A 57,671-nucleotide genomic window follows, 5' to 3' on the forward strand; every position below is an offset into this window, starting at 1 on the left:
TAAAAATGATAACTGAATATAACAGATAGTAATCATTGACAGTTTTGAAGTAAAAGCTGGCAAATTTATAGAGAAAATACTTTCTACTTTTACCTTATTGAAAATGGAAGTTATCAGGAGCAGATGCTAAAAATGATAACTGAAGGAAAAGAAAAAGAGCTGACAGTTTTGAAGTAAAACTTGGCAAATCTATAGAGAAAATACTTTCTACTTTTACCTTATTAAAAAAGGAAGTTATCAGGAGCAGATGCTAAAAATGATAACTGAAGGAAAAGAAAAAGAGCTGACAGTTTTGAAGCAAAACTTGGCAAATCTATAGAGAAAATACTTTCTACTTTTACCTTATTAAAAAAGGAAGTTATCAGGAGCAGATGCTAAAAATGATAACTGAAGGAAAAGAAAAAGAGCTGACAGTTTTGAAGTAAAACTTGGCAAATCTATAGAGAAAATACTTTCTACTTTTACCTTATTAAAAATGGAAATTATCAGGAGCAGATGTTAAAAAAAGATAATTAACGAAAAGAAATAGAACTGACAGTTTTGAAGTAAAACTTGGCAAATCTATACAAAGAAAGCATTTTACCTTTACATCAACAAAATGGCAATGTTATGGAAGACAAAAAAGAACAAATTATACAGGCAGTTATATCTAAAGCTTGGGAGGATGCGGAATTTAGAAAAGAACTACTCTCAAACCCAATAGAAGCAATAGAAAAACTGACAGGTGTAGTAGTGGTTTTGCCTGAGGGAAAAGAGCTGGTTGTTGTTGATCAGACAGATAAATCTAAAGTGTATTTGAATATACCAGCAGAGCCGGAGTTAGAGAATACAGAACTGACAGAAGAACAATTAGAAATAATCGCAGGAGGAGGACAAATGATTTGGAAAGATTTAACAGACTCTTTATTTCCTGCTTTTAAAAATTGTATTAAAATATAAAAAGCAATATCATGGAATGTAGAAGCCATACAAAAAGAATTGTTATCCATGACTGCTCAGAATAAATAATAGTGAGAACTTAAAAAAAAATAATTTAACATGTAATTTTAATAGTATGATGGTTAGTCAGAATTTAGGAAACACTTTGGAGAGGCCAATGCATTCAAAGTACTCTATGCAAACAATAAATAGTTTTCTCAAAATTATGTTTCAAAATGAAGACATGCCACTTTTAAAATTGGAAAAATTAACAAGAGAAAAATTAACTGAACTTATTGATCAAGAGGTAAGAACAGAGAATGTTGAGATTACTAATGAACTATTTTTATTATTCTCTAACCTTGCTATCGAATTACAAAAAAAAGATATAAGATCTGAAGAGACATGTATGACGATTAACGAATGCATGATGACAGTAGATCTAAATGAGAATGAAAAGGCTATTTTATATATGGGTTATTATCCAATAATGGCACTTTATCATTATAAATTGAATCATTATGAAAAATCAGTTCAATACTCTCATCTAGCCATTCAAAATGATGATTATCTTTTGGGAAAATATCCTGAGTTATTCACCCATAAGACGCTGCAGATACAAAATATAATTAAAACACATCTTTTATTTAATGAAGTAGATAGAGCATTTAGTTTGTGTAATGATATGTTAAAATATTTAATTGATGGAGATCAATTTGCCTATCCTGTAGGTCATTGGACACATAATTTTAACATTGAAAAAGAAAGTGAAGTGATTAATGTTTGTCAAACGGTTACAATCGTTGTGAAAGCTATCATCACCTTGACGAAAAATAATGAAGACGAACAAAGGCTTTTTTCATTGGCATTTGCTGGAATTGAAGGAAAAAAAATAAAAAATCCGGAGATAAAATTAATATTACAATTCTTTGACATGAAATTTTCCCTTTACTCATTCCAAAAATTTGATGAATTACAAATTAATGAATGGAAAGATAAAGTCATGGATTCAAAATATATCTCTATCCTTAAACCCCTTTTCTCCAGTTTATTCCTATCCATGGAAACAAACTCTAGGGGGATTATTAAAAGATATCTCTTTAGTTTCTAACTAAAAGATCACCCGCCATATAAGTCATAATTGTTGTCTGGAAGGCGCTTCAAAAAGCCTTCTCTGGAGCAGTGTGCGCCTGAAATAAAGAATATAAAAATAAAATAAACATTAAAACTTAAAAATTTAGAAATTATGAGTTATCAAGCCATCTCGGAAGAGAAAAAAGAACTAGTTAGAGACGTTATGTTCAAAGCTTTAAATGATGCAGCTTATAAAGCAAGATTAGTAAGTAACCCTATTGAGGCAATCAAAGAATTGCACCCGGACTTTACTCTTGGAGGAAACAAAAAAATCGCTGTTGTAGATCAAGTAGATAATGATACATACTACATCAACCTATCATATCTTTCATTTGCTTTATTTGGAGGAGATATTGAAGAATTTGAATTATCAGAAGAAGAATTAGGAATGGTTGCCGGAGGTAAAACAGTTCCAATTGGAAGCTGCCAGTTCTTAAGCTGCTTTGGTGGTAGTATAACAGAACCATCTGCAGAAATAGTATAAATCTAGATACAATAAATAAAAACAAAAAAATTAATTAACATTTAAAAATTCAAAAATTATGAGTTATCAAGCAATTTCAGAAGAGAAAAAAGAACTAGTTAGAGAAGTAATGTTTAAAGCTTTAAACGATGCAGATTACAAAGCAAGATTAGTAAACAACCCTGTTGAGGCAATTAAAGAACTTCATTCAGATTTTACTCTTGGAGGAAACAAAAAAATCGTAGTAGTAGATCAAGTAGATAATGATACATACTACATCAACCTATCATATCTTTCATATGCTTTATTTGGTGGTGATATTGAAGAATTTGAATTATCAGAAGAAGAATTAGGAATGGTTGCAGGTGGTAAAACAGTTCCAATCGGAAGCTGCCAGTTCTTAAGCTGCTTTGGAAACGGTTTGACTGAAGATACTGCTACTACTGTAGGATAGTATTATTCATAAAAACTGAATACATAAATAAAAAGAGAATGCACATTCTCTTTTTATTTATTTTAAATCATATCTTCCTGTTAAAACGATTGACTTTCAATTAAATATATTGAGTACCGGGCTGGATGAATGAAATGCATTTAATCAAAATGGTAAAAATTTTGTCAGAGATAATTACCTTGAATCCATTTCTAGAAAAGAAAAGTCTTTAAGATAAGAACGTTATAAATATTAAAAAACTAATAGAAAATGACCAATTCCACTTTAAAAGAACCAACCTTTGTTGAAGAAAGAATGACTTCTTATCTGTGCTCTATTTATGAGAGAAATATCACAAGGATGCTGCCAGAATTTATTAGAAATAATAATGAATTAGCTTTTGAAGATTTCTTTGAATATTTAATACAAGATAACTGGCAAAACGTCCGTCGTCAATTTCCTGTTTTAGATGAGTATTTGCCTCTGCAGAAAAATAAAATTCACAATCAATACACCAAGATCATTGAATCATATAAAGATTGTTCTGCAGAACTATTTGACAATATGTTAATTGAAAACAAATCTATTGCAGTTCAGGATATCAAAATAGGAGAAGGTGATTTTCATAATGGTTTTTCAACCTCTATGGTTTTTTTAGAAAATGGGAATAAATTGGTTTTCAAGCCTACCAATGCATCAATTTCTCATTCTCTTTTTCTGTTCCTAGACTGGATTAATGATTATCTCTCTCTCGGGGATTACAAATATCAAATACTCAATAAAAAAGATTATCATTGGCAGGAATTTGTACTGGGAAAACCATGCAATTCAGAAAATGAAATAAAGAGTTATTATGAAAGAGCGGGATACTTATTATGTATTCTTTATCTTTTAAATTCTACTGATTTTCATGCTGAAAACCTTATTGCGAATGGCGATACACCTGTAGTGATTGATCATGAAACTTCGATACAGCCTCAGATTTCAGAACATCTAAGAGATAATTTCAAATCGTTTGATACTCTTAATTTAGAAAATATAGATAAACAGGATACTGTAATTAATTGTGCGCTTTTACCTTTTGGGAATGATGCGAAATTTATTCCGGCAGGGATGTGTGGTTTGGGATATTCGAAAAATACGCATGCCTTTGTGACCAAAAAGGAAGGAGTCAATAAGTTTACTAAAGACTGGAAAATGGAATACAAATCTGTCAAAGTAGATTATATTCAGAATAATATTCCCACCTTTAATGGTAAGAATGTTTTCGTGGATGAATATTCCGATCAGTTTATATCAGGCTTTGAAAAATGTTATAACCTGTTTCTAAGTGAAAAAGCATTTTTACTATCTGATAGTTCACCCATTCAAAAATTTAATAACCTTCCTGTGAGGTATATATGGCGTTCAACCAATGTATATGGTAAAATTTTAAATGTCATGAATTTACCTAACAATCAAAAGGACAGAAAAAAATACACACAAAGAATTGAAGATTATCTTTCCATTGCTTTTAAAGATATTCCTGAAGGTTCTGATTTACGTTTTATTCTGCAACATGAAATCGCTCAAATGTTAAGAGGAGATATTCCTTATTTTGAGGTGAATACATCATCCAGAGACTTACACACAGAATTTGGGATCGTAAAAGATTTTTTTGAGCTTAGTGCGGTAGAAAACATCGAAAGAAAATTAAACAAGCTTTCTCAAGAGGATTTAGAGTTCCAGAAGAAAGTAATATTTGAACAGCTTAGGTAGATATTTATAGTTATAACATCATTTAAAGTTATGAAAATAAGAAAGTTTATATTATTAATCATAGTATTAGGTTGGTTTAATCTATTTGGACAAAAATCTAAAGTTTTGAACTTAGGTGTTTTCCATATGGGAAATACTACTGATGCCAATAAGGTAAAATACGATTCAGATAAAAATAGTGTTGAGATTGATGCTATAATTAATATGTTGGCAGATTTTAAACCGACAATGATTTGTGTGGAAATCATTCCAAATAATAACGAAGAACTTAAGAAAGATTATTCTAACTTTTTACATGACGGAAAATATAATACTAAATATAAGGGAGAAGTAGAAGCATTAGCCTATCAAGTAGCCAAAGTTTCAGGGGTAAAAAATATCTATGGAATTGATGATAAAGAAACAGCAATGTACAACTATAATATTGCAGATGAGTTGAAAGATCCGGTAGACAGTATGACTTCAAAGAATTATAAACTTAACCTTTTTAAAAAATTTGCTAAAGTGGAGAGTTTGTCAACGTTAGAAAAATTAATTTTCTTCAATTCAAAAGAGACTTTAGAAGGTTTGATTAACATTAATGCAGATATTTTAACGTACAGCAGTACTAAAGGAAATTTTGAAGGAGCGGATGAAGCGAGTAAATTTTATAAAAGAAATTTAAGAATATTTTCAAACTTAAACCAACTTCCTGTTACAAAAGATGACCGGGTTCTGATAATTATGGGAGCTACTCATACAGCATTTCTTAATGAGTTCCTGAAAAGAAGTCCTAAATATGAACTTGTAGATGTTTCTCAATATTTGAAAAAGAAATAGCTTTTTATTAGAACGTTTTCCCTTTCAACAGAAGATAATTCTTACTCTGTTAATAACCCAAGCAATTCTGTCCACAGGTTTTCTTTGAAACCATGGAGTATTCATTTTAAATAAGAGATTTCTATTTACTCTTAAAGAATTTTTCACCGGACTGATTGCTTAACATCAGAGCATATATCCAGAGAAGAAGAGCTTATATTATATTTTATTGTCGCTGTTTATCAATGAGATTGTTAAATCTATGGGAGACATTCTTACACTAAATCAATTTATTATTTGTAGCGTATGCAATTGCCTCTGTAATACTGCTTACCTCTAATCTTTCAAATAATTTTCTTCGATGAAACTTTACTGTATCCGGAGAAATAAATATGGCTTTTGCTATATCATTAATCGTGAATCCTCTTGCACAAAGCTGTAATATTTCAAGTTCTCGTTTGGATAATACTGCTTTTTTTTCCGCTTCCCATATATCTTGATCCAGTCTGTAATGATAGACTTTATTTTCTCCATTTTGATATATTTTAATATTCCCGGAATCCCTCTCTGAAGAAATAGAAATAAGACATACTGCCTTCCATATTTTTCCGTCTTTATTAAGAAATAAAGGCGTTAATTTTTGATTAACTAATATCTTTTTATTCTCCTTGTTTATAATGTGAAAATCATAAGAAATGGTGTAATCCAGCCTTTTTTCAAGAGGAATCTTATCATAAAAATCAAATCCTACAGAATTGATTTTTAATAAGAGTTCCAGGTCCTTTTGAGGAACATATTTAAAATAAAAAGCATATCCCATCTCCAATACTTGCTCCGGAGTATTGCCACAAAGAAAAAGCGGGTTGTCTGAAACATATTCAAACCCCTGCTTCATATAATCAATTACATAAATGCTAGTGTATGTGGCTCTTGCAAATGCCTTAATCGATTCCAGATAACTGAATTGTTGTTCCTTCTCCTCTTCAGTTACGCTGCTTATTGTATTTCTATGATTAAAGAAAGAATCTTTTTCATCCATGCTTATTTTGTCAGTTTTATACAAAAATAATATAAAATGAACATAATAAATGATATTGCGGAGTAAAATTTTTCTTTTTCACATTAAATCATGGTTATTTATTTAAATCCCTAAATAGGGATTAAGTTTTTGCAAAGAAAAATCAAATTACTACACCAAAGTGTAGTTGTTTGGCTTTCAGTTGAATACTACAATATGGTGTAGTGGAATTGACATCCCTGCCAAGTAGATTTGTTAAAAACAACTAAGCCATGAGAATCACACAAAATTACTTGAATCAATTAGAGCTGGAACAGCTCGCAGAGCTAGCCCAATTTGTAGTAGAAGAAAACTTCAATCATCATTCTGATAATGTGATACCAGAAATGGAAATTCAAAATGATGTGAAAGACGTATATAATGAAGAACTAAGCTATTTCAAAAATTCTGAAATTTTTGTTGTAAAAGATACAATGGGAAGCATCCAGGGTTCTATAAGAGTAATTAAGTGGGATTACAAAACAACACTTCCTATTCAAAAGTTATTCAATATCAATCCTTTAGATATTGGTTGTTCTCAAAACGCCTCTTCAGTATGGCATATTGGAAGATTTGCAACAAACAAAACCAATCAGGACCGTACATTGTTTAAGAGATTAATGGTCTCTGCCATTACCCCAATTTGTAATGATAAAAATAGTATTGCCTTTGCAGAATGCGACAGCAAGCTTTTAAGAGTAATGAATCTGATGGGCATAAAAGCAGATGTAATAGGTGATTCTATTAATTATCTGGGATCAGAAACAATTCCTGTATCCATGAACTATGAAGGGCTTAAAGGTTTTTATGATGCTAATAGATATCTGGTTAGCTAAAAATGAAATTACAAAACTGTTTAATAAAATCCCCCTTTTAAAATGAATACAGCAAAAACTATAGACTGGAACTCTCCTGATGTTTTGGAACAGATTATCCTGAATATTAGAAACCCGTTAGAGAATATCATTACCGTAAGCAAGAGCACAGCATTACATCATAAAGAAAAAAAGGATGAAATCATATTTTCAAGTAGCAAAGAAATAAGTGATATCATTGAAGAAATGATGCTGAAAACAAAAGCAAAAACATTGAACCTAACATTTCGTGGGCGACCGGAAATTTTTGATATCTATGAGTCTAATGAAAATGTACGTGGGTTGTGCTCTGATGAGATTAATCCCCAGAAAATAGCAAAAGTAGATCAGGATTGGCTTGTAAACTTAGAAAAAGAAATTTTTGGTTCTTTGAACCAGAATGAATTAAATCTTTATGAGCTTTCCTATAAAATGGCCGTGAGTGAAAGGCAGTTACACAGAAAAGTGGCTAACCTGGTGTATCTGACGCCTAATAAATATATAAGAGTCTTGCGACTTCATAAAGCTAAACAGATGATAGACGACTATATACAAAAATCTATCTCTCAAATCGCATATGCAGTAGGGTATAATGATGTGCATTACTTTTCCAGATTATTTGCAGATCAATATAATATTACCCCTAAAGAACTCATAAACTCTTTAGAATAACAGGTATAAAACAAAAATATGAACTTAACAGAAGAACAAAAGAGAGGACAAGAAGCATTTTTTAGAATTATTTCTGAAGCTTGGGAAAATGAAGATTTCAAAAAATATTTAATAGAAAATCCAGAAGAAGCTTTAGAAAAATTCTTTGGAAAAAAAACTCCTATGGGTAAGAAAATTAAAGTAACCGATCAATCAGATCCGGATTATTTGTATATCAATATCCCTGTAAAACCCCAGAAGATGAATAAGGAGGAAAAGCTTAAACCGGCAGATGAGAATAATAATCGTGTGATAACAGATTATAAGGGATTGTATAATTCGTTGAGAAAAATAAATAAACGTCAGGAATAGCAGTTTTTTTGGCGAAACTATCAACGTAAAACAAAATACTTTAGCATAACCTTAAAAGAAATATAATTATGAAAAGAGTACTTTTTTTCTTAGGTCAATTAAATGACAGAGATGTGGAATGGATGATTCATAATGGAAGTAAATTAGAACTACCCATTGGATATACGCTGATAAATAAAGGTGAATCAATAGATAGTTTATTTATTGTTTTATCTGGGCAATTATCCATATATGCAGATAATAGCAATGGAGACAGTATTGCAACACTAGAAGCAGGAGAAATTGTAGGAGAAATGTCTTTCCTGGAATCAAGGCCGCCATCAGTTTCTGTAGTTGTAACCAGACCATCAGTAATATATCAGATTTCTCGTGATACAATAAGTTCCAGAATGGCAGAAAACCCTGAATTCAGATCCAATTTCTATTATGCTCTGGCATTATTTCTTTCAAACAGATTACGTAAAACAACAGACCAGCTAGGATATGGAAATCCTGAGGAAGAAGATCTTATAGATATGAATGTATTGGATGGTGTTGCCAATGCAGGAGCTCGCTTTGGACAGATACTTCACAGATTTTCAGAAGTTTAATCCCGGAAATATTCATTGGTAAAATGAGACTTTATAAATTTATCTATTTATTTTTTACAGGGATCGGTATCACTAATTTCTATGGACAGTCAAAGATAAGTAGCGATTTGGTAACAATTTCGAATATCGCATTTGAAAAAAACCCGGACATCGTAAGAAGTGGTTATACAATCCAGGATGCTGAGGGTGATTTTCAGATCCAGAGAAGCGCATTTGATATCAATTTATTTTCTGAACTTTCTGTGAAACATAACCGGTACACGCTTTTCGATGCTGATACAAGAAATCAATATATAGATAAATTTTTGAAGACAAACACCCTGGACTTTTCAGCCGGAGTACGTAAAAAATTAAGAACAGGACAAATAACAGACATAAGTCTTAAATATGGTTTTAATAATAATAACTTTCCTTATGACAGCTTTAACCAACTTGTTGGGCCTTTCTGGGGAAATCATCTGGGATCTGTCAATTTTTCATTGACACAACCTTTATTAAGAGGAAGGGGAAGAGAGGTTACTACTTTATCAGAAAGAGTCTCTCAGCTTTATATAGAAAATACTAAAAGCAATAATGAGTTTAATAATTCATATACCATTCTGCAAATTGGTAAAGCATACTGGAATTATTATCTGGCTTATAGAAGTTTAGAAATTTATAAAGAAAATGAAAGTCGGGTAAGAAATGTAATGGAAGTTACAAGAGAGCTTATAAAAGCAGATAAAAAACCGGCCGGAGATTTGGCCCAGGTTAATGCAGACCTCTCTAATCAGGAAAAACTGACAGCTCTTGCAGAACAAAATTTGTATACAGCAAGAATAAATCTGGGAAGAGTAATAGGACTAAGTAATGAAGAAAGCCTCCAATTGGATACTCCTTCCAATGAGTTTCCAGCTATTACTGAATCTCAATACAGAGAAGGACTTGATAGAAATACTCTGATTAAAATAGCTAAAGAAAAAAGAGGTGATCTGAAAGCGGTTGAAAAAATTTCTGATGCCTTGGAAATGCAGTATAAACTTGCAGAAAACAATACAAAACCTCAATTAGATCTTACTGGTTTTGTTTTCTATGGAAGTGCCATTGCAGGAAATGGAATAGACAAAACATTTTCTTCATTTACTAATAATGAAGGAAGGAATTTAGGCGCAGGTGCTAAGCTGACATTTACTTTCCCTGTTAATAATAATCTTGCGAAAGGAAACTATGCCAAAAGCCTCGTTGCCTTAAATGATCAGAAAATCTCAAATGATAATCTACAAAGGAACATAGAGCTGAATATCAGTAATGCCATCAATACTCTGGATAATAGTGTTGTTGTTTTAGAAAAAGCAAAAGAAGCTCTTAATTCATACAAAGATGCTTTTAATAACGAACAGGTAAAATTACAAGCGGGGCTAACAACTATTCTTAATGTAATCTTATTTCAGGAAAGGCTTACATCCTCAGAATTGGAATACCTTCAGGCATACCAGCAATTTGCCAATGCCATTATTAATCTGAGACATGAAACAGGAACATTAATATCTCAGGGAGATAAAGGATTCACTTTAAATCAGAATGTTTTTTACACGATACCAAACATCTCTAATTATTAAATATTAAAATTATGTCAGCAGGGTTTTTTAGAAAGTCAGCATTAGAAAAACTGTCTACTCCGGAGAAATTAGATCAGCTCATAAAAGTTACGGGGCCCAAAGCTTGGATTGCCCTTTTTACGGTTTTTATTGCATTGGTAACAGGAATTTGCTGGTCAGTAATGGGTACGGTAAAAACAAAATTGAATGCTACAGGAGTGGTACTTGGAGGAGAAGTACATGAAGTAGTTGCTACCTCTCAAGGTCAGCTTGTTAAGCTTCATGTCTCTATTGGAGATGATGTGAAAAAAGGAGATATTATTGCTACTATTCAACAGCCCGAACTTTATCAGCAAATCGAAGATGCAAAGGCTGTACTCTCAGATAGAAAATTTGAGATGGGAAAACTAATGGCCTATGGCAGTCAAGGAAATCAGCTTGAAGGAAAATTAATTAACCAGAACAGAGTCAGTATTCAGGGAGAAATAGAAGCTGAAAAGAAAAAACTGGCATTCCTTTACAGCCAACTCGAATCAGAGAATAATCTACTGAATAAAGGACTCATTATAAAGTCTCAGGTAGCAGGAACGAAACAACAGATAGACGCCTCAAAAAACACAATAGAAAGATTAAAAGGACAAATGGCGGAAGCATCAAGCCAACAGCATAACCTGGGTTTTGATTTACAACAAAAAATTACGTTGCAAAATCAGCGTATTTCAGAAGCAGAAAGAAATCTTCAGTTTTTATCAGAAAGATATGAAACTCAGAATAAAATTAAAAGCCCTTATGATGGAGAAGTTGTAGAAGTTTTAACGGATGCCGGAGGAGTTGTAGGAGCAGGAACACCATTATTTAAATTAAAAAATAAAGGGACAGAAAACTTTGCCGTACTCAAAGGAGTTTTGTATATCCCTTCTCAGGATGGAAAAAAAATTAGGAAAGGGATGGAAGCTCTTGTTGTCCCGTCTACTGTACAACCTCAGGAATATGGGTTTATGGAAGGAAAAGTTACCTATGTTTCTGATTTTCCTATTACTGAACGAGGAATGATGACTTCAGTAAAAAACGATCAGCTGGCTAAAGGGTTATTAGCCTCAGGCCCTCTGTTTGAAGTGCATGTAGAATTTGAGAAAGATCCTAAATCTTATAGCGGTTTCAAATGGACCTCTGCCAAGGGTCCCAATATTTCAATAAAGGAAGGAACGTCATGTAACGGGAAAATCACAATAAAACAAGAACCTCCTGCTACCATTGTAGTTCCTGCATTTAAGAAATTTTTTGATCTATACTAATAATAGAGTTTTACGGATGGAAAAGAATACAAATTTTGTGATAGGAAAACTGGCGAGGCCTGTAAAAGTTCCTACAGTTTTGCAGATGGAAAGTGTAGAGTGCGGAGCTGCGGCATTAAGTATTATTTTAGGACATCATGGAAAATTTGTGCCGCTGGAAAAATTAAGAATTGCCTGCGGAGTATCCAGAGACGGATTAAAGGCTACCAATATTATAAAAGCCGCCAAAGAATTTGGGCTGGAAGCAAAAGGATATTCGAAATCCATTGAAAAATTAATGCAAATTCAAACGCCTTCTATTATCTTTTGGAATTTTAACCACTTTTTGGTTTTAGAAGGATTTACAAAGAAAAAAGTATATTTAAGTGATCCTGCACAAGGAAGATATCAGGTGACTCATGATGAGTTTGATGAAGCTTATACAGGGGTAGTGCTTACCTTTAATCCAGGTGATAAATTTGAAAAAGGAAACGAAAAAAGAGGGTTAATGTCTTCTTTAGCAGCCAGAATATCTAATTCTAAGCTGAGTATTATCTATCTTATATTAGCCAGTTTATTCTTAGTTATTCCCGGGCTGGTGATCCCATCCTTTATCAAAATATTTATAGATAAATATCTGATCAATGGATATTCAGGATTTGTAATGCCATTACTTCTTATAATGGGAGCCGTTTTAATAGTTAACTCGGTATTGGTATATATCCAGCAATATTATCTATTGAAATTAGAAACAAAGCTCGCTCTTACTACTTCCAGCAAATTTTTGTGGCATGTATTTCATTTACCAATCGTCTTTTTTACCCAACGTTACAGCGGAGAAATTGGAAATAGAGTTTCTCTTAATGATAAAGTAGCCAAATTATTAAGTGGAGATCTTGCCAACGCCGCACTTAATATAATTGTAGTCGTTTTTTATGCCTTTTTGATGTTTTCCTATGATATTCCTTTGACCTTGATAGGGATATTTATGGCAGGTATCAATGTAATGGTCTTAAGATATGTCTCTACCGCAAGAAAAGATGGCAACAGACGCCTGAGTAATGAAAATGGTAAGCTTCTGGGAACGACAACATCTGGAATCAGTATGATTGAAACCCTGAAAGCATCAGGAAGAGAAAATGATTTTTTTACCAATTGGGTAGGATATCTTGCAAAGGTAACGAACGCACAGCAAGAACTCGGATGGCTTACGATCAGGCTTAATGCAATTCCTCCTCTTGTTACCTCTCTTACCACTACATTTATTTTAGGAGTAGGAGCATTAAGAATTATGGATGGCGAGATGACTCTTGGTGCACTGGTAGCTTTCACCTATTTGATGGGCAATTTTATATCACCTGTTAATCAACTGATTTCTGTAGGAGCGATGTTACATGAAACAGAAAGTGATATGAACAGAATAGACGATGTTATCAATTATGAAGTGGATGATCAATTTAAGGAATTTCAAGATGGAACACCTATAGTTAAAGCTGAAATGGACAATAAACTGGTAGGTTATTTTGAAATGAAGAATGTTACCTTCGGTTATAATACAACATTACCCGCTCTTATAGAAAATTTCAACTTAAAGTTAAAGCCCGGAAACAGAGTGGCCCTGGTGGGAGGATCAGGAAGTGGAAAATCAACCGTCGCTAAAATAGCCTCCGGATTACACAAACCCTGGACCGGCGAAATTTTACTTGATGGAAAAAACAGAGAAGAAATACCAAGAAATATTATTACAGAATCATTAGCCGTAATAGATCAGGACGTCCTGATATTCAACGGAACTATCAAAGAAAATATTTCTTTTTGGGATACCACTATTTCTGATAAAAGTATTATTCAATCTGCCAGAGATGCTGCTATTCATGACGTAATTGCATCCCGAAATGATGCTTATGACAGCTCTGTTTTAGAAGGTGGATCCAATTTTAGCGGAGGACAGCGACAACGGTTAGAAATTGCAAGAGCTTTAGCTACAAACCCCTCAATTCTGGTAATGGATGAGGCTACCAGCGCATTAGACCCAACTGCAGAAAAGATCGTTATGGATAATATAAAAAAAAGAGGTTGTACCTGTCTGATTGTAGCGCATAGGCTGAGTACGATTATTGATTGTGATGAGATTATCGTAATGGAATATGGAAAAATAGTAGAAAGAGGAACACACCATGAATTGATGAAAAAAAATGGAGCTTACTCCAAATTAATTGAAACGAAATAAAATCTAATACCATGCCCGTAAAAGAAAAGATATATATAAATGTTGAAAATCCTTTTACCCTAAATGATACCAACAAATTTTGGATGGTACTTTCAGGTGAGGTAAATGTATTCTATACTAAAGTTGATGAAGAAGGCAATTATCTTATCCCGTTAAAGCACTTTTATACAGTGCAGAAAGGAGAAATCATATTCAGCTTATTAACAGAAAACAATGCTGGAAATAACACAAGGCTTATTGCTTTTTCAAATGAAGCCAAGCTACTGCCTATTGATAAGAGCAACCTTCTGGAGATGGATCATTTCTTTTTAAAGAATATGATGAATAAGTGGATTTCAAAGACAACCTCTATCGTATGCAATAGCAATAGTCCCAGAGTTTACAAGGCATTAGATGATTATAAAATAACACAATTAGAGAAAAATAGTATCGCCTTCCCGTCAAGTGGAATCAATTGGATACATATTTTAAAGGGAGAGGTCAACATATATGCGGAAAGTACAAATATTAGCTATGATAAACTTCCTGGGTTTCTCACTCCGGTATCTAATAAGTTGTGGATCAGGTCGCTAACTGATGGAACTGAAGTGAAGGTATTAAGTACAAGAGAAGTCCTTCAGGATGAAATTTACTTTTTGCTTTCATTAACAAAGCTGGAAGAACATTTTTATAACCAGCTTAATACGATTATAGAGACCCAGAAACAGGAAGAAAGTAAACATTTTCAGGAGAAACTTTTAATAGAAGAAGAGGGAATCAGGGCTACATTACAGAAAATAAGGTCTATTGTAGCGGGTAATGAGGAGCATGCTCATATCCAAAACTCAACCCTATTTAATAAAAAAAATATTCTTTTTTCTACCTGCCGCTTAATAGGAGAGCAGTCCGGATTTAAAATGGACGAGCCCAGGCATATAGAATCCTATGAAAATAGTGTTACGAATCAATTATATGCCATAGCCAAAAGTTCTAAAATAAGAATAAGAAAAATTATACTGAGGGGAGTCTGGTGGAAAGATGAAAACGGACATCTCTTAGCATTTACAAAAAAAGACAAAACACCTGTAGCTTTATTACAGGCAACATCCAATAGCTATATTATAAAAAATTTATCTACTGGTATAGAATCAACCGTTAATAATGAGATTGCAGAAACATTAGAGCCAATTGGTTATATGTTCTTCTCTGGATTTGACGGAAAAATGAATTCTATAAGGAAAGTAGCCCGTTTTGCTACAAAAGGAGTAAGAAAAGATGCAAAATTATTGATTTTTGCCGCCTTAGCAGGAAGTATGATGGGGTTATTAGTACCCATCTTATCTGGAATAATGTATGATGATGTAATTCCTACAGCAGACAGGTCTCTCCATATTGAGATCTTTTCCATTATGATTATGATGGCTCTGGTAACAGCAGGATTAAATCTTGCGAAAGGTGTTCTGCAGCAAAGACTGGAAACCAAATCCAGTATTAATTTACAGGCAGGCGTTATGGACCATATGCTAAGATTGCCTGTTACTTTTTATAAAAATTTTAGTGCAGGAGATCTTACAAACAGAGTTTTAAGTATTAATGCTATACGTCAGATTGTTTCAAGCACGCTGATGACAGCGGTATTGAGTGGAGCATTTTCTTTTGTGAATCTCGCACTTCTCTTTTATTATGATTCAAAACTAGCTTTGATAGGTGTAATACTAGGCCTTATTGCAGTTATTTTTATGATTACTATTGGTTGCTTGAAATTGAAATATGATAGAGAAGTTTCCAAATATCAGGGAGAAATACAAGGGTTTCTGTTTGAGTTTTTATCAGGTATTTCTAAAATTAGAATAACAGGTGGAGAAAAAAGGGTTTTCGCTCTTTGGGCAGATAAGTTTTCAAAACTAAAAAAATTAGGATTTGTTTCAGGAAGTTATCAGAACTTTGTGGAGACATTTAATGCCTCCTATCCGCTTCTTACAAGTATTTTCTTTTTCTCTTTCCTGTATTATACAGTACTTAATTCTGATACCGCAACGGCAATGTTAACAGTTGGGGCATTTATGGCATTCATTACAGCATTTAATCAATTTCTGAATGATAGTCTAAAGCTGAGCATGGCTTTAATAACATCTCTCAATGTGGTCACTCTGTATGAAAGAGTAAAACCTATTTTGGAAGAGGAGACAGAATCTGCAGAACAAAGCGTGGATCCGGGTGAACTAGCCGGGGATATAGAAATGAATTCCGTTTCCTTCAGATATAATCAAGATCAGCCTCTGGTCTTGAATAATGTCACTTTTAAAATTAAACCAGGAGAAATGGTTGCCTTTGTAGGTGCTTCAGGCTCAGGAAAATCTACCATTATGAGATTGCTTTTAGGATTTGAGTATCCTGAACTGGGATCTATTTATTTTGATGGTGATTCTTTTGATTCAATGAATAAAGAATTGGTTAGAAGACAAATCGGAGTCGTACTGCAAAATGGATCTTTGATGTCAGGAAGTATCTATCAAAACATTGTCGGAAATTCAGAATTGACATTAGATGATGCATGGGAAGCAGCACGAATGGCCGGAATGGAAGAAGACATCAAAAAAATGCCTATGGAAATGCATACAGTTGTAAGTGAAGGAGCAGGAACCTTCTCAGGAGGACAAAGACAGCGTCTTATGATTGCGAGAGCAATTGTTCATAAACCAAGGTTGTTATTTATGGATGAAGCTACCAGTGCACTGGATAACAGAACCCAGAATATTGTCTCAGAAAGCCTTGATAAACTTCAGGCAACCCGTATTATCATCGCGCACAGACTAAGCACTATTAAAAATGCAGATCGTATTTATGTGATGGATAAAGGAACGATTGTTGAAACAGGAACTTATGATGAACTGATGGAGCTTGAAGGACTTTTCTCTCAATTGGCAAAAAGACAGATTGCTTAATGTACAAATAGAATAGATGTCCGTACTTAGAAATATAGAAAAACTTGAGACCTATCTGCAGAACAAATTTTCTTCAGAGAGATTGAAAACAGTAGCTTCTGAAGAAAATGCCTGTGTGGAATTCTGGAAATATTACCTTCAAAAAACAGATGAGTCCCATTTTCAGATCTTAAAAGACTTTTATCCTCAATTATATTTCCCGATAGAGACAGAAATAAATAAAACAGAAGATTATATCAATGCTGTTTTGAAAGGAAAAGATTCTTTTAAAAATTTACAAACACATTTATTTTTGAATCATGCTGAAGGAATATCAATTCAACTACACAAGGACATTTCAGGGACTATTCCGGTGATTTCGATAAACGACAGTCAGGATTTTGTTGTCATTGCCCAAAGCCTTCTTTACAAGAATAATCCAAAGCCAATTCCTTCCTCTATGGGAGCATTTCTTGCAAACGGAATCAATAACTGGGAGAGAATTCATGCTTTAAAAAAAGAATGGATAGAAAATCGTCCGTCAAACAACTGGAATAATGAGTTTTCCAAAAATATTCTACCCATTCCGGAGCTTTATAAAGACAAAATAATAGTAGTAAGCACAAAACCTTACAGTAATATTCAGGCAGCTCATCTGGGGCTTTCAGAAGATGAATGGAAAGCATATTCCTATTCCATAAGACTTGAGCATGAATGTACTCATTTGTACACCTTACAAAGGTATGGCTGTGCTTCTAATAACCTTCATGATGAACTTATTGCTGATTATATTGGGATAGCCAAAACTTTAGGAAATTATAATAAAGAATGGATGCTTGCATTCATGGGACTGGAAAACTATCCTCAATACAGGGAAGGAAGCAGACTGGAAAATTATATAGATCGGATTGATATTTCCGGAGATCGCTTTCAAGACCTTACTAAGATTATCAAAAATGCTATTGAAACCATTGCAGGGTTTGACGAAGAGTTAGGGAGTATACAATCAGTACAAGATCAGATAGTAAGGATTGAAGCCCTTTGTGAAACCGATCTTATCGATATAGCCTCCAAAAGAGGAGGCCATATGCTAATGATAAAGTATAATGAAAAGGTTGCGTATAGCTGCTAACTAGTTAATTGACAGTCGTTAAATAAAATTCAGGGAATTTTTTTACAGGTTGATTTGTTGCAATATTGAACGCTATTTTTACACAACTTGCTGCTGCAAGAAATGAAGCGATTGATAATTGCGGCGGAGGAAGTTGTTTGTTTTCTTTAATGTAACTTTCTACAACATCTTCAAGCCATTGCTGAGGGTTTCCCCAATATCTCATGTGGCTGGAAACGTACTGAACAACATTTAGTTCATTAAAAGTTTCATCATCTTTCTGCAAAGATTCTAATCCCATACTTTCGCTGATTACCATAACCAACGCTCCCCAGCCCAGATTATAAGGATGCAGAACAGGGATGTTCTTCTCCTGACACATCTTATCGAAAATAATTGGGATTTCTGTTGAAAAGTCAAGGGCATTGATAGCTATATTATGGTTTCCAATGATTTTCTCAGCATTGTCTTTAGTAATAAACTCACTGTGGAAGCGGATATTGGCATTTGGATTAATGCTTTTCAACCGATGATATAAAGTTTCTGCTTTATAAGAAGAAATATCCTGGTAGGTATAATTCTGCCTGTTCAGATTAGACAATTCAATGGTGTCGCCATCCACAAGTGTAATGTTCTCAAAACCAAAACGTAAGGCACATTCTGCTATATTACTTCCAATACCGCATCCGGCTAGTAAAATAGAAAAATCTTTGATAGTCTTCTGCTCCTCTTCTTTTACATATAGCCTGTTTCGGGAGTATTGCTCTTCCATTATTTATATTTTAAGAACAAAAATATAGGTATGGGAGAGAATTACTACTACACAAAAGTTTAGTTTTTGCGTTTTTTACAATAAAAAGAATAAAGGAATAATTTTAATTTTTACAAGAATAATCTGGCCATGCACTTGTTTATTTTATCTGCTCCCGGCTTTCTTTTCAAGGTTTTCCAGTCTTTCAAAAATGCTGGTGAAAATATTTTTCTCACCCATAGAAACGTATCCTACAATTTTATAATAGCCAGGATGAGGTTTGTTTATTGTTTGCTTATCAATGTCATATGAAAGATTTCCATCCTGATAAATGAGAAGGCTATTGACAGATTCTGTTTTCTGATCTGCTTTGTTCAAAAATAAAATATCGCCATATTGATATTGTGGTAGTAATGCTTTTTCAGAGGTAAATTCATAAATCAGATCAACAGATGCTAATATTTTTTGCACAATAGATTCGTTTGGGCTGGTTTTTTCTGTTGCGATCTGTGCTTCTTTACTATTTTGAATAGCTAATTCCGGGAAAAGCATGAGCTGATCAATGTCTGAAACACTTACTAATTGGTTTACCTGTAAGGTTTCGGTGAGTAATTTATCAAGATTAAGGTTAAAATGATTAGCGACCTTTAATATAGTTTCTATCTTAGGTTCTGCGCGCCCTTCTTCATAAGAGCTTATCACTCCTCTGTTTAAATCAAATAAATCGGCAAAAGCCTTTTGGCTCAGTCCTTTAACCTGTCTTATTTTTTTAATATTAGTTCCAAAGAAGCTCATCTTGTCTAATCTTTTTTGCAAAGATAGAGAATCTGAAATAAATAATTGCTAATAATATTTGCATTTTGGAATTTTTATTTTATATTTGTGTAGACGAAAAATAAAACACTAAACCAGCCATCATGAGAAATCAAATATTCAGAACGGTCAAAGAGTGGTTGTTAGATTATGAGTTTACCATCACGTTGGAAGATGAGGCTCAGAGAATCTTAATCATCGAAAAAGAATCCAACGGGATAAAAAACATGATCCTTATAATATCAGATTCTATTCTGATCATGGAGCAGTTTCTTTTTGAAATCAAAAACCCATCCGAAAAAATATTTTTGAGACTCCTTCAGAAAAACAGAGACATCGTTCACGGAGCATTTGTACTGGACGGAACCGGAAGGAGGGTGATTTTCAGAGATACACTCCCAACCGATAATATGGCACAAAACGAAGTGATGGCTTCCATCAACTCTTTAGGAATCCTTGTGGGGGAATTTACAACAGAAATGCTTGAAATGAGTAAGTAATTCACAAAAGATATTTAAAATGAACATTTTTAAAAGATTGTTAACGATAGGAAAAGCAGAGATCCATTCTGTGATCGACAGCTTTGAAGACCCAATCAATTTAACGGAACAGGGAATCCGTGAAATGAAAGAACAGCTTGGGAAAAGTATAGAAGCACTTGCTCAGTTGAAAGCGCTTGCCATACGTAAAAAGAATGAAGCAGAAACAGAACAGCAGACCGCCAATGATTACTATAATAAAGCCATAGTCATTGTTCAGAAAGCAGAAAAAGGAGAAGTGGAAGCTGTAGAAGCAGATCGTCTGGCTAAAGAAGCACTGAAAAAACAGACCTCTTCTTTGGAAAATGCAACAGCTCTTCAGAAAGAGCATGAGAAACTGTATGATGACTGCGAAAAGTTACAGGGTAATATTAACCATCTGAAATCAGGTATTGCCAAATGGGAAAATGAATTGAAAACCCTGAAAGCAAGAGTTCAGGTGAGTGAAGCCACAAAAGATATCAATCAGAAGATGACCCAGATGGACACCGGAAGTGCGGTAAGCATGCTGGAAAAACTGAAGGATCGTGTTGTACAGCAGGAAGCCCTTGCGGAAGCTTATTCTGATCTTTCAAAATCAGGAAAAAGCATTGATGAAGAGATAGATGCCATGGTAAACAGTAATGATACAAAAGCTGAAGAAGCTTTAAACAGATTAAAAGAAACCCTTAAAAAAGGCTAATATATGACCTTTCAGGAATTTTTAAATGTAGCATTTTCTCCGGTGAATACGGTGCTGTCCGTCCTTCTTGGGCTTTCAGTGGTCTATTGGCTTTTTACCATTCTTACAGGGTTGGATATCGATGTAGGAATTCATTCCGATCTGGATGCAGATGCAGATATAGACGTTCCGGATGGCCATCTTCACGCACCTGATCATGATCCTTCGGCATGGATGCATTTCCTGAAGTTTCTGAATCTGGATATCGTTCCGGTAACATACTTTCTAACACTTTCATTGCTGATTACCTGGCTGGGCTCATTTTATCTGAATTATTTCATTCCACTTCCCACATGGGCAGGAATACTGAGTCTCTTTCCAATGATGATTGGAGGAATGCTATTAACCAAAATAATTCTAAAACCCCTGAATCCCTTTTTTAAAGAGATCAATCATAAAGGAGAATTGTCCTATGCCTTTTTAGGGAGAGAAGGACGCTTAAAGTCAAGCATTCAGGATGATAAAATAGGAATGATGGAGGTCTTCATCGGAAGCGATCCTATGACGCTGATGGTGAGAAGCAATGACGGAAGTAAACTTGAACATGGAACCCGAGTTATGATTGTAGATGAGGACCCCGAAAAAAGGATTTACTATGTACAGAAATCAATAAGATATTAAAATAAAAAACTAATAACCATGCTAACTATTTTTTTGATCTTGCTGAATTATATCCTGGATATCATCTTCCAATTCTTATAAAACAAAAAAACACATCTATATAAACTATAAACTTATAAAACTATGAACTTACCTTTAATTGCTGGAATTATTGTTGCCGTCGTAGCAACAATCGGATTGATTTTCTGGATTTTATCGATGTATAAAAAAACTGTTCAGGGAATCGTTATTTTAAGAACTGGTTATGGAGGTACAAAAGTCTTCTTTAATGCCGGTATTGTCATTCCCATTATCCATCGTATGGAATCTATGGATATCTCCGTAAAAAAACTGGAGATTTCAAGAGAAGGAAGAGCAGGATTAATCTGTAAAGACAATATGAGAGCAGATATTCAGGTAGCATTTTTTATCCGTGTCAATAAATCAGTAGATGATATTGTGAATGTAGGTCAAACCATTGGTTGCCAGCGTGCTTCAGATGCCCAGACACTAAGAGAATTGTTTGAAGCTAAATTTTCAGAAGCTCTTAAAACAGTAGGAAAGAAATTTGATTTTACAGAATTATACGAAGCAAGAAGCGAATTCCGTCAGGAAATTCTTGATATCATCGGAACAGACCTTAACGGATATGTGCTGGATGACTGTGCAATAGACTACCTTGAGCAGACTTCTATTGATAAACTGGATAAAGACAATATCCTTGATTCTGAAGGGATTAAAAAGATCACCGAACTTACAGCTACCCAAAATATTAAAGCCAATCAGGTTCGTCGTGATGAAGAAAAAACCATTACAAAACAAAATGTAGAAGCCAGAGAAGCCATTCTGGAACTTGAAAAACAGCTGGCAGAAAAAGAAGAATCTCAAAAAAGAGAAGTAGCCAATATCAAAGCGCGTGAAAATGCAGAAATTCTGAAAGTAGAAGAAGAAGAACGTCTGAGATATGAAACAGTGCGTATTGCTACAGAAGAAAAATTACAGATTGCAGAAGAAAATAAACTTCGTCAGGTGGTTATTGCTGCTAAAAATAAAGAACGTGCAGATTTGGTAGAAACCGAAAGAGTATTAAAAGATAAAGCCCTTGAAGCAACAGAAAGAGAAAGAATAGTTTCCCTGGCTCAGATTGAAAAGGAGAAAGCAATAGAACTGGAGAAGAAAAGTATTCAGGATGCGATCCGCGAGCGTTTAACCATGGAAAAAACCGTAGTGGAAGAGCAGCAGGGAATCAAAGATCTTGAAGCTTTCAAAACGGCAGAAAGAAATAAGCAGGTAGAAATTACTGTTGCCACTCAGGAAGCAGAGAAAAAACTCATTGAAGAAACAAGAGCTGCAGAATCCCGCAGATTAGCGGCTGAAAAAGATGCTCAGAAATATGTAATTGAAGCACAGGCGAAAAGAGATGCTGCAGAAAAAGAAGCTGAAGCGCGTAAAATTATTGCAGATGCAAAAGCAAAAGAAGAAGCAACAGTAGGATTATCAGAAGCTCAGGTAATGCATGCGAAAGCAGATGCTGCGGAAAGACAAGGGGTTGCAGAAGCTACAGTGATTGAGAAAAAAGCAGATGCTAACAAAAAAGAAGGAATTGCTCAGGCAGAAGTTATCAAAGAAAAAGCATTGGCAGAAGCAGCAGGAATTACAGAGAAAGCAGAAGCGATGAAGAAACTGAATGATGCCGGAAAAGATCACGAAGAATTCCGTCTTCAGCTTGCCAAAGAAAAAGATGTTGAATTGGCTCAGATTGCTATTCAGAAAGATATTGCAGAAGCACAGTCTATGGTACTCGCAGAAGCCTTCAAATCTGCAAAAATTGATATCGTAGGAGGTGATAATACATTCTTCGATAACGTTATCAGACAAGTTTCTGCTGGAAAAGGATTAGATAAATTCATCAGCCACAGTGAAAACGCACAGATTGTAAAAGAAAACCTTCTGGGTGACGGAGAAAACATCATTGGAAAAGTGATGGGAATGGTGGATAAATATAAAATCTCTTCTGACGACATCAAAAATATGAGCATTGCTTCCCTGATCTTTAAATTGAACGGCGTTGCCAATCAACAGGAAAAAGGAATTCTGGAAAGAGCACTAGACATGGCTAAACACCTGGGGGTGGAGCACAAACCGGTGAATAACAACCATGTTTAATGCAGGAATGCTTTAGATGCTTTAAGAAACTCTAAGCTTCAAACCTTATAGGTTTCCAAAGCCTATAAGGTTTATATCAAAAAAATTTTCAAAGTACCACAAGTTATACAAAGACCAGCTGTTCTACAGCAGTCATGACAACCTAAATAAAAACGATGTCAGAACAACTTAATTCCGGAACTTACGAAATTATTCAGAACCGTTTAAATGAGCAGAAGAATGACTTAGTTCAGAGACTTCAGCAGCTTAATGAAAGCCGTAAAAATATATTTGGCGGAGTAGATTTCTCTCTCATTGCCAATGAAAGAATTTCGACGGATCACAGCTGTATTGCCAAAGATATCTATTCACTGGGTGATCTTCTGATTTTTGGATCTAATGCACACCTGGGACTTCAGACGGAAATCAATATTTCGGACGTTTTTTCAATATATAAAATCAATAATGACCGGTTTGAACCTCAGGATCAGACCCTCATCAATGATGACGTTTTCATCGATGAGTTCAGAAATCTTTACAAATATTACAGAAATACTTTCTTTGCCAGATTTACCTTCACGGAAAACTATCTTTATATGGTTTTTCAGCTGTCAGAAAGTACCACAGATATCAAAGCTTTTAAATGGTTGATCAAAGAGAATCAACTGGTCTATGTAGACTCAAGAAGTGCCTCCGAAACCTCATATCCTCAGCAGCATGGCTTTGTATGGACAAAGGCAACCAGAGATATGCAAAGGTCGGGAAAACATCCTCATATTTCTTTAGCAGATAAAGTTTTTGTAGAAAGCATCGGTGGAGATATCACCATCAAAGTAGAAGACAATACAGATAGTGGAAAAGGAATTTACTCTGAAGATGTAATTCATAAAGATCAGAATCTGGATGATGCAGAGATTCATTTCTGTGATCTGGATAATCTTGTTTTGTTTAAAATAAAGCCTTACCAGGAAACGGAACGCTATTTCATTTATAATCACAAAGAAAAAACCGTTTCCAGGGCAGATGCCCTTAAATATTCAGGACTTTTGCTTCCCGAAAATCAAGGTGTATTATTTTCAAACGGATATGCTCTTCAGACCGGAGGATTAAAAGTGATCTCTCAGGATCAGAACAGGCTTTATTACCTGAAAACTATTGCAGAACCCAACGGAGAGAATTTTTTATACGTTTTCTACGATGATAAGACCAACAATTATCAGCTGATCTCCTATAATATCATCACTCAGACTATAGAAACCCCGATACGATGCAGCGGTTTTACATTTCTTAATGACGGGAAACTCATTTATCTCAGAGAAAGCATCGAAACCACAAAACATCATCTGTCTCAGATCTGGCAGACTCCTTTTTCCAAAGAATTGTTGCCCAATATGGAAAAAGCAGACAGTTTACTTTACAAAATAGGAAATAAGGATATTGTAAGAGTAATGGCTGAGAGTCAGGAGCTGATAACCCTTCTGAATAAAAAAGATTCTTACAGTGGTTTGTATGATGATATTGTAAAGCTCTCAACCTTTATTCTTGATACTTACTATTTTCTTGGGGAAGAAGAAGTTCAGAAGCTGGATATGCCATTAAAAGAGATCAGAGCGATTGCGCATTCGGCCATCAATGAGTACGAAAAAGTAGTAGAACAAAGGAAGAATACAGAGGAAACTTTAGAAAAAATAAAATTATCCTGTGATAAAATTCTTGATGATACCAAAAGGCTTCACTATTCTCAGCTTACAGAATATATTGATGCTCTTTCTCAGATCAGAACATTAAGAGGAGAAGTGACAGGAGCAAGAGAGCTTAAATATGCAGACACAGCTTTGCTGGATAGATTGGAAAAATCTCTTGCAGGTCGTTATACAGAACTTTCAAATGCCTGTGTGGAATTTCTGCTTCAGGAAGGGGCATTATTGCCATACGAAGAAAGAGCACAGCAGATTTCCGAAGATATTATTGGACTCCAGAAAGCTATCGATGCCAAAACAATTGAAGAAAATATCAATACTCTTTCAGGACAACTGGAATTGTTGGTGGATATTGTCAATAACCTTAAAATTGAAGACACCTCCCAGTCTACCCAGATTATTGAAAACATCTCTTTAATCTTTGCAAGACTGAATCAGGAAAGGCTTGAGCTCAGCAAAAGAAAAAGAGAAATTTCAGGAAAAGAACTGGCTTCAGATTTTCAGGCTCAGATTACCCTATTTGACCAGTCTGTGATTAATTTTCTGGAACTTTCACAAACTCCTGAGAAATGTGATGAATATCTGACCAAACTCTCTATTCAGTTGGAAGAAATGGAAACGAAATTTATTGATTTCGAAGAGTTTATTCAGCAGATAGGAACCAAAAGAGAAGAGGTTTACGGACATTTCCAGAATAAAAGGGTACAGCTTACCGAAGCAAGAAATAAAAGAACTCAGAATCTTTTTGATGCTGCGCAGAGAATCCTGAAATCGGTACAGACCAAAGCAGAATCTTTTGACTCAGAAAATGAGATTAATGGCTATTTTGCTGCAGATCTGATGGTTGAAAAATTGAGAGATCTCTCCAGACAACTTGCAGAATGGGAAGATTCAGCAAAATCGGAAGAGATTCAGACTCTGCTAAAAACATTGCAACAGGAAACCGTAAGGAAACTGAAAGATAAGAAAGAGATCTATGCAGACGGAGAAAGCGTCATTGCATTGGGGGATTATAAATTTGCAGTCAATCAGCAGAAGCTGGATCTTACGCTGGTACTGAGAAATGCTCAATATTATTATCACCTTACCGGAACAAGTTTTTATGAACCATTGAACTTTACGGCAGACGAATTCAAAGAAGTCTGGAACCAGGAATTTGTTTCAGAAAACAACAAGGTAAAAAGATTTGAATACCTTGCCTGGAATGTATTTTCAGCTCACAAGGAAATAACCTCAGAGATTGAAAACGAAATGGCAGTGCAGCAGTTTACAGCAGAGCATTTCGGAGAAGGACTGGTAAAAGGAATTCATGATAAAGATGCTGAAACTATTGTTTTGAAACTTCAGCAAGTCCATAATGAACTGGGACTGATGAGGTTTACAGCACGGGAGAGAGCTTTAGCCCAGATTTTCTGGTTTTTCCTTGAAAGTGAAAGAAAAGAATACTATACCAAACAGTTTGAGGCAGCAGCTATTATTGCTCAATCATTCACTGTAAAACAGGGATTTGAATATCTGAGCAGAGAACTTTCGGAAGAAATGAAATCTTTTGCATCAGCGCATGGTATTTTTCTGGAGACGGATTATATCAATGCTGCCATATATCTGAAAAAAGAAGATAAAGAAAGCCCGCTGATCTCAGAAAAAGCTGCTGCTTTGTATGAATTGTTCATGAAAGAACTGAAAGAAAAAGGAAAAGACCTGGAGTTTATTACTCAGATACAGGCTATGTATCAGTATCCTTCAGCATGTTATTACATTGCCGAAAGCGCATTACAGGCATTTGATCCGGAGGCTGATGAAAATATCATACAGGAAGCTGCAGCATTTATCATTACTCAAAAGTTTGATCCGAAAAATATCAAACATATTGCTTATGAAGTCGCCATAAAAGAGCTGAAGTCTCTTGAAAAAGACACGGAATATCATCTTAACTACTTTGAATTTGTATCCCGACTGAGTCACTTTAATACCGTTACCGTTCCGAAATACAAACGTCTTCAGGAATTGAAATATAGTTGGGTAGATAAAAAGAAAAAAGCACTGAAATTAGATACTTTCAAACCTCAGATTTTAAGCTCATTTGTAAGAAATAAACTGATCAATGATGTCTATTTTCCTCTCATCGGAGCCAACCTTTCGAAACAATTGGGAACAGCAGGTTCAGATAAAAGAACAGACAGAATGGGAATGCTACTTCTGGTATCTCCACCCGGATACGGAAAAACAACCCTGATGGAATATATGGCAGAAAGAATGGGGTTGGTATTTATGAAGATTAACGGACCATCTTTAGGATACGATATTGTATCAACGGACCCTTCTGAAGCCAGAAATGCAGGGGCCAGACAGGAGCTTGAAAAACTGAATCTTGCTCTGGAAATGGGAGACAATGTTATGCTTTATCTTGATGATATTCAGCATTGTAATCCGGAATTTTTACAGAAATTCATCTCTCTTGCAGACGGACAGAGAAAGATTGAAGGAATCTACAATGGAGAAAGTAAAACTTATGATCTACGATCCAAGAGATTTTGCCTTGTCATGGCCGGAAATCCATACACGGAGAGTGGAGAAAAGTTTAAAATCCCGGACATGCTGGCCAACCGTTCAGATACTTACAATCTGGGAGAAATATCCGGATCGAAAACAGACCTTTTTGACCTGAGTCTTATTGAAAATGCTTTAATGTCTAATGAATACCTGACCAGGCTGACCAATCCGGGAATGGAAAATCTATATGAACTCTATGATTGTGTAATTACAGATAATCCTGCCGATAACCTGAAAGGAAATTTTAGCTCCAGTGAAATATCAGATTTCAGAACAGTACTGAAAAACACAATCAGAGTGAGAAATATGGTGTTGAAGGTGAATAAAGAATATATCGCATCCGCAGCCATGTCAGACGATTACCGAAATGAACCACCATTCAAGCTGCAGGGATCTTACCGTAATATGAATAAGCTGATTGCACAGATACAACCGATCCTGAAAGATAATGAAGTCATTCAGATTGTGCTGAATCATTATCAAAATGAATCTCAGACGCTGACAACCGGAGCAGAAGCCAATATGTTGAAAATGAAAGAACTGATAGGGGTTCTTTCAGAAGAAGAAACCGAACGCTGGAATGAAATAAAGAAAACCTTTGTTAAAAATAAAACCCTGAAAGGACTGGGTGAGAGTGATAGAATGTCGCAGATTGTAGCACTGCTTGCCCAATTTGGAGACGGACTGGAAGGAATCAAAGAAGCCCTTAAAAAAGCAGAACAATAACCATGAAACTTTAAATAGTTGCAAACAGGCTGTTTCGGAAGAAGCAGCCTGTTTTTTATTTCTATGCTTATCAATTGTATGAAGAGAAAATCTGCGAAATCTGCTTTATCAGCGAGGGTAAAAAGACCAAATAAAAAAACCTGTATCCATAATATTGTATAGTTCTGTATCTGTATCCAAAATTAAATACTCCATAATTTTGTTTAGCTAAAGAAGAAAATATGGACACAATCACTCAACATCAGAAACAGTTTCAATATGCTGAGGCTTATGTATCAGATATGTTGGAGCTGAAAAACATTTTTCTGCAAACGCAGAATTTGAAGCAAGCAGATCAGAATTTCGGACTTCCTTTTCTTTTGGCTAAAAACGGAAAAGAAACTGTTGCTTTTGCCAGTCTTATCATCAATGAAAAGGATGAAATATCTTTTAAAATCTATGATAAAAACAGAATGACGGAATCAGAAAAAAGGAATTTTTATTCCCGTGCTGAAAGATATTGCAAAAATAATAATACACCCAATTTTAAGGATCCGGAACAATTAAAAAGCAGTATCAACAGTATGATCAGTTGGTTGAATCCTGAATAAAAACAGGATAAAATTGTACATTTACTTAAAACCCAGATCCTATGTCTAAAGATGTTCTGTACCTTAAAATAGCCAATTCTGTCACAGAGCAGATTAAAAGCGAAACCCTGCAGTTTGGAGACAGGCTGCCTTCATTGAGAAGTGCCCAGAAATTATACAATGTAAGTCTGAATACCATAAAACAAGCGTATATGGAACTCGAAAGCCGTTCGCTGGTAGAATCACGCCCGAAATATGGATATTATGTAAGCCAGACCTCCCAGCGAAAACTGGCGCTTCCTTCTGTGACACAGATAAAGGTTTCAGAAGGTAAAAATACCCCTCAGGATTTGATTGACAAGGTGTTCGGGAGTATCGGAGGGACAGATGTCACACAGTTTGCCCTTGGAATTCCCGGGAAAAGTCTCCTTCCGGTTGCCAAAATGAAGAAATGTATGATTGATGTGATGAAAAGGAAAAGTGACAGCGGTACCAATTACGAACCTGTGCAGGGAAGCGAAGTGCTGCGCCGGGAAATAGCCAAGTGGTCCATGGTTATGGAGGGGAAAATTACAGAAGATGATCTGGTCATTACTTCCGGAGCGATGAATGCTGTTTATAATTGTTTAATGGCCGTGACACAACCAGGAGATTCAGTAGCAGTAGAAAGCCCTGTGTATTTCGGAATTCTTCAGGCCATTCAATTATTGGGACTGAAGGCAGTTGAAATTCCTACGCATCCTATTACAGGAGTGGATCTGGATGCTCTGAAGAAAGTGCTTCCCAAGCTGTCTGCATGTTGTTTTGTGGTAAATTATAATAATCCGTTGGGATTTCAGATGCCGGACGAGAACAAAAAAGAGCTGGTTAAAATGCTTACCGAACACAATGTTCCCTTGGTGGAAGATGATGTCTACGGAAACATTTATTTCGGAGCAGGAAGACCGAAGCCTTGTAAGTTTTATGATGAAGCAGGAATTGTGATGTGGGTAGGCTCGGTTTCCAAAACGCTGGCTCCAGGATTTAGAGTAGGATGGGTAGCACCGGGAAAATTTAAAGAGAAAATTATTCGCCAAAAATTGGTTCAGACGGTGAGCGGACCTTCTTTATTTTCAGATGTGATTGCGGATTTCCTTGCTCATGGACGTTATGATCATCACCTGAGAATGTTCAGAAAGAAATTGTATGCCAACTACCTTCAGATCCAGAAATCGGTGATTGAATATTTTCCTGATAATACAAAAATATCAGAACCCAAAGGCGGTTTTATGCTCTGGCTGGAACTGGATAAGAGAATCTGTACGGAAGATCTTTATGATTTGGCTGTCAGTCAGAAAGTAAACTTTGCCCCGGGAAGAATCTTTTCACAATATAATCAGTATCAGAACTGTATGCGCTTAAATTATGCATTAGAATGGACAGACAGAGTGGAAAGTGACCTGGAAAAGCTGGGAAAAATGATAAAAAACAGAATTTAATAAACCTTATAGCGATGAATGATAGTAAGAATGAAGTAAAAATTGTAACCTATGAACCTCAGTATAAAGAAGCTTTCAAAGCTTTGAATGAGGAATGGATCAAAACGTTTTTTGTGATGGAAGCAGGAGATTACAAGCTTCTGGATCATCCCGAAGAGGAAATTTTAAATAAAGGCGGACATATAGCCTTTGCTTTGCTGGATGGAGAAGTTGTAGGAACCTGCGCATTGGTAAAAACGGAGGATAACCCTCTTACTTTTGAGCTGTCAAAGATGGCGGTAAGTCCTAAAGCACAAGGAAAAAAATTAGGATATCTGCTGGGAGATGCTTTAGTGGAAAAAGCGAAAGAATTAAATGCAGAAAAAGTGTTTTTAGTTACCAATTCTATTTTGGTTCCGGCTATTAAGTTGTATGAAAAGCTTGGCTTTATCCATACACCTATCGGTCATGCTGATTACGACCGTGCAGATGTCAGAATGGAGTTGATTTTCAGTATATAAACAAAAAAAATATTAGAACTCGGATAGGAATATCCTTGTTCTAATATCAAATTTAAATCTAATTGCTTTACTGTTTTATTTCTTGATGAATGTCTTGGTCAGTGCTTTTTTGCTTCCGTTGATTTTAATGAAATACACACCAGCCGGAAGATTTCCGATATTGATTTTTTCATCGTAAAAACCTCTTGAAGACTTTAGATGTATTGTTAAAACATTTGATCCTTTACTGTCTATGATTTCTGCTTTAATTTCCTTATCCTCAGATTGATACTGGATTCCAATGAATGTTGAAACAGGATTCGGATACATTTTAAAATCTTCAGCGATTACCTTCGTCTCTTTTGCTGATAATATTTCTTTGGAACATGCCGGGATTCTATTCACTCCATCTATTCCCCATGAAGACTGCACCGGAATACAAAGCCAGTTCAGTACCGTAGGGAAGTGGTCTGTTTCTCTCGTTGTTGAGGTATAATCATAGATCCTAAAATTATTAACTGTACCTGCATTATAACTAGGAGATCCTGTCACAGTCATATTGTTGGCGTTTGGACCAGAGTCTGTCACCATATTGCCTGAAGTTCCATTACATTTCCAATTGGCTAATAATTGAGAATAATAAGGATGCGAAGTTGTAATATCCTGGTTAGCCCAATTCACGATGACATCATTGGGAAGAGCCGATTTCCAGATTCTTACATCTTTATAAGAAGCCGCCAGATTAATTCCGTAAGCATTGGTTCCATCCTGGTTTAAGCTCAAAGGAAGACCGGAATCAATATTTCCGATCGTATTCATTTTAGCAAAAGTTACCGGAACACCATCTTCGTACAGGGTTACAAGACCATCTCTGTCAAAGCTTGCCGCAATATGTTTCCACTTATTCGTTTCCACTTTTCCGCCTACAAGGTCAATCCTGTTCGTTCCGTCTCCAATATTCATCTTGAAAGTCTGGCCGGAATATCCTGAGAATACAAATCCTTTATTTTTCCCGTTAGCCCAGTTTTTATTACTGATCATCACCGGATCACTGGAGTAAGCAGCATTCGGTTTCACCCAAAATTCAATGGTAAAATCCTGATTCGCTCCAAAATTAAAAGAAGTCTGATTGGCTGGTTTTGCATAAGTTCCGGCAGGGAAATTCAGCTGATTGAATGTTTTATTGGATTCCAGAATGGTTTTACTGATCTGTTGTGGGGTAAATCCAGGATTGGAGTACACCGTAAAAATATTTCTTTCTGTAAGATTTCCGCCTCCATGAGAACTTTCAATAGCTCCGTGATCTGTAGTCAATACTACCAGCCAGTCTTCATTATTATAAGAAGGTCTGTTTTTCATAGCAGTCACAATTTCTCCGATATAAGAATCTGTAGTCTTAATAGAATTTACATATTGAGAAACAGTGGATGAGAATCCATAAGAATGTCCGGCATGGTCTACATCATCGAAATCTACAAAGAGAATATCCGGATTGTCATTCTGTAAAGCTGTAACAGCAGCATTTTTTACAGCAAGATCCGTTGCCAGATTGGTTTTTACATCAGCCGTTTGGATAATCTTGTCGTTGATAGGTGACCAATGAGCCAGAGAAATAGTTCTTAAAGCTGGATTATAAGTCTCTGCTCTTGTTAAAAAATCAGGATAATTAACATAGTTCGGGCTGGTAAAGTTATTGTCCTGAACATTGTGTTTGGTATGCCATACACCGGTAAGCATGGTGCTCCATCCGTTTCCGCTCCAGGTAGTGGCGGCGCAAAGCCCGTCAATAGAGTAAATTGACTGACTGATAAGGTTTTGGATGTTAGGAGTTGGGGTAGACATCATAACATCTGCACGGCATCCGTCAATACCGATAAAAAGGACTTTTTTAGTCTGAGCTCCAAGGAAACAGCTCATTACAACAGCCATTGAGAATAGTTTTGTTTTCATGGGGAAATAAGGTTTTAGAATTACAAAAGTTTACAAATAGTAATTTATTTTTAACTATCGTAAAATTAGTTTACTATTTGTAAATTTTTATGAACAGAAAGTTAATTAATTGATAATTAAAAAGTTCACAAAAAAAGCTGAATACTAACCACAAAAGTCACAAAAGAAAATGACTCTATTTATTTTAAGTTCTAGGCTTTGCGAATATAAATAAAGCTCACAAAAGCATCCGAAAATCTTCGGTTTTGACAAATATTAAATCGAACGTACGATATTCCCGGGTGTCAAATTGAAAATTTGACGGGATGGTAAAAACACAAACATTTCCAATGGAAAAACCATGAAAACATTTGTGTCAAGAAGTATTTAAAAATAATCTGAAAAAATGGATTAAAGAATACCTTCAGCTTCAGAAATGGTATTCAGAATATAATCCGGAGATGCTTTTTCAAGCTCTGACTGGGTTTGAGCTCCGGAAAGTACGGCTACTGTTAATCCGCAACCTGCATTTTTTCCCTCTTCAATATCAATAACAGAATCACCAGCCTTTAAAACTTTACTTGCTTCAGTAATATTGAATTTCTTCATCGCAAGTTGGATCATTTCAGGGCTTGGGCGGCTTTCTGAAACATCATCAGCAGTAATCAAAGCATCAAAATGAATATTTTCTTTCCAGTTGAGTTTATCTAAAAGCTGATGGGCGATTTCTGAGGTATAGCCTGTATTCAAAACGATTTTCTTGTTTTGAGCTTTCATATTCAATAAGAAACCTTCTGCTCCGTTAATAGGTTTTACATCCAGATTTTGATAAGATTCTTTCAGTTGATCAGAAAAATTCTCAAAAATAGCAGGAGCATCTTCTTCGTTCCCATTGATTTCCTTTAAAAGACTGGTAATGGCTTCCAGTTTTTCCATTCCGGCACAGCTGGATAATACTTTTTCCAGGCTTACATTGTAGCCATAATCATTCACGGCACTAGTAAGCGTTTTGTAAACTACATTATCCTCATCAATTGTTGTTCCGGCCATATCCAGAACGAGTAATTCTATATTTTTCATGTCAATGTTATGCGTATATTTTTTCAATATTAAATTTGGAAAAGCCACCGCTTCCGGTCATCCCTTTTCCTCCGATCCCTGTTACAATATGAATATTGGCAGATGGGCTGTGCTCAAAAATATCTTTCGTTTTGCATTGAGAATAGATTCCGAACCATCGTCTCTGAATTTCATAGGTGGGAAGATCAATAATTTTTTTTGCCTCATGAATCATGAATTCATCAATCTCCATATTAAGATCATATCCCAAATCATCTGCGTTTTTAGCATCTGCATATTCGTGAGAATCTCCTATGATGATAGAACCATCAAGAGCCTGTTTGAATAAAATATGAACTCCGTATTTCTTTTCAAATGAGTTGGGGTCTTCTAAAGCCTTGATTTTCTGAAAAGAAGAACATTCGCTGAAAGATTCATACCTTCTCACAGAAAGCCCTGTAAGGATATTTCCCTGAAGAGAATAGATTCCTTGAGGTTTGGTCTGAAGCATCTGAAGTTTACTCACCTCAAGATCGCTGTCATTGAATACTTTAGGATATAAAGTTTTAAACTCGTGTCCACCGCAGATGATGATTTTGGAAGCATTGAATTCTGTTCCATCTGCAGTAATAGCTATACATTTCAGATCATCTTCATGGGTTTCAAGAACCGTTGTATTGTAGAAAATCTGCAGTCCCATTTTTTCCTGAAGCAGCTTGTGAAGCTTTACAATCATATCTGCAGAATCTACGGAAAGTTCCTGTGGAAAAAACAAACCTCCTTTGCAATAGTCTGAACGAAGTCCATCAAATTTCTTGATGCAGTCATTTTTGGATAATAAAACAGATTCATAATCATTGTTTCTGTTGATTTCATAAAGTTCTTCAATCAACTGAAGCTCTTCATCATTGGAAGCAATATATACCGAACCGTTTTGTCTGATAGTAAGATCTGCCTGATCATGAAGTTCATTGTATATGGCCAGACTTTCTCTTCCGAAATTCTGCCACTTAAGATCCATTCCGGAAGGTACCACCTGTCCGAAATTTCTTACCGTAGCACCTTGAGGAACCGAGTTTCTTTCCAGTAAAGCTACTTTAAGATTTTTCTTCAGCGCATGATAAGCATGGAATGTTCCTAAAATTCCACCTCCTACAACGAGTAAATCAAATTTTGTTGTCATTGTACTATAATTTATAAAATTTTCGACGTATCGAAATTGATGAATTGATTAGAGTTTGAGTTTGATTTCGGCTTTGATTTGTTCCTGAAAGCCAGAAAAGCAACCACAGAAAGAATTAAAACCGTTATTGTTATAATGTAATTTAAATTGATATAAAAAGTAAGCCACGAGGTCTGAGCTGATCCGAAGTTTTTGTACAATAGAACCAGAACGCTTCCCAGATACCCGAAAGAATCCACAATATAGATCAGAAAACCTACATTTCCTTTGATCTCAAAAGCGGCAATCATCCGATCAAAATAAATTCCATTAAAAGGAATATAACAGATGTACATTCCGAAGCCGGAAATTGTCATCCATAAAAAAGGCGATAGAGAACCTTGCTGAAACAGATACGTAGAAAGTCCTACCGTAAGAATGCCTGCAAAAAGGATATAATGATAATAGGCAAATGCCTTTTTATTGTTTTTTACTTTTACCATAAAGCTTAAAATCACCAGAACCATTACGGCGATAGGTATTTCCGTTAAGGTGAAAATAGAGCTGTCAAAACTAAAATGCAGTCCGTCCCAGATCTCTCGGTTGAAATTATCTCTGAAGTCTCTTAAAACCGTTAAACTGATATATAAAAAGATGATACATACGATCGGAACAAAAAACTGCTGAATCAAAGCTTTTCTTTCTGATCCATTCAACGGTTGTCTCTTGTTTTTAAGTAAAATATCTTCGTCCGAAGGTTGGGGGATTCTTTCAAGCAATAGCCCGAAAAGAATCAATGGAATTATGAAAATAAGTCCGGCTGAAAAAGGCATCCAGAATTCTGAAACCGAGAAAGTATCCATCAGAAATTTTCCTGCCGATTTTGTAAAACCTGAAGACACTACAAAGCTTGAACATAAAAATAGTCCGATGATTTCTGTGGTTTTTCGTCCTTCAATATAAGAGAAAACAATTCCCCAGATCATTCCCAACGGAATACCATTGATCAACATAAACAGAATATTATAAGGAGCAGGAACAGCTGCAAATCCTAATAATGCAAGTTCTGCAATGCCAATGAAAACAAACAGATAAGTGAGTCTTTTCTGAGGTTTCAGTTCGGAAATAAATTTGATCCCAATGAATTTTGAAATAAAATAGCCTACAGCCTGGGCAATGATAATCAGAATTTTATAATCTACCCCAAAATAAGAAAGTTCCTCGAAAGAAGCTACGGTAAAAGGTTTTCTGAAACCATACATGCAGAAGTAAACACCGAAAGCAGCAAAAGCGGCTTTCAGTGTTACTAATGTTTTTTTATTGATTGTTCTGGCCATGGTAATGGTTTAGAAGTTCAGTTTTATTCCAAGATTGAATCGGACTCCATAATATTCCACCTGTTCCGGACGGTCTTCGCTTTTTCCGAAGTGATAGATCAGCGGTTTGTTCAGAATATTGTTCACATCCGCATACAAAGTCAGGTATTTGGTAAATTGATAAGAACCTCCGAAATCCAGATTGCTGTATTTACCATAATAAGAATCATTGATATCTTCTTCTGCATATTCTACGGCATACTTTCCTTTGTAGTTGTAAGCCAGTCTTGCATTGAATCCTTTTTTCTCAAAGAAAAGTTGCGCATTGTACAACTCTTTGGCCTGGTAGGGAAGGGCTACCGTTCTTCCGCTTGGTTTTTCCATTTCGGAAGTCATGAAGGTGGCATTCAATTGTACTCCAAAGTATTGTAAAAACCCCGGAAGGAAGTCAAATCTTTTATTAATTCCCAACTCAATTCCTCCCAGCCATGCTGCTTTTCCGTTATTAGGAGCTGTAAATTGTACCCCGTTGATTCCATTGTAATCTCCGATAAAAGAATCCTGGAAAATAGGATCAGTAATTGATTTATAGAAAACACCGCCACTCAGAATTCCGACATTGGAAAAATAGTATTCTCCCATCAGGTCAAAATTTAAAGAATACGTAGGATTAAGATTAGGGTTTCCACCTTTGAACTCGTTGTCTGCTTCAATATAAGTTCCTCCCGGAGTCAGATCACCAAAATTCGGTCTGGAAAAAGTTCTTGTTGCAGCGAAACGAAGATTGGTTTTATCGTTCAACGTATATTTTAAATGAATCATCGGAAGAACAGCCAGATAGTTTTTGGTATTTTCTACCGGTGTCAGAACGTTATCATTCACACTGTATCCCCTTACTTTGGTATGGGTATTTGATAATCTGATTCCTCCTAAAATGATGATTTTATCATTCAGTTTATAGGTTGCCATTCCGTAAGCATCTGCATGTTTTTCAAACACATCAAAGTTTCTCCCTAATGCTTTATTATATTCCAATGCTTCAGAATCAGTTGTATTAATTTTCAGATTTCCCTGCTGATCATACCAAAACTGGTTCATTCCTGCGGTAGAAAGTACAGGCCCGAAAGTGTTTCCGATGTGGGCATTCATTTCACTTAAATATTTCGGTCCGTTGGGCTGTGTTGTGATATATTGAGAATAATCAGACAAAAGAGGTGCTGTACCACTGCCCCAGTTGTAGAAAATGTCTGAAAATCTTGCATTACGTTCTTTATCTCGGTATTTAAAACCATATTTTAAGGTCAGTTGATCAGAAGCATTGATCTCATGGTTGAAAGCCGCTACGATTTTATCCTTTTCCTCTACAAAAACTTTATAAAATTCAAGATCTGTAAATCTCATCTGCGAAGCATCCATTTTAAAGTTTGGATCACTGTAAAAACCAAATAATGCATCAGGATTTTTATAATCTAATTTACCACCGTCAGCTTTCCAATAGGCTCTGGGACCATTTCCATGATTGGAAATATAATCAGGATTAATACCTACACCAGACTGAGTGTACTTGATGACATAGTAAGAGTTGTTCTGCTTATCAGGAATATTTCCATACTTGAATTTGTTGTCGTAGTAAGATAAATCCCAGTCAATTTTTCCTTTATTTAAGTTATGAACTGCTCCCAAAGAAACAGAAGTAAGCTCTGTAATCAGTAAGTTATGGATATTCTGAAGCTCCACTCTTGCTGTATTATTAGCACTGCTGAATTTATCAAAACGGATTCTGTGTTTATAGTGGGTTTCATCATCCGATAAAGTACCATACATTCCTTTTAAATAGAAGGTTGTTTTTGGAGACAACACATATTCAAAAGCGGTATTGATCCCGGTTGTTTTTCTCACCCCGTTATAATCACGAAGTTCCAGCCTGAAAACGCCTTCGTCACCACTTCTTCGTGCTTCAAAATTATCTGTAGACCAATTTCTGATGAAATGTGCAAAGTTGAATAGATACCCGAATTTTTTATCTTTCGTTCTTCCTCCGTACAAAAATCCAAGGTTGTAAACCCCTTTGTCAGACTTTGCATTATAGCCGGTTCCCACAGTGGCTTTAAATTCTGTTTTCATCGGTGGAGTTTTGGTGATGAAATTGACACCACCGCCTATTCCGTCTGCTTCAATATCTGGGGTAAAAGATTTGTTTACATGTACATAGGAGATCAGTTCTGTAGGAAAAAAATCGAATGCTGTTGCTCTGGAAGTCGTTTCTTCCTCTGCAGTGGGAAGTCTGTTTCCATTGATGGTTGTGGATGCCCAGAATGGCGGAAGTCCTCTCAGGGAAACAAATCTTCCTTCTCCCTGGTCTCTTTCAATAGAAACTCCCTGCACACGCTGTACGGTTTCTGCTGCATTTCTGTCCGGTAGCTTTCCAATTCCGTCTGAGGCAATCACATTGGTAATATTGATGGCATTTTTCTGAAGGTTTAAAGCTCTCGCTTCTGTATTTTTCAACGTTCCGGTAACGACAATTTCATCAATATTTTTTCTAGGTTGTGAAAGTTTAATAATTCCTAAGTCAACCGTTTGTTCTGGTTTCAGATCAATAGTAATATCTGAAGATTCATAACCTATATAGCTGATTTGTAATGTGTATTGGCCTTCTTTAATATCGTTGATGGTAAATTTTCCTTCGATATCAGTAGTTATATTTTTAGATAAGCCTTTTATTTTGATGGTAGCCCCGGGAAGAGGCTGGCTGCCGTCAAGAACAGTTCCTATAATTAACTGTTTTTGCGCTGAAACAAAGACAATGAAACAGACAAAAACAAGGGTAAGTAATTTCTCTAATTTTGTTTTCATTTTTACATATATTAAATTTTTTATGCAAATCACGCTAATAATTTTAATATATATAAATATTTTATATTAAGTATTATTTAACAAATAAACCCGATTTATTACGTCTTTTTTACTTTACAATCAATTGAAGTTACCTTTTGAAAATTCTACAAAATAGGGTTTAAAGTGACTATTTCAACGTTTTTAGTAAATGTTTTCCCAAAATATCAGGAATAGAAACATGCTGAAAAAAGGCTTGTTTTAGTTCATATTTCGTTCATCTTAGAAGAAAAGAGAAAATCAAAAGTTGCATATTTGTAAACTTTTGTAATGGTTTGGAAATCGGAATTTGAGGAATGATATAGAAAATAGCTGAATAAAGCGATTATAATTTGATGCATTGCTGAATGAAATGCCCTTGCGAACAAGAAATATACGCTAAGTTTTATATTTTCCTTGCGTATTCTTTTGCGTTAAAAAAAGTATTTAAGCCGTATAAAAATAAAGAACAAGCATCACACAGCTTTCATCACTAATACTTACCGGAACGTGAGGAAATTTTCCGTTGAAATAAAGCGAATCTCCTTCTTTAAGGATGATTTCCTCATTATCAATTACATATTTTACTTCGCCTTTTAGAATATATTTGAATTCCCAGGCATCGGTAATGACCTTTTCTCTTTTAGAATTGGGTTCAAGAGTCAGCAATACGGCTTCAAAGCCTAAAGAATGAAGACTCTTGCTGAAGATATGCATGTATTTGAATCCCTCAGCTTCTACTTCTTTTTCAATGACTTGCTGGCTTTCCTTTGGAACATAGATGAATTTGGCGTTGGACTTTTTTTCAACCCCTTCAAAAAAATAACTGGCATCAATCTCCAGCGATTGGATCAGATCTAAGAGAACAGGAAGGGAAGGGATCGTTCTTCCGTTTTCAATCCTGGAAACAAGGCCGTTGCTCACATTAGCTTTGAAAGCCAATTCATTAATGGTTAAATTATTCTTTTTTCTAATATCCTTTAGTCTCTTGCCGATACCTATTAAAAAGTCATTCATACTGTGTGCAATTTAACCTGATTATTTTTTCATCATTATATTCAAAACAAAGGTAATATTATTCTATAGAGTTTGGATATGGGAAAGAATCAATTCATTGAAAATTATTATTTGCCTTTGGCTTTCTCAGATCTTTTCGCCTTTTCTCCCCAAGAAAATTTCCCTATTTTTGTAAAACTCCTTATTTCATCTATGAAAAAAATTATTCTTATCGAAGACGAAACCAGTGTAGTTTCCTTTATTAAAAAGGGGCTTCAGGAAAATGGATATGAAATTTCTGTTGCCTTTGACGGGCGTACAGGAGTGCAGCTGGTGCAGGCTAATGATTTCGATCTGGTAATTTTAGACATTATGCTTCCGGAAATGAATGGTCTGGACGTATGTAAAGAAATAAGAAAAACCAATCAGAGCGTTCCGATTTTATTTCTAACTGCTTTGGGAACTTCTGAAAACATTGTTCTCGGATTGGAAAGTGGCGGAGATGATTATCTGGTGAAACCTTTTAAATTCATTGAACTGGTAGCCCGTGTAAAGTCTTTACTAAGGAGAAGCAATAACAACGGTCCAATGGAAATTGCTGAACCGGAGCCGGATAATGAACATGTTTTTCAGTTTTCGGATCTGATGGTGAATGACTACACCAAGAAAGTAACCCGTGCCGGTGAAGATATTTCCCTTACTTCCACAGAATATAAACTCTTGCTGTATTTCCTGAATAACCCGGAAAAAGTAATTTCAAGAGCCGAAATTCTGGATGCAGTTTGGGGTGTAAATTACGAGCTGGGAACCAATGTGGTAGATGTGTATGTAAATTATTTAAGAAAGAAACTGGATAGCCAGGATGATAATAAGTTGATTCATACTGTGATAGGAATGGGATATGTGTTGAAAAAGACATAATGAATGTTTAATAAAGTTATTACAAATCAGACCAAAACGATGGTACTTTTGATGTTGGTTTTTACCGCCATCATTTTGTTGTTCAGTGGTTTGGTGTACTTTTCAATTGTTAATTTTTCGCACCAGAGGTTTTATGAGTTGCTGAAGATCAGAACAGCAACAATTGTTCAGATCGAAAAAAGCAAAGATCATCTCGACCTTCCGGAAAATTATGTTCTCAGCAGCCTGAATGATGAAGAGCTTCCGATGGAAAAAGACTATGTTTTTGCCGTTCCTACAGATTCCAATTTCAAAAAAATATCTCAGGAAGTTCATATTCCTGCCTATTTCTTTAAAAATATCATCAAAGAAGGAGAGTCCAATTATAATGATGAAGAATTTTATTATATAGGACAGAGTTTCAGATATGATGATAAAGATTATATTGCTATTGCTTCTGCTAAAAACCATTATGTCGTTTATTATCTGGGTTTTTTAAAGCGAACACTGCTTACCTGTATCGTACTGTCTCTGTTCTTTAGTATGATTTTCTCTTTTTATTTATCTAAAACTTTATTCAGACCGATCTTAAAAATCACTGGAAAAGTAAAGGAGATCAGTTCTGAAAATCTTCACTTAAGACTTGAGTCTCAGCCTGATAATAAAGAACTTAACGAGCTGGTGGATACCTTTAATGATATGCTCAACCGTATTGAAACTTCTTTCGAAACCCAGAATCACCTTATTGGAAATGTTTCCCACGAGCTAAGAACTCCTCTTACGTCTATTATGGGAGAAGCTGATGTTGCCCTTTCTATCAGCAGAACAGCGGACGAATATAAAGAAACCCTGGGAATCATTCTGGATGAAGCCGAAAAGCTGGATAAAAAGATCAAAGCCTTATTAATGATTGCCCAAACCGGATTTGACGGAAAGGTTCAGAAAATGGATAAGGTAAGAATTGATCAGCTGCTTTGGGACGTTATTGAAACCCTCAGAAGAATTGATTCCCGAAATAATATCTATCTCGATATCAGTATGCTTCCTGATAATCCGAAGAAACTAAAAGTACAGGGGAATGAGCAGTTATTGCATCTTGCGGTAGCTAATATTATCAGTAATGGCTGTAAATATTCTAATTTCCAGCAGGTTAAAGTATCTCTGGGAGCGACCAATTCGGATGTGTACATTATTGTAAAAGATAATGGTATTGGAATTCCTGAAGTGGAAATGAACAAAATCTATGATCCGTTCTTCAGAGCTTCTAATACAAATAACTATGAAGGCTACGGAATCGGACTTCCATTGGCGCGAAACATCGTAAGAATGCATCACGGAGAACTAATTGTAAGCTCGCACGAGAATCAGGGGACAACGGTACAGATGAAGTTCCCGAATTTCTATAGCATGATGCAGAAAGGCGAAGTAATGGACAAATAAGAATCACTATTTTAGCATTTCTCTATCTGTTTTAGTTTGTTTGGTTCTGAAAAACAAGCTGTTATTTCCTGTTTTTGATTTTTGATTTTTCCAATATTAATTCCCCTTAACAATTTTCTAATCTCATTTTAATCTCTTTAATCACATTTTAATTCCATTCCAAAGATCTTCTAATATGGTCGTTCTAGTTTTGTATCATCAAAAAAGATAAACACAATACAAAATAATAAGAACATGACTAAAACAATTTTAATTGCAACAGATTACTCTCTTGAGTCATTGAATATATTGAAAAAAGTACTTAAAGAGAAAGATGCAGCAGAAGATCAGAACCAATATAATATTCTTTTGACTTCCGGGTATGATTCCGGAGATTCTATCAGAGATCTTTTGTTCAGCACCAAAACATCTGTTTTCAATAAAATCAGGCCAACAGAATTTTGTGATGCCTTTGGAATTATCAGTAATAAATATCCTCATCTGGTTAATAAAATCATCTGTGATGTCTTTACAGGAAGTTTTCAAAGAACATTCAACCAGTATGTAAAGGCGGAAAATATTGAGGAAGCTTATTATTCTCCATCCATCAAAAGCAAAGGAAAAGGCAAATTTGATCTGATTCCTTATATCAAAAAATGCAAAGAGCTGAAGTCTCATGAAATTACTGTTGAAGTAAGAGAAAAACTTCCGGAAAGAGGAAGGCTGGCAGAGATCTTTGTAGAGGTCTAAAGATTAAACACAATTTAAAAACGATTAAAAATGTTAAGAAATTATAGTAACAGCAGGACACTGGGAGACAATATCAGGTTGGGGACGCTGACTGCCTTTACGGCAGGTACTATAAATATCGCATCCCTATTAATATTTCTCTCTTTTACGTCAAACGTAACGGGACACTACGCAATTTTGGCGGCAGAAATCAGTAAAGGAAACTGGACGCAGGTAGGAGTTGTGGGAGGATGGATCTTTTTGTTCTTCTTCGGAAGCTTTCTATCCAACTTCATTGTCATCAATTTTAATAAAAAAAGTAAATATTTTGCCCATTCTATGCCCATTGTGCTGGAAATTATATGTCTTCTTTTTGTAGGAATATACGGGCAGTTTTATTATCAGAAAACATTAGAAGAAACAGAATATTTAGTCGCATTGATGCTTTTCGCAACCGGACTTCAAAACGGGTTAACGGCAAGTATCTCCAACTTCTCTGTAAAAACAACCCACCTTACGGGAACAACTACCGATCTGGGAATTCTGGTATCCATGTTTACCCAGAAAAAATATAGAAAAAACGGAGAGTTGATTGGCAGAGCCAAACTATTGATGAGTATTATGCTTGCTTATGTAATGGGAGCTGTATTTTCAGGGTTGACTTACTATTATCTGGAATTCAGAGTCTTCTATGTCATCAGTATATGTCTTCTGATTGTCATCGGCTACGATGCTTATAAAATTCATATCCGTCACTTCAACACGAAGTACAGATACAACAGGATTTACAGAAAGCCCAATATTTTTGCTTATCTGTATGAGAAAATCCATGGAATTCCTAAAAGAGAGAAGAAAAGAAAACTTGTCTTTGAGGATTAAAATAGAAAACACACTATTAATTTTTTGTATAAACTAGCTGTAAATACCCTTATTTTGTGATGAAATAGGGGTGTTTTTATGAAAATTGGTCTTTAGTATAAGCGTTTCTGTTATTTTTTACCATATTTTTCTGACGGTTGAAATGAAAGTTTTCTGATCTGACTTATCGACTTGCTAACGCCCTTCATTACAAACATTAAAAAAATCAGTTGGGGATAAATAGGTAAAAATGTTGATAATTAAATATTAAATCACGATTTTAGTATTTTAATTCCCGTTTTCATTAACTATTTTTGTAAGTTGATTTACGTTTTTATGTCAGATATTATTCAGCTTTTACCGGATCATGTAGCCAACCAAATTGCAGCAGGAGAGGTGGTGCAGCGGCCTGCATCCATCGTGAAAGAACTTTTGGAAAATGCTATTGATGCCGATGCAACGAAAATTGAATTGATCATCAGAGATGCCGGAAAAAACCTTATCCAGGTGGTAGACGACGGAAAAGGAATGTCTGAAACAGATGCCCGCATGGCGTTTGAAAGACATGCTACCTCCAAAATCAAAGGAACAGAAGATATCTTTAAGATTGCCACAAAAGGCTTCCGTGGTGAAGCTCTGGCTTCTATTGCAGCAGTTTCCCAGGTGGAGCTCAGAACTAAACAGAAAGATACTTCCATCGGAACCAATATCTATATTGAAGGAGGAGTTTTCCAGTTTCAGGACCCGGTTCAGACAGCAGACGGATCAAACTTTTTGGTAAAAAACCTTTTCTATAACGTTCCCGCAAGAAGGAAGTTTTTGAAAAATAATAATATTGAATTCAGACACGTAATTGATGAATTTCAGCGTGTTGCATTAGCTCATGAAAACCTTGAGTTTTCCCTGTTCCATGATGATGAAGCGGTTTTCAGACTAAGAAAAGGAAGTCAGATGCAGCGTATTGTGGATGTTTTCGGAAGAAAATTACAGCCACTGTTGATTCCCATTAAAGAAGATATTATCTGGTGTAAACTTCATGGTTTTGTTGCCAAGCCTGAAGGCGCTAAGAAAGCAAGAGGTGAGCAGTTTCTTTTCGTAAACGGAAGATATTTCAGAAGCCCATACTTTAATAAAGCAGTACAGGAAGCTTTTGAAGGGCTTCTTCAACCTGGATATGTACCGTCTTTTTTCCTTTTCCTGGAGCTTGATCCGGAGAAGATAGATGTCAACATTCATCCACAGAAAACAGAAGTGAAATTTGAGGACGAGCATCTTATTTTTGCTCTGCTTCGTTCAACCATAAAAAGATCTTTAGGAATTTATAATGTTTCTCCAAGCCTGGATTTCGATAGAGATCCGGAACTGGATGAAATGATGAATAAACCTATTCCGAGCAAAAGCAATGGAGGCGGAACCGGTGGAGGTGTTTTCAAAATGCCGGAAATCATTGTAGATAAAGACTATAATCCGTTTCTGGAAGAAAAAAATGTAGTTCATCCGGAGGAAATTCAGAACCTTACAGAAATGTACCATCAGAATATAACGGCAGAACCTTCAAAGATTAATCTCTTTGAAGATGAAGATTTTGATGAAGACCTGATGAGACTTCCCAATGGATACTGGCTTTTCAATAAAGGAGATGTTACATTAATGCTGGATTTGGGAAGAATGCACAGACTGTTGGTTTCTGAAGGAAATAAATCCACCAGAAAATCCAATACAAATAGCCATGCTCTTCTTTTTTCTCTGGAGTATCATATGAATGAAATCGAAAAGACAAAATACAATTCGATAAAAAAATATCTTCCGGAATTAGGGTTTGACATGAAAATTGCTCATGAAAGTGTACTTCGAATAGATTCACTTCCAGAAGGACTGAAAGAAACGCAGGCTATGAAGTTCCTGGAAAACCTTTTTGAGATCCTGGACTACAAGACGGAAGAAGAATTTTTGCAGTATTACCATAACCAATGGAATAAAATGCAGTCGAAGTCAAGATTTGACTTTATTTATAAAAAAGATGCGGAACAGTTGATTAAAGACTTTACAGCATTAGGCTTCCCGGAATTTTTACCGGACGGCAAAAGATGCTTTTATGAAGTTCCGTTTAACGACTTTAAAAACAAATTTTAAAAAACATGTTTAACAATATACCGCCAATTACAAGGAATATTATTATAATCAATGTTATAGTATTTATTGTTACTTACTTTATGGGAAACCAGATTATTGGTTATCTCGCCGGATTTTATCCGTTCTCTCCCTTTTTCCATTCATGGCAGGTTATTACCCATATGTTTATGCACGGAAGTATTATGCATATTTTATTTAATATGATGACACTCTTTAGTTTTGGTCCTATTCTGGAACAGACTTTAGGTGACAAAAAGTATTTGATTCTATACTTTGCAAGTGGCTTGGGAGCATTTTTCCTTTTTAATTTATGGAACTTTGTAGAAGTTCAGCAACTTTCCCGCGAATTGGAGCAACTGGGATTTAATGTCAATGCCTATTTATCCGGTGCAAGCGTTGAATTTGCAGGAAATACAACTTCCATTCTTAAACAGAAAGAGTTACTTGAAAGTTTAAAAGGTATTGTGGCAACACCAATGGTAGGTGCCTCCGGAGCTATTTTTGGAGTAGTAGCGGCATTTGCAACATTATATCCGGATTCTAAAATCGGAATTATGTTTATTCCGGTTCCGATTAAAGTAAAATACTTGTTACCCATTATTGTGGTAATTTCAATATATCTTGGATTATCAGGAAACGGAGGAGGAATAGCTCACTTGGCTCACGTAGGTGGAGCTTTGGTGGGATGGCTGTTGGCAAGAATTTGGAAAAAACATTTGTACAGATTCAACTAAAATAGTATTGTGAAGATTTTCCGACTTATAGTATTGATTGTCCATCTGGGAATTTTATTTCTGCTGTTGGGTACTTTATTGAACGCTTATGTTCCACCAAAAGTTTTTCCTTGGTTTAATCTGCTTTCCTTAGGCTTTCCTATGCTTATTATAGTATATGTGATTCTAACGGTTTTCTGGGTATTTAGCTGGAAAAAAAGAGCATTTGTGTTTATGTTTGCAGGGTTAGCGTTTATAAATCCTGTAAAACGTTGGGTTAACTATTCTGATAAGAAAGGAAGTTCCGAAATAAAAGTGGTTTCTTTCAATACAAGAGCTGGAAGAATAGGAAACAAAGAGCTCGAACCCTTCCTGAAATCTCAGGACGCAGATGTTCTTCTTTTACAGGAGGATGCGGGTATTAAATATCAATTTGAAGGCTATCAAAAAGCAAATCCCGGGGGAGGCTTAACAATTCTGACCAGGCATAAAATCATTAAACAGCAGATTATAGATCCACAAGATGAAGAGGTAAGAATTCCTGGTGTGCTGGCTGATATAGAAATTAAAGGCAGGACCTACAGGTTCATTGATGTCTATCTCAATCCTTTTCGCTTTCAAAAAGATATGGTGAGACTTAATGGAAATACCGATACCGATGAACAAAAAATAAAAGATGTTGTTAAAAGGCTGATTCCCACTTTTAAAAAACATCAGGATCAGGTGGCGCTCATTCGTGAGGCAATTGATAATTCTCCTTATCCTGTAATTCTAGCGGGCGATTTTAATTCTGTACCCAATTCTTACGAATATTATCATTTATCAGACGGGCTTGAAGATGCATTTCTGACTGCAGGAAAAGGAAGTGCAACCAGTTTTCACGACTATAAATTCCCCATTAGAATTGACTATATTTTTTCTTCAAAAACTTTAAAGGCAATATCTTATAAAGTTGACCGTTCTGTAAGTATTTCAGATCATTATCCTGTCACAGTTAAGTTTTCTACGGAGAGCAAATAATCATAAAAATAGTTAAAATTATCTGCTTGGTAGGATTTTTGTTGAAAGAAAACCGTACCAAGACCGTTTTTTCATGAAGTCGAACCAGATATTACTATTTATACATATCGTTGTTGCTGTTTTGCTGTTATGCACATTGGGGAATGCATGGATTCCACCCAATATTTTAGGCAATCTGAATCTTCTGTCTCTTGGTTTTCCTTATCTGATTCTGTCACACTTGATTCTTACACTGATCTGGATCTTAAAAAAAGAAAAAATTGCTATTGCTTTTGCATTGGGTACACTTATTTTCTATAATCCAATCAGACGATGGGTTAACTTTTCTCCCAAAACAGAAAATTTAAAAACAATACGGGATATTAAGGTACTGACTTTTAATGTGAAATATGGAGAATATGGTTGGGATAAAGTAAAAGATTATATTAAAGCACAGGATGCAGATATTATTCTGGTACAGGAAAAAGATACAAATCGTGTTATAAAACGTGATCTGATAAAATATCCGTCGGTTATTCTTAAAACTAAGCATAAAATTGTAAGACAGGCAGAACTTATTGATGAGAAAGCCCGTGGAAATTCATTTTATGCTGATATAGACATTAATGGAAAAGTAATAAGAATTATTAATGTGTATCTTGAACCCTTCAGGCTTCATAAATCGATGTTTACGAAACTTGATAAATTAGGTTTAGGAAATGTTTCAACATTACTTACTCATATGACTCCTACATTCCAAGCTCATGAAGATCAGGTAAAAAGAATCAGAAAAATGATAGATTTATCTCCTTATCCTGTTATTCTGGCAGGAGATTTTAACTCTGTTCCGAATTCATACGAGTATTATAATCTTGGAAAAGATCTTCAGGATGCATTCTTAGTAGCAGGAAAGGGTAGTGCGAGCAGTTTTCATGATTATAAAGTCCCTTTAAGAATTGATTATATCTTCACTTCAAAATCAATCATTCCTTTAAGCTATAAAGTAGACCAGTCTGTGAAATTATCGGATCATTATCCTGTAATTGCAGAATTTCTGCTAAATTAGTTCCATGAAAAATTTACTGGCTGCGATTTTTGTTTTTACTATTCTTTTTACTGCATGTTCCAAGAAAGAATCTCCGGGTTTTGGGACTGAACAGGAAGTGAGAGTACGTTATGATACAACTGCTATTGACTCCTTTTCTACAGGAGCTGTTTCAGTAGATATCGCACGAAAAATAAGAATGTCTTCTCCTCAGTATCTTGATTCTGTAAAACAGGCTAAAAAGCTTCAGGAGGAAGAAAATAAGCTTAAAGCAGAACTTGAAAAGGAAAACAAAGCAAAACAGGAAGAGGAAAAGAAAAAAGCAGATGCAGAAAAGAAGCTGAAGACAGCAGAAAAACCAGTTACTCAGGAAACGAAAACAGAATAATTTTAAATTACCATTAAACAATATACAATATGAAAAAGCAAATTATTGCCGCAATAGTGATCTCTGTGTTCACTGTAGCATGTACAAAATCAACTACAAAAACAGAACAGGTAGAAAACCCTGACGGATCTACTACCACAACCACAACTACCACTACAGAAACCCCTAATGTTGTGGATACTGCAAAAATCAACAATGCAAAAGAAGATGTGAAAGCTAAAGTAGATGAAGCTGGTAATAAGATTGACAATGCTGCTCAGAAAGCAAAAGATAAGATTGATGCCACTGCAGATAAGACAAAACAAGATCTTAATAAAGCAGGTCAGGATATCAAAGCTGAAGCTAACAAAGTAGGGCAAGATGCAAAAGAAGCTGCGAAAAAAGGAGCTTCGAAAGTAGAAGAAGCTGCAAAAAAAGTGAAAGAAGATTTAAGCAAATAAATAAAAAAGCCGTAGTTCAATAGAATTACGGCTTTTTAATATGCAATGAGAGTTAGGAATCTTTCTCTCTTATTTATTCATTTCCAGCAATGGATCAATATATTCTCTGTCATTGCTTAACCTTGGTACTTTATTTTGTCCGCCTAGCTTTCCTTTTGCTTCCAGCCAGTGATAGAACAAGTTTTCTTTGGCGATATGCACAATCGGCCTTTTAAGAGTCATATTGTTGTATCTTTTCGCTTCATAGTCTGAATTGATGGTCTTTAAATGTTTATCAAAAGCATCAATAAAATGATCCAGATTATCAGGGTGCTGACTGAATTCAAAAATCCATTCGTGGGCACCTCCTTCATTTCCTTTCATAAAAACCGGAGCTCCTGTAAAATCTGTGATCTGTGCTCCTGTTAACTCGCAGGCTTTGGAAAGGGCGGATTCCACATTGGTGATCATTAGTTCTTCCCCAAAAGCATTGATATAGTGTTTTGTTCTTCCTGTTATTTTTATTCTGAAAGGATTGATCGAGGTAAAGACAACGGTATCGCCAATAAGATATCTCCACAGTCCTCCATTGGTGGTAATCACCATTGCGTAGTTTTTCCCTGTTTCCACATCTTCCAGACTTACGACTTTCGGATTTGAAAAATGGAACTGATCCATTGGAATGAATTCATAAAATATTCCGTAATCCAGCATCAGCAACATCTCATCACTGTCTGATCTGTCCTGGATACCGAAGAAACCTTCGGAAGCGTTGTAAATTTCGTAGTAATTGATGTTTTTTCCGATGATCTGTCTGAATTGCTCCCTGTAAGGCTTGAAGCTGATTCCACCGTGAAAAAACACCTCTAAATTTGGCCACAGCTCAGAAATACTTTCTACATGAGTTTCCTTTAATACCCTTTGCAGAAGAACCATCATCCAACTCGGTACTCCAAGGATACTTCCTACATCTTCATTTTTTACTTCGGAAGTGATTGCTTTAAGCTTGCTTTCCCATTCTCCCATCAAAGAAACTTTCTTACTCGGAGTGGTGGTGATTTCTACCCAAAAGGGAAGATTATCAATGAGAATAGCAGATAGATCGCCAAATTTTGTATTGAAATCAGCGTACAGCTCAGAGCTTCCGCCTAAACGTAAGTTTTTATAATTAAAAAGCTGGTTTTCGGGATGGTTGTTAGCATAAATGGAAACCATGTCTTTTCCGGCTTTCATATGGCAGTATTCAAGGCTTTCTGCAGAGATCGGAATGAATTTGCTTTTAGCGTTGGTGGTACCCGATGATTTGGCAAAATGTTTAATGAGACCTGGCCAGCTTACATCTTTATATCCCTGTCTTGCTTTTTCAATAAAAGGTTCCATTTCTTCATAGGTAACAATAGGAACTTCGTTTTTAAAATCCTGATAACTCGAAATAGAATTGAATCCGTATAACTTGCCATATTCTGTATCCTCCGCATGAAACAGCTGAGAAAAGAGTATACCTTTCTGGGTTTCAATAGGATGGTCCATAAAATTCTGTATCTGGTCAATCCTTTGACGGATGAACCAGTTCACTACGGTATTGAAAAGTGCTTTGGTTGCCATTTCAACAAATATAATGATATTTGAATTTTCAGAAAATTTTTTACGTGATTAAATAAAAAAACCGTTACAAATTTTGTAACGGTTTGATATTTAGCTGGTTGCTTCTTAGCAATATTCGTCGTATGCTGCTTGAAGGTTAGCCGCGATAGCTCCTGCAGGGTTTCCTTCAATGTGGTGTCTTTCCAGCATGTGAACTAACTCACCATCTTTGAAAAGTGCTACACATGGAGAACTTGGAGGGAATGGAGCAAGATGTTTTCTTGCTTCTACTACAGCCTCAGTATCAAATCCTGCAAATACAGTAGTTAAATGATCTGGTTTTTTGTCTCCTGTTAAAGAGTATACTACTCCTGGTCTTGCGGCACCTGCGGCACAACCACATACAGAGTTGATGACCAATAATGTAGTTCCGGATTGTTTTAACGCATCTTCTACCTGAGTAGGAGTTGTTAAATCCTGAAAACCTTTATCTGTAAGCTCTGCCTTCATAGGCATTACTAAATCTGTTGGATACATATATTTTGTTTTTTATCTCGACAAAGTTAAGCAATTCTTTGCGTTTGTTCAATATATAAAAACTATCAATTGATTAGTCATATAAAATTAAACAAGTATTAATATTGTAATAATATTCTAAAAAAAGTGAATTAACGCTAGGAATAATAAAATATTATTATTAAATTTGAAATGATTCTGAAAAACAAACGACCGTGAAAAAAACATTTGAAGCTTTCCCTCAAGCAATCAATCACTTAAATACTCTCTGAAATATGGTAGTAGCTTAATTCTCTTTCAGTTTAGAATCAAACTGATTAACAAACTTTAATATCCAAAGAAAGTGAAGCCCGGAACTGAACAGTTCCGGGCTTCTAATCAAATCGATATGCAAAGGTTGTATATCCTAGTTATGGAATGAGATACGTGTTTCAGAAATTAAGATCAACTTAAAATCCCGAAATCCGGATCACATTAAGACAGGAGCTTTTTAGCCATCTCGGAAATACTTTTTCCGTCTGATTTTCCGGCTAATGCTTTTGAGGCAACTCCCATTACCTTCCCTAAATCTTTAGCAGATTCAGCTCCGGTTTCAGAAATAATATTTTTAATTTCTGTTTCTAATTCTTCAGCAGAAAGCTGTTTAGGTAAGAATTGCTCAATAACTTTCATTTGAGCGTCTTCTACTTCTGCAAGATCATTTCTTCCCTGTGCAGTAAATTGGTCGTAAGAATCCTTACGTTGTTTTACCATTCTCTGAAGAATAGCAATTTCGTGTTCTGCTGTTACTTCAGCTCCGATGGCTTCCGTTTTAAGCAGTAATATCTGAGATTTCACAGCACGCAAAGAATCCAAAGCCACCTTGTCTTTGGCTCTCATTGCTGTTTTTATAGCTTCGTTTATTGTATTTTCTAAACTCATTTTTATATGCTTTAGGCTTTAGGCAATAAGCAGTAAGCTTTTTGATTCGGCCAGAATAGCCTATAGCTTACTGCGTATAGCTTATAGCGTTTAATCTACATCTTTATTTAAAAATCTGTTTTCTCTGATCTGCATAGATCCGTTGTTATCAGACAGGTAAGTGTTGATATTCTGGTCTGATGCATTGTTTCCGTCGATAGAAATATTTTTTCTTTTAAAAGCAGGAATAGATTCGAATTCACTTGTGCTATCAAAATTTTGGTAACGGGAGTTGAATTCTTTTAATTTATTTCTTCTTTCAATTACTCTGTCCTGATCAATCGTTTTATTCACGAAAGTGAATTCTGATTCTTCAGTTTTCGGCGTTTCAATTTCTGTTTTGTTTTCAAAAGTTGATCTTGTTTCAACCTTTGGTTCTTCCTGTTTCTGGTAGAATGTTTCAATCTTTTGAGCTGGTTCAGCTACCGCAGCATTGGTAGGAGTGTTAAATTCTGCTTTAGGCTGTCCAAAATCGTTATTAGGCTCATTTCTGATAGGCTCATTTACAAAGAAACTGAATTCAACAGGTTTTTCATTTGAAAATGAATTGTTGAATGGAGTTCCGGATTGTGGTTCCTCTTTCTTATTTTCAAAATCAAATGAGAAAGACTGGATCTCAAGATCGTTAGGGTCGTCATGTTCTTCATCAATAGCTAATAAGCTGTATTCTTCTTCTCCTTCTTCTTCATTTCTCCAGTTTTGTTCCGGTGCATTTACCGTATCTTCCTCTTTATCAAAGAATTTTATTTCAGTTCTTGGCTGTTCTTCTTCAATAATCATTTTTTTTTCAGTAGACGTCACATTGAACGGAGTATCATGGTCTTCGTCATCCAGTCTGAAAAGGTTTTTTCCTCCAAAATCATGAGTTGTCTCAGGAGCTGATTCTCTTTCTTCTCTTGTTTTGAAAGGAGAGTTTTTTGGAGCTTCAAAACTGTCGTTAAGACTGATTCTGATTTTTTCTGTAGGTCCTGCAAATTTCTTATTATCGTTAGAGAATCCTGTTGCAATCACAAGAACGCTTACAGCATCTCCTAATTCTTCATCAGCACCCACCCCGAAAATGATATCTGCTGTGTTTCCTGCTTCTTTCTGGATATGGTCCATGATGATACCGATCTCATCCATGGTAACTTCTTCAGCCCCACTTCTGATCAATAACAATACGTTTTTAGCACCTGTGATCTTGTTATCATTCAATAACGGAGAATCAAGGGCTTTTCTTACGGCTTCTTCGGCTTTATTTTCACCTGAAGCAGTTCCAGTAGACATCAATGCTGTACCGGAATTCTGAAGTACAGATTTAGCATCTCTAAAGTCAATGTTTACATCAAAGTAACCTGTAATAACTTCTGCCATACCTTTAGCAGCATTGGCTAAAACTTCATCAGCTTTTGAAAACCCTTGTTTGAACCCAAGGTTTCCAAACTGTTGTCTTAGCTTGTCATTGTTGATCACAATTAATGAATCAACATTATTTTTTAGTTTATCAAGGCCATTTTCAGCCTGATCCAGTCTTCTTTTACCTTCAAAACTAAAAGGAACGGTAACAATACCTACAGTAAGAATTCCCATGTCTTTTGCTACTTTTGCAATGACAGGAGCGGCTCCGGTACCTGTACCACCACCCATTCCGGCAGTGATGAACACCATCTTGGTGTTTTGGCCCATAGCAGCCTTGATATCTTCAATACTTTCGATGGCTGATTTTTCTCCTACTTCAGGATCGGCTCCAGCTCCAAGACCTTCTGTGATAGAAGTTCCCAACTGAACTTTATTGGCTACCGGGTTATTATCTAACGTTTGAGCATCTGTATTACAAATCACGAAATCAACTCCGTGAATTCCTTTCTCGTACATGTGTTTCAGAGCGTTGTTTCCACCGCCTCCTACACCGATTACTTTTATGATGGATGAATTTCCTTTGGGCAAATCAAATGAAAATCCTTGTGTACCTATATTTTCCATAACTATACTTTTAATAATTGATAAGTGATAGATGATTACTGATGAATGATATTCGTTATTAAATTAATAAATATTAAATTATTTCCAACTATCATTAACCATTAATCTTGTATCATTTATATTTATTCTACTTCTTCAAAGAATTTTTTTACTTTTTCCATAAGCGATTGTCCAAAGGTCAATTTCGCTTTTCTGTTCTCTTGCTTTTCATTTTCAAAAGACTGCTGCTCCTGAACGGGTACTGCCTGTTGAATAGGCTGAACCGTTTCCGGCTGTACTGCAGCTGTTTCTTGTTTAGGCTGCTCAGCAACAACTTCTATCTCTTCATCAGTATTCTGTTTTTTGTCTCTGATCTTTAAACTTTCCATCAGTAATCCGATAGAGGTAGCAAATTCAGGGCCTTTCAGATATTGATTTTTATCATTGGCGATATATTCATTCGCAAAACCGATTCTGCTGTCAAAACCTGTTGTGTAATTGGCCAGCTGACGAAGGTGTTTAAGGTTTGAACCACCACCTGTAAGAACGATTCCGGCAATCAGTTTTTTCTTTTGTTCAAAAGCACCGTAAGCTTTCAGTTCTGTATTTACCATTTCCAAAACTTCTTCTACTCTTGCGTTGATGATTTGCGCTAATGTTTTTAAAGAAATCTCTTTATCCGGTCTTCCGTGAAGCCCGGGAATGGTTACAAAAGTACTGTCTTTTTCTAATTCGGGAACTGCCGAACCAAACTTTACTTTCAGTTGTTCTGCATGTTTCTCTATGATGGAACAGCCTTCTTTGATATCTTCGGTAATAATTCCGCCTCCGTATGGAATCACACAGGTATGACGGATGATATTATCTTTGAAGATTGCAATATCTGTAGTACCACCACCAATGTCAACAATGGCTACACCGGCTTCTTTTTCTTCTTTTGTAAGGACAGCTTCTGAAGATGCCAATGGCTCTAAAGTAAGGGCTTCCATTTCTAGTCCGGCTTCACGAACGCATCTTGCAATATTTCTGATGCTGCCCATTTGCCCTACTACAACATGGAAGTTGGCTTCTAAACGTTTTCCATGCATTCCGACAGGTTCCTGAATTTCCCCCTCGGAATCCACTTTGTATTCTTGAGGAAGTACGTGGATAATTTCTTCTCCAGGAAGCATAACCAGCTTTTTTACCTGATCTTTTAATGCTTCGATGTCATCGTCTGTAATAAATTTATCAGGATGTTCACGCATAATATAATCGGAGTGCTGCAGAGAACGGATGTGTTTTCCTGCAATACCTACCGTAACTTTGCGGATAGGAACTCCAGCACTGGATTGTGCTTCGGATACTGCAGCCTTGATTGAATTAATAGTTTGTGAAATATTATTCACAATACCTTTATGAACACCAAGACTTTTAGCTTTTCCTACACCGAGAACTTCTATTTTCCCGTGTGCATTCCTTCTTCCGACAATCGCGACTATCTTCGTTGTCCCGATGTCCAGACCTACTGAATACTCTTGATTTTCCATTTTATATCGATTTGATTTTTTCTACTTTTTTATCTATAAGGATAGGCTCCTATTTGTGTATTAAATGCCCTGAGGGACTTATTCTATTTTTACTTTTGCCTTAGGCTTGGACTGCGCCTTGACGGGTGGCTTTTTCTCTACTTTTTTAGTTTCTTTTGTTGGTCCTTTCGGTTTGGTACTCTCTTTCGGTTTTACTGAAGTGGAGTTACTTTTTTTTACCTCTGCTATTTTGGGTTTAGCTTCCGTCTTTTTAGCGGCTGTTGGGGAAGGAACTTTTGCCAATTCCATCTTTCCTGCCTTTAAAATACTGTCATTTTCTTTAAAATAGGGGTTTAAAGTAGTGACAATCTGATTCTGATATTTTACAGAAACCATGCTGTATTTCTGAGGGTCTTGATACACAAGGTATTTTTCTACAAAGGTTTTAAATCCTTTTACTTTAAAATCAATATTATCAAGGTCTCCAATTTCTACTCTGTAGTTTCCTTCACTTGTCAGAAGGCTATAGCTATCTTTACTTTTAGAGATTCCGATAAAATATTTCTTACTGAAATCATCTTTGTCTATCTTTTCTACCAGTTCCGCCAGCTTTTCATATTCATCCGGATGTACGTTTCCGGTTACCAGCATACATGGGTGTGAATAGGTTCTTGAAATAGGAAATTCAATTCCTTTTTCATCCACATAAAAGTCTTTTCCGTCTTTATTTAATCTGAAAACAGGGACTCTCTGTTTGATATCCAGATTGAGTTTTCCGTTCAGGTTCAGATAAACATTGGCACTGTCTACTGCTGGCAGGGAATTGATCTTTTTTTCCAAAGAAGGAATGTTAAGATCTCCCACTTTTCCTGAAGGATTTTCCTTTTTCACAATTTCCCTGATGTCTTTTTCGTCAACAAAATATACCGGAGTTTTCTCGCTCATTTTTACAGAAATCTTATTGTCCGTAATCTGCTCACGACTGAATCTGCGCAATGAGAAGCTTAGTAACAATCCTAAGAT

General features: G+C 35.6%; 48 protein-coding genes (1 of these 48 running past the window's edge). 33 read left to right on the plus strand and 15 right to left on the minus strand.

The window, feature by feature from the left end; translation table 11 throughout:
* The first annotated feature begins 552 nt into the window (after nucleotides 1-552).
* From REB14_RS23550 to REB14_RS23575, 6 genes are all read left to right on the plus strand, one after another.
* Nucleotides 553-939, plus strand: a complete 387-nt coding sequence (locus REB14_RS23550) for an NHLP leader peptide family RiPP precursor (RefSeq protein WP_309523445.1) — start codon at nucleotides 553-555, stop codon at nucleotides 937-939.
* Between the two features lie 175 nt (nucleotides 940-1,114).
* Complete coding sequence (locus REB14_RS23555; protein ID WP_145953320.1) at nucleotides 1,115-2,029, plus strand: hypothetical protein; 915 nt, start codon at nucleotides 1,115-1,117, stop codon at nucleotides 2,027-2,029.
* A gap of 135 nt (nucleotides 2,030-2,164) precedes the next feature.
* Nucleotides 2,165-2,536: a hypothetical protein gene (locus tag REB14_RS23560; RefSeq protein ID WP_047426365.1), complete on the plus strand. Its 372-nt coding sequence runs from the start codon at nucleotides 2,165-2,167 to the stop codon at nucleotides 2,534-2,536.
* A 58-nt stretch (nucleotides 2,537-2,594) separates the two neighbouring features.
* Nucleotides 2,595-2,969 (plus strand): hypothetical protein, encoded by a 375-nt coding sequence (locus tag REB14_RS23565; protein WP_079243641.1) that lies wholly within the window; start codon nucleotides 2,595-2,597, stop codon nucleotides 2,967-2,969.
* A gap of 249 nt (nucleotides 2,970-3,218) precedes the next feature.
* Nucleotides 3,219-4,706: a type 2 lanthipeptide synthetase LanM gene (gene lanM, locus REB14_RS23570; protein ID WP_309523446.1), complete on the plus strand. Its 1,488-nt coding sequence runs from the start codon at nucleotides 3,219-3,221 to the stop codon at nucleotides 4,704-4,706.
* 30 nt (nucleotides 4,707-4,736) lie between these two features.
* On the plus strand, nucleotides 4,737-5,525 hold the full coding sequence (locus REB14_RS23575; RefSeq protein WP_185117004.1) for a DUF5694 domain-containing protein: 789 nt from the start codon (nucleotides 4,737-4,739) through the stop codon (nucleotides 5,523-5,525).
* Between the two features lie 259 nt (nucleotides 5,526-5,784).
* On the opposite strand, the gene REB14_RS23580 is transcribed toward REB14_RS23575, so the two are convergent.
* The gene (locus REB14_RS23580; protein WP_079243639.1) at nucleotides 5,785-6,543 is read right to left on the minus strand and encodes a response regulator transcription factor; all 759 of its coding nucleotides are present in this window, start codon (nucleotides 6,541-6,543) and stop codon (nucleotides 5,785-5,787) included.
* A 251-nt stretch (nucleotides 6,544-6,794) separates the two neighbouring features.
* Here REB14_RS23580 and REB14_RS23585 point away from each other — a divergent pair, with 251 nt between their 5' ends.
* The 9 genes from REB14_RS23585 (at nucleotide 6,795) to REB14_RS23625 (ending at nucleotide 18,144) form a co-directional block, all read left to right on the plus strand.
* The gene (locus REB14_RS23585; RefSeq protein ID WP_099049868.1) at nucleotides 6,795-7,397 is read left to right on the plus strand and encodes a hypothetical protein; all 603 of its coding nucleotides are present in this window, start codon (nucleotides 6,795-6,797) and stop codon (nucleotides 7,395-7,397) included.
* 42 nt (nucleotides 7,398-7,439) lie between these two features.
* On the plus strand, nucleotides 7,440-8,087 hold the full coding sequence (locus REB14_RS23590) for a helix-turn-helix transcriptional regulator (RefSeq protein WP_079243638.1): 648 nt from the start codon (nucleotides 7,440-7,442) through the stop codon (nucleotides 8,085-8,087).
* Between the two features lie 18 nt (nucleotides 8,088-8,105).
* Nucleotides 8,106-8,438, plus strand: coding sequence for a hypothetical protein (locus REB14_RS23595; RefSeq protein WP_079243637.1), 333 nt, complete (start codon nucleotides 8,106-8,108; stop codon nucleotides 8,436-8,438).
* A gap of 68 nt (nucleotides 8,439-8,506) precedes the next feature.
* Nucleotides 8,507-9,028 (plus strand): cyclic nucleotide-binding domain-containing protein, encoded by a 522-nt coding sequence (locus tag REB14_RS23600; RefSeq protein WP_047426351.1) that lies wholly within the window; start codon nucleotides 8,507-8,509, stop codon nucleotides 9,026-9,028.
* A 23-nt stretch (nucleotides 9,029-9,051) separates the two neighbouring features.
* Nucleotides 9,052-10,626, plus strand: coding sequence for a TolC family protein (locus tag REB14_RS23605; RefSeq protein ID WP_079243636.1), 1,575 nt, complete (start codon nucleotides 9,052-9,054; stop codon nucleotides 10,624-10,626).
* Between the two features lie 11 nt (nucleotides 10,627-10,637).
* Entirely contained in the window at nucleotides 10,638-11,900 is a 1,263-nt protein-coding gene (locus REB14_RS23610) for an NHLP bacteriocin system secretion protein (RefSeq protein ID WP_309523447.1), read from the plus strand.
* 16 nt (nucleotides 11,901-11,916) lie between these two features.
* Nucleotides 11,917-14,109: an NHLP family bacteriocin export ABC transporter peptidase/permease/ATPase subunit gene (locus tag REB14_RS23615; RefSeq protein ID WP_079243634.1), complete on the plus strand. Its 2,193-nt coding sequence runs from the start codon at nucleotides 11,917-11,919 to the stop codon at nucleotides 14,107-14,109.
* A gap of 11 nt (nucleotides 14,110-14,120) precedes the next feature.
* Complete coding sequence (locus REB14_RS23620; protein ID WP_309523448.1) at nucleotides 14,121-17,033, plus strand: NHLP bacteriocin export ABC transporter permease/ATPase subunit; 2,913 nt, start codon at nucleotides 14,121-14,123, stop codon at nucleotides 17,031-17,033.
* 16 nt (nucleotides 17,034-17,049) lie between these two features.
* A complete protein-coding gene (locus REB14_RS23625; protein ID WP_309523449.1) occupies nucleotides 17,050-18,144 on the plus strand; it encodes a DUF7005 family protein in 1,095 nt (364 codons plus the stop codon).
* Nucleotides 18,145-18,148: 4 nt separating this feature from the next.
* Here the strand turns inward: REB14_RS23625 and REB14_RS23630 are convergent, their stop codons facing one another.
* On the minus strand, nucleotides 18,149-18,895 hold the full coding sequence (locus REB14_RS23630; protein WP_079243631.1) for a ThiF family adenylyltransferase: 747 nt from the start codon (nucleotides 18,893-18,895) through the stop codon (nucleotides 18,149-18,151).
* 144 nt (nucleotides 18,896-19,039) lie between these two features.
* The gene (locus REB14_RS23635; protein ID WP_079243630.1) at nucleotides 19,040-19,669 is read right to left on the minus strand and encodes a helix-turn-helix domain-containing protein; all 630 of its coding nucleotides are present in this window, start codon (nucleotides 19,667-19,669) and stop codon (nucleotides 19,040-19,042) included.
* A gap of 122 nt (nucleotides 19,670-19,791) precedes the next feature.
* On the opposite strand from REB14_RS23635, the gene REB14_RS23640 reads away from it, so the two are divergent.
* From REB14_RS23640 to REB14_RS23675, 8 genes are all read left to right on the plus strand, one after another.
* The gene (locus REB14_RS23640) at nucleotides 19,792-20,187 is read left to right on the plus strand and encodes a type III secretion system chaperone family protein (protein WP_079243629.1); all 396 of its coding nucleotides are present in this window, start codon (nucleotides 19,792-19,794) and stop codon (nucleotides 20,185-20,187) included.
* A gap of 19 nt (nucleotides 20,188-20,206) precedes the next feature.
* Entirely contained in the window at nucleotides 20,207-20,908 is a 702-nt protein-coding gene (locus REB14_RS23645) for a PspA/IM30 family protein (protein ID WP_309523450.1), read from the plus strand.
* A gap of 3 nt (nucleotides 20,909-20,911) precedes the next feature.
* On the plus strand, nucleotides 20,912-21,568 hold the full coding sequence (locus REB14_RS23650; protein ID WP_079243627.1) for a hypothetical protein: 657 nt from the start codon (nucleotides 20,912-20,914) through the stop codon (nucleotides 21,566-21,568).
* Nucleotides 21,569-21,691: 123 nt separating this feature from the next.
* Nucleotides 21,692-23,713: a flotillin family protein gene (locus REB14_RS23655; protein ID WP_034693954.1), complete on the plus strand. Its 2,022-nt coding sequence runs from the start codon at nucleotides 21,692-21,694 to the stop codon at nucleotides 23,711-23,713.
* Nucleotides 23,714-23,868: 155 nt separating this feature from the next.
* Complete coding sequence (locus REB14_RS23660; protein WP_309523451.1) at nucleotides 23,869-28,671, plus strand: DNA repair ATPase; 4,803 nt, start codon at nucleotides 23,869-23,871, stop codon at nucleotides 28,669-28,671.
* Between the two features lie 221 nt (nucleotides 28,672-28,892).
* Entirely contained in the window at nucleotides 28,893-29,261 is a 369-nt protein-coding gene (locus tag REB14_RS23665; protein WP_079243625.1) for a hypothetical protein, read from the plus strand.
* A gap of 41 nt (nucleotides 29,262-29,302) precedes the next feature.
* Nucleotides 29,303-30,718: an aminotransferase-like domain-containing protein gene (locus REB14_RS23670; RefSeq protein WP_079243624.1), complete on the plus strand. Its 1,416-nt coding sequence runs from the start codon at nucleotides 29,303-29,305 to the stop codon at nucleotides 30,716-30,718.
* A 14-nt stretch (nucleotides 30,719-30,732) separates the two neighbouring features.
* On the plus strand, nucleotides 30,733-31,218 hold the full coding sequence (locus tag REB14_RS23675; RefSeq protein ID WP_079243623.1) for a GNAT family N-acetyltransferase: 486 nt from the start codon (nucleotides 30,733-30,735) through the stop codon (nucleotides 31,216-31,218).
* Between the two features lie 75 nt (nucleotides 31,219-31,293).
* On the opposite strand, the gene REB14_RS23680 is transcribed toward REB14_RS23675, so the two are convergent.
* The 6 genes from REB14_RS23680 to REB14_RS23705 all read right to left on the minus strand — a co-directional run bounded on the left by REB14_RS23680 (nucleotide 31,294) and on the right by REB14_RS23705 (nucleotide 40,554).
* Nucleotides 31,294-33,147, minus strand: a complete 1,854-nt coding sequence (locus REB14_RS23680) for a LamG-like jellyroll fold domain-containing protein (RefSeq protein WP_309523452.1) — start codon at nucleotides 33,145-33,147, stop codon at nucleotides 31,294-31,296.
* A gap of 390 nt (nucleotides 33,148-33,537) precedes the next feature.
* Nucleotides 33,538-34,206 (minus strand): HAD-IA family hydrolase, encoded by a 669-nt coding sequence (locus REB14_RS23685; RefSeq protein ID WP_309523453.1) that lies wholly within the window; start codon nucleotides 34,204-34,206, stop codon nucleotides 33,538-33,540.
* Nucleotides 34,207-34,213: 7 nt separating this feature from the next.
* Nucleotides 34,214-35,368, minus strand: coding sequence for a TIGR03364 family FAD-dependent oxidoreductase (locus REB14_RS23690; protein ID WP_309523454.1), 1,155 nt, complete (start codon nucleotides 35,366-35,368; stop codon nucleotides 34,214-34,216).
* Between the two features lie 11 nt (nucleotides 35,369-35,379).
* Nucleotides 35,380-36,684 (minus strand): DUF5690 family protein, encoded by a 1,305-nt coding sequence (locus tag REB14_RS23695; RefSeq protein WP_309523455.1) that lies wholly within the window; start codon nucleotides 36,682-36,684, stop codon nucleotides 35,380-35,382.
* Nucleotides 36,685-36,693: 9 nt separating this feature from the next.
* A complete protein-coding gene (locus tag REB14_RS23700) occupies nucleotides 36,694-39,519 on the minus strand; it encodes a TonB-dependent receptor (protein WP_309523456.1) in 2,826 nt (941 codons plus the stop codon).
* A 465-nt stretch (nucleotides 39,520-39,984) separates the two neighbouring features.
* Nucleotides 39,985-40,554, minus strand: a complete 570-nt coding sequence (locus REB14_RS23705) for a helix-turn-helix domain-containing protein (RefSeq protein WP_079243618.1) — start codon at nucleotides 40,552-40,554, stop codon at nucleotides 39,985-39,987.
* A 192-nt stretch (nucleotides 40,555-40,746) separates the two neighbouring features.
* Between REB14_RS23705 and REB14_RS23710 the strand changes: the two genes are divergently transcribed.
* The 10 genes from REB14_RS23710 to REB14_RS23755 all read left to right on the plus strand — a co-directional run bounded on the left by REB14_RS23710 (nucleotide 40,747) and on the right by REB14_RS23755 (nucleotide 50,157).
* Nucleotides 40,747-41,454 carry a response regulator transcription factor gene (locus tag REB14_RS23710; protein ID WP_309523457.1) on the plus strand — a complete coding sequence of 236 codons (708 nt, stop codon included), beginning with the start codon at nucleotides 40,747-40,749 and terminating at the stop codon, nucleotides 41,452-41,454.
* A gap of 3 nt (nucleotides 41,455-41,457) precedes the next feature.
* Nucleotides 41,458-42,873 carry a sensor histidine kinase gene (locus REB14_RS23715; protein WP_079243617.1) on the plus strand — a complete coding sequence of 472 codons (1,416 nt, stop codon included), beginning with the start codon at nucleotides 41,458-41,460 and terminating at the stop codon, nucleotides 42,871-42,873.
* 234 nt (nucleotides 42,874-43,107) lie between these two features.
* Nucleotides 43,108-43,602 (plus strand): hypothetical protein, encoded by a 495-nt coding sequence (locus tag REB14_RS23720; protein WP_079243616.1) that lies wholly within the window; start codon nucleotides 43,108-43,110, stop codon nucleotides 43,600-43,602.
* Nucleotides 43,603-43,632: 30 nt separating this feature from the next.
* On the plus strand, nucleotides 43,633-44,460 hold the full coding sequence (locus REB14_RS23725) for a YoaK family protein (RefSeq protein ID WP_079243615.1): 828 nt from the start codon (nucleotides 43,633-43,635) through the stop codon (nucleotides 44,458-44,460).
* A gap of 315 nt (nucleotides 44,461-44,775) precedes the next feature.
* Nucleotides 44,776-46,572 carry a DNA mismatch repair endonuclease MutL gene (gene mutL / locus REB14_RS23730; RefSeq protein ID WP_079243614.1) on the plus strand — a complete coding sequence of 599 codons (1,797 nt, stop codon included), beginning with the start codon at nucleotides 44,776-44,778 and terminating at the stop codon, nucleotides 46,570-46,572.
* A 5-nt stretch (nucleotides 46,573-46,577) separates the two neighbouring features.
* Nucleotides 46,578-47,306, plus strand: a complete 729-nt coding sequence (locus tag REB14_RS23735) for a rhomboid family intramembrane serine protease (protein ID WP_079243613.1) — start codon at nucleotides 46,578-46,580, stop codon at nucleotides 47,304-47,306.
* 9 nt (nucleotides 47,307-47,315) lie between these two features.
* Complete coding sequence (locus tag REB14_RS23740; protein WP_238594315.1) at nucleotides 47,316-48,305, plus strand: endonuclease/exonuclease/phosphatase family protein; 990 nt, start codon at nucleotides 47,316-47,318, stop codon at nucleotides 48,303-48,305.
* A gap of 73 nt (nucleotides 48,306-48,378) precedes the next feature.
* Entirely contained in the window at nucleotides 48,379-49,350 is a 972-nt protein-coding gene (locus tag REB14_RS23745) for an endonuclease/exonuclease/phosphatase family protein (RefSeq protein ID WP_167595401.1), read from the plus strand.
* 4 nt (nucleotides 49,351-49,354) lie between these two features.
* Nucleotides 49,355-49,717 (plus strand): hypothetical protein, encoded by a 363-nt coding sequence (locus REB14_RS23750; RefSeq protein WP_079243611.1) that lies wholly within the window; start codon nucleotides 49,355-49,357, stop codon nucleotides 49,715-49,717.
* A 29-nt stretch (nucleotides 49,718-49,746) separates the two neighbouring features.
* The gene (locus tag REB14_RS23755) at nucleotides 49,747-50,157 is read left to right on the plus strand and encodes a hypothetical protein (RefSeq protein WP_079243610.1); all 411 of its coding nucleotides are present in this window, start codon (nucleotides 49,747-49,749) and stop codon (nucleotides 50,155-50,157) included.
* A gap of 69 nt (nucleotides 50,158-50,226) precedes the next feature.
* On the opposite strand, the gene REB14_RS23760 is transcribed toward REB14_RS23755, so the two are convergent.
* The 6 genes from REB14_RS23760 to REB14_RS23785 all read right to left on the minus strand — a co-directional run.
* Nucleotides 50,227-51,741 (minus strand): GH3 auxin-responsive promoter family protein, encoded by a 1,515-nt coding sequence (locus REB14_RS23760; RefSeq protein ID WP_309523458.1) that lies wholly within the window; start codon nucleotides 51,739-51,741, stop codon nucleotides 50,227-50,229.
* Nucleotides 51,742-51,846: 105 nt separating this feature from the next.
* Nucleotides 51,847-52,257, minus strand: a complete 411-nt coding sequence (locus REB14_RS23765; protein ID WP_079243608.1) for a BrxA/BrxB family bacilliredoxin — start codon at nucleotides 52,255-52,257, stop codon at nucleotides 51,847-51,849.
* Between the two features lie 453 nt (nucleotides 52,258-52,710).
* Nucleotides 52,711-53,157, minus strand: coding sequence for a GatB/YqeY domain-containing protein (locus tag REB14_RS23770; RefSeq protein WP_309523459.1), 447 nt, complete (start codon nucleotides 53,155-53,157; stop codon nucleotides 52,711-52,713).
* A gap of 90 nt (nucleotides 53,158-53,247) precedes the next feature.
* Complete coding sequence (gene ftsZ / locus REB14_RS23775; protein WP_309523460.1) at nucleotides 53,248-55,161, minus strand: cell division protein FtsZ; 1,914 nt, start codon at nucleotides 55,159-55,161, stop codon at nucleotides 53,248-53,250.
* 122 nt (nucleotides 55,162-55,283) lie between these two features.
* Entirely contained in the window at nucleotides 55,284-56,669 is a 1,386-nt protein-coding gene (ftsA, locus tag REB14_RS23780; RefSeq protein ID WP_079243605.1) for a cell division protein FtsA, read from the minus strand.
* Nucleotides 56,670-56,747: 78 nt separating this feature from the next.
* Nucleotides 56,748-57,671: the 3' portion of a cell division protein FtsQ/DivIB gene (locus REB14_RS23785; protein WP_099049867.1), read on the minus strand. The gene runs 45 nt beyond the window's last position; the window shows 924 of its 969 coding nt (coding positions 46-969); its start codon lies off the right edge, out of view; its stop codon occupies nucleotides 56,748-56,750.

The sequence above is a fragment of the Chryseobacterium metallicongregator genome (assembly GCF_031324065.1).
GTDB classification, from domain to species: domain Bacteria; phylum Bacteroidota; class Bacteroidia; order Flavobacteriales; family Weeksellaceae; genus Chryseobacterium; species Chryseobacterium metallicongregator.

Excerpts from the sequence above, each read along its gene's own strand:
- REB14_RS23555 (WP_145953320.1), top strand. The coding sequence starts at position 1,115 with ATGCAAACAATAAATAGTTTTCTCAAAATTATGTTTCAAAATGAAGAC.
- REB14_RS23560 (WP_047426365.1), top strand. The coding sequence starts at position 2,165 with ATGAGTTATCAAGCCATCTCGGAAGAGAAAAAAGAACTAGTTAGAGAC.
- REB14_RS23565 (WP_079243641.1), top strand. The coding sequence starts at position 2,595 with ATGAGTTATCAAGCAATTTCAGAAGAGAAAAAAGAACTAGTTAGAGAA.
- lanM (WP_309523446.1), top strand. The coding sequence starts at position 3,219 with ATGACCAATTCCACTTTAAAAGAACCAACCTTTGTTGAAGAAAGAATG.
- REB14_RS23575 (WP_185117004.1), top strand. The coding sequence starts at position 4,737 with ATGAAAATAAGAAAGTTTATATTATTAATCATAGTATTAGGTTGGTTT.
- REB14_RS23580 (WP_079243639.1), bottom strand. The coding sequence starts at position 6,543 with ATGGATGAAAAAGATTCTTTCTTTAATCATAGAAATACAATAAGCAGC.
- REB14_RS23585 (WP_099049868.1), top strand. The coding sequence starts at position 6,795 with ATGAGAATCACACAAAATTACTTGAATCAATTAGAGCTGGAACAGCTC.
- REB14_RS23590 (WP_079243638.1), top strand. The coding sequence starts at position 7,440 with ATGAATACAGCAAAAACTATAGACTGGAACTCTCCTGATGTTTTGGAA.
- REB14_RS23595 (WP_079243637.1), top strand. The coding sequence starts at position 8,106 with ATGAACTTAACAGAAGAACAAAAGAGAGGACAAGAAGCATTTTTTAGA.
- REB14_RS23600 (WP_047426351.1), top strand. The coding sequence starts at position 8,507 with ATGAAAAGAGTACTTTTTTTCTTAGGTCAATTAAATGACAGAGATGTG.
- REB14_RS23605 (WP_079243636.1), top strand. The coding sequence starts at position 9,052 with ATGAGACTTTATAAATTTATCTATTTATTTTTTACAGGGATCGGTATC.
- REB14_RS23610 (WP_309523447.1), top strand. The coding sequence starts at position 10,638 with ATGTCAGCAGGGTTTTTTAGAAAGTCAGCATTAGAAAAACTGTCTACT.
- REB14_RS23615 (WP_079243634.1), top strand. The coding sequence starts at position 11,917 with ATGGAAAAGAATACAAATTTTGTGATAGGAAAACTGGCGAGGCCTGTA.
- REB14_RS23620 (WP_309523448.1), top strand. The coding sequence starts at position 14,121 with ATGCCCGTAAAAGAAAAGATATATATAAATGTTGAAAATCCTTTTACC.
- REB14_RS23625 (WP_309523449.1), top strand. The coding sequence starts at position 17,050 with ATGTCCGTACTTAGAAATATAGAAAAACTTGAGACCTATCTGCAGAAC.
- REB14_RS23630 (WP_079243631.1), bottom strand. The coding sequence starts at position 18,895 with ATGGAAGAGCAATACTCCCGAAACAGGCTATATGTAAAAGAAGAGGAG.
- REB14_RS23635 (WP_079243630.1), bottom strand. The coding sequence starts at position 19,669 with ATGAGCTTCTTTGGAACTAATATTAAAAAAATAAGACAGGTTAAAGGA.
- REB14_RS23640 (WP_079243629.1), top strand. The coding sequence starts at position 19,792 with ATGAGAAATCAAATATTCAGAACGGTCAAAGAGTGGTTGTTAGATTAT.
- REB14_RS23645 (WP_309523450.1), top strand. The coding sequence starts at position 20,207 with ATGAACATTTTTAAAAGATTGTTAACGATAGGAAAAGCAGAGATCCAT.
- REB14_RS23650 (WP_079243627.1), top strand. The coding sequence starts at position 20,912 with ATGACCTTTCAGGAATTTTTAAATGTAGCATTTTCTCCGGTGAATACG.
- REB14_RS23655 (WP_034693954.1), top strand. The coding sequence starts at position 21,692 with ATGAACTTACCTTTAATTGCTGGAATTATTGTTGCCGTCGTAGCAACA.
- REB14_RS23660 (WP_309523451.1), top strand. The coding sequence starts at position 23,869 with ATGTCAGAACAACTTAATTCCGGAACTTACGAAATTATTCAGAACCGT.
- REB14_RS23665 (WP_079243625.1), top strand. The coding sequence starts at position 28,893 with ATGGACACAATCACTCAACATCAGAAACAGTTTCAATATGCTGAGGCT.
- REB14_RS23670 (WP_079243624.1), top strand. The coding sequence starts at position 29,303 with ATGTCTAAAGATGTTCTGTACCTTAAAATAGCCAATTCTGTCACAGAG.
- REB14_RS23675 (WP_079243623.1), top strand. The coding sequence starts at position 30,733 with ATGAATGATAGTAAGAATGAAGTAAAAATTGTAACCTATGAACCTCAG.
- REB14_RS23680 (WP_309523452.1), bottom strand. The coding sequence starts at position 33,147 with ATGAAAACAAAACTATTCTCAATGGCTGTTGTAATGAGCTGTTTCCTT.
- REB14_RS23685 (WP_309523453.1), bottom strand. The coding sequence starts at position 34,206 with ATGAAAAATATAGAATTACTCGTTCTGGATATGGCCGGAACAACAATT.
- REB14_RS23690 (WP_309523454.1), bottom strand. The coding sequence starts at position 35,368 with ATGACAACAAAATTTGATTTACTCGTTGTAGGAGGTGGAATTTTAGGA.
- REB14_RS23695 (WP_309523455.1), bottom strand. The coding sequence starts at position 36,684 with ATGGCCAGAACAATCAATAAAAAAACATTAGTAACACTGAAAGCCGCT.
- REB14_RS23700 (WP_309523456.1), bottom strand. The coding sequence starts at position 39,519 with ATGAAAACAAAATTAGAGAAATTACTTACCCTTGTTTTTGTCTGTTTC.
- REB14_RS23705 (WP_079243618.1), bottom strand. The coding sequence starts at position 40,554 with ATGAATGACTTTTTAATAGGTATCGGCAAGAGACTAAAGGATATTAGA.
- REB14_RS23710 (WP_309523457.1), top strand. The coding sequence starts at position 40,747 with ATGAAAAAAATTATTCTTATCGAAGACGAAACCAGTGTAGTTTCCTTT.
- REB14_RS23715 (WP_079243617.1), top strand. The coding sequence starts at position 41,458 with ATGTTTAATAAAGTTATTACAAATCAGACCAAAACGATGGTACTTTTG.
- REB14_RS23720 (WP_079243616.1), top strand. The coding sequence starts at position 43,108 with ATGACTAAAACAATTTTAATTGCAACAGATTACTCTCTTGAGTCATTG.
- REB14_RS23725 (WP_079243615.1), top strand. The coding sequence starts at position 43,633 with ATGTTAAGAAATTATAGTAACAGCAGGACACTGGGAGACAATATCAGG.
- mutL (WP_079243614.1), top strand. The coding sequence starts at position 44,776 with ATGTCAGATATTATTCAGCTTTTACCGGATCATGTAGCCAACCAAATT.
- REB14_RS23735 (WP_079243613.1), top strand. The coding sequence starts at position 46,578 with ATGTTTAACAATATACCGCCAATTACAAGGAATATTATTATAATCAAT.
- REB14_RS23745 (WP_167595401.1), top strand. The coding sequence starts at position 48,379 with ATGAAGTCGAACCAGATATTACTATTTATACATATCGTTGTTGCTGTT.
- REB14_RS23750 (WP_079243611.1), top strand. The coding sequence starts at position 49,355 with ATGAAAAATTTACTGGCTGCGATTTTTGTTTTTACTATTCTTTTTACT.
- REB14_RS23755 (WP_079243610.1), top strand. The coding sequence starts at position 49,747 with ATGAAAAAGCAAATTATTGCCGCAATAGTGATCTCTGTGTTCACTGTA.
- REB14_RS23760 (WP_309523458.1), bottom strand. The coding sequence starts at position 51,741 with ATGGCAACCAAAGCACTTTTCAATACCGTAGTGAACTGGTTCATCCGT.
- REB14_RS23765 (WP_079243608.1), bottom strand. The coding sequence starts at position 52,257 with ATGTATCCAACAGATTTAGTAATGCCTATGAAGGCAGAGCTTACAGAT.
- REB14_RS23770 (WP_309523459.1), bottom strand. The coding sequence starts at position 53,157 with ATGAGTTTAGAAAATACAATAAACGAAGCTATAAAAACAGCAATGAGA.
- ftsZ (WP_309523460.1), bottom strand. The coding sequence starts at position 55,161 with ATGGAAAATATAGGTACACAAGGATTTTCATTTGATTTGCCCAAAGGA.
- ftsA (WP_079243605.1), bottom strand. The coding sequence starts at position 56,669 with ATGGAAAATCAAGAGTATTCAGTAGGTCTGGACATCGGGACAACGAAG.